The sequence below is a fragment of the Rhodothermales bacterium genome (genome assembly GCA_040221055.1).
GTDB lineage: Bacteria > Bacteroidota > Rhodothermia > Rhodothermales > UBA10348 > 1-14-0-65-60-17.
The window spans coordinates 403701-461371 of the sequence record JAVJVN010000009.1 but is presented as its reverse complement, the minus strand read 5'-3'; the positions used below and the strand labels follow the sequence as shown (position 1 = coordinate 461371).

Below are 57671 nucleotides of genomic sequence, written 5' to 3'. Positions count from 1 at the left end.
TGCCCGACGACTCGAACTGGAAAATGGCCACCGTGTCGCCGCGTTGGAACAGCTCATAGGTGAGCGGATCATCCAATGGAATCGCATCGAGGTCCACCGTCACGCCGTGGTTCTGGGCAATCAGGTCCAGCGCATCGTTCAGGACCGTGAGCGTCTTGAGCCCCAGGAAGTCCATCTTCAGCAAGCCGAACGACTCCACCCACTTGCCGTCGTATTGGGTCGTGATGACATCGTCATTGCCCGATTTGCCCTTGGCCACCGAAATGGGGACGTAATCACTGACCCGACCGGGTGCAATGATGACACCCGCCGCGTGCACGCCCGTGTGCCGGGCCGATCCTTCCAGGACGGTTGCGTAATGCATGAGCTTGCGGATGTGCTCATCGCCGTTATCCCGGAGGTCACGGAATTCCTTGACCTCCTCGAAGGCCGTGGCCAGGGATGACTTCGGCCCTTCCGGAATGAGTTTCGCAATCCGGTCCGCCTCCGGCAGGGGAATCTGCATGACGCGCGCCACGTCGCGGATGACCGACCGGGCACCCATCGTCCCGAACGTCACGATCTGACACACGCTCTCACGGCCATATTTCTTGACCACGTAGTCAATGACCTTGGATCGACCGCGATCATCGAAGTCGATGTCGATATCGGGCATGGAGACGCGTTCCGGATTCAGGAAACGTTCGAACAGCAGATCGTATTCCAGTGGGTCAACGTTCGTGATGCCCAGGCAATAGGCCACGATGGAGCCGGCGGCCGAGCCGCGTCCCGGGCCCACACTCACGTTCAACTCGCGCGCCGCCGTGGTGAAGTCCTGCACGATCAGGAAGTACCCGGCGTATCCCATCTCCTTGATGATGCGCAACTCGTAGTCAATCCGCTCGGTGACCTGGGACGGCATTTCCGGGTACCGATGCGTCGCGCGCTCATACACCAGATGCTTCAGATAGGCATCCATGTCATTCCCGAACGCAGCGGGAAGCGGGAAATGCGGCATGAGCAACTGTCCCATCTGCAGTTCCAGCGAACACTTGTCGGCGATGACGCTCGTATTCTCCAGGGCACGGCGCACGGTGGCATCATCGACATCGCGAAGCGCCAGTTCCATTTCCCCGGCCGTCTTCAGGTAGAACTGGTCGTTCTCGAAGCGCATGCGGTTCGGATCGTAGAGATCCTTCCCGGTCTGCAGGCAGAGCAGCACGTCCTGGGCTTCGCTGTCTTCCTGATGGACGTAATGCACGTCGTTCGTGGTCACGACCTCAACGTTGTACTCCTTGGCCCACTGGAGCAGCACGCGGTTGCAGGTATGCTGGTCCGGGATGTTGTGGTCCTGGATTTCGATGTAATAGTCGTCGCCGAAGACGTCCAGCCACATTTCAAAAACCTTACGGGCCTCCGCCTCACCCTTGTGCAGGATGGTCTGCAGGACCTGTCCCTGCAGGCAGCACGTGGTGGCAATGAGCCCTTCCGAATGCTTCTTCAGGGTCTCCAGGTCTATCCGAGGCTTGTAGTAATAGCCTTCGGTGAAGGACAGGGAGGACAGCTTGATGAGATTCCGATAGCCGGTTTCGTTCTTGGCAAGCAGCACCTGGTGGTAGCGTACGCGGTCGTTGCGGTCGTCCATGCCGGACGCCGTGACGTAGAACTCGCAGCCGATGATGGGCTGGATGCCCGCCTTCTTGGCCGTCGTATAGAATTCGGGCACACCGAACAAATTCCCGTGGTCGGTTATGGCCACGGCCGGCATTTCCAGTTCCACCGCCCGATCCACCAGCTTCGAAATGTGGGCTGCCCCGTCCAGAAGCGAATATTGGGTATGGCAATGGAGGTGGCAGAACGGGGTCATGGACACGGGATGGCGGTTCGGAATCGGCAACAGGGGGTGGAACGCACCGGATCAATTGGCGCTCCGGCAAATAAACCATCGCCCACTCTCCAAGCAACTGCAAGTCGCCGACGTGTCCATGAATTCGACCGAAACGGACCTGGTCTGTATTGACCGAGCTGCCCAATCCGATCTCATGTTCTGGAATCTGCTGGGCAATGCACTGTCCACGCAAACCGTCCGACCGCCGACCTTCCTGATTGTGGAGCCGGGAGGCATGGACGAAGTGGTTCGGGAGGAACGGGTCCGGGAGGAGGTCAAGGAAGCCGTATTCCGGCTGACGGATCTTGGCGTTGCAACGGTCGGATTCACCGGCTGCGACCGGAAATTCATCCAGTTGGGCGGGATGGAAATCCGGGTGGGGGATTGGTCCATTCTGATGGATTCCGCTGCCCGGAATGTGGTGGTTCTGGTCGCTTCCGTGGCCTGTCACCCGGAGCGGGGATGGGTCCGGATTCCGCCCCTTGAAGTGGCCCGTGTCGTAAAGGATGTGGTCCCCGGTGGAATCCGGTTAGTCCATATGGTACAACGGCTTGCGCCGGAATTGCAGCACGCCGGAGAACGCGGGGAATCGGTGGCGGCTCATGCCCTGGAGGCGGCTGGATGCATGCCCGCGGAGGGGGTGCACGAGTCCGTGTCCGACATGTATGTGCATCACGTATCGCGGTGGGCTGCCTGGGCCCCGGTTCCGGTATCGGGCATGGGCCTAAGTTCAAATAATCGGCTTGATTAAGCCAGAAATGACGCTTTCTGCTTGACACGCCTTTCCGGGGCATGTACTTTGACGCCATCATTCACGAGGTCACTTCATCTGCCTCGCTGAGCCAACGTATCACCCTAGGAGGAATTAAAATGAGCAGATTTGCCGATCTCAAGAGCTTTGTTGACGGACTGGAAGACGACTTCAGCAAGTTCTACGACAAGGGCAACAAGGCAGCTGGCACCCGTGTCCGCAAGGCCATGCAGGACATCAAGAAGATGGCCCAGGACATCCGTGTTGAAGTCCAGGACAAGAAAAACGACTGATTGCCGTCCGTTTTGAAAAGTGGAGGCTGTACCGCCCGGTGCGGCCTCCACTTTTTTTTTGCCCTTCCGGTTTTCGGACCCGGACCATGACGACGTCCGGAAATACCCAACCTGTTTTTGTCATGATGCGAGTAGTCGCCTCCCCACGGACAGTCATCCTGTCCCTTCTTTTCCTGCTGATGTCCGCGGTGCCGGCATCGGCACAGGATGCCCCGCCGCCCGACTCGTCGTCGGGTAGCTGGACAAAGAGCCTGTTGGGCAAGCTGAACGGATCGCAGGCGGGATTCCAGAATTGGGCGGAAGGCGGCGTAAATACGCTCGCCATCAGTTCCGGCCTGGACGGTTCGGCCGAGCAGGCATCGGGGAACTGGACCAAGAAGTCCACCCTCCGGCTGTCTTTCGGGGTCGTCAAGCAGGACACCCTGGCATTCCGAAAGGCAGAGGATCTCATCCGACTGACCATGGCGCTCAATTATGCCGGGAATGGAAAGCTGTTGTTGTTCCAACCGACCGTTGCGGCGGGTGCACGTACGCAGTTCGCGCCAGGATTCAATTTCGAGAAGAACCCGTTCGGTGATGGACGGACCCCGCCGGTCAAGGTGTCCGACTTCCTGTCCCCGGGTACGTTCACCCAGTCCCTTGGCTTGGCCTACAAACCCAAACCCTGGTTCAGTCAGCGGCTGGGCCTCGGTGCCAAGCAGACGGTTGTCATGATCGAAAGCTTGCGGCCACTGTACAGCGTAGATCCAGGAAGCAGCGCGCGTTTCGAGTTCGGTGTGGAAGCCTTCACGGATTTCGACAAGGAGATCTTCAGGAATGTCCACTACAAATCCACGCTTGGGCTGTTCGCTGCGTTCAACAAGCCTGACCTGCCGGACTATCTTTGGGAAAACGTGGTCACCATGAAGGTGAATTCCTGGCTGCAGGTCAACTTCGAGTGGTCCATGCTGTTCGATGAGGATGTCAGCAGCAAACTCCAGGTCAAGGAAGTATTCGCCGTCGGAATCGCATACAAGTTCATTTGACGTCCCTGAACAGGGACGCTCCATTCCGACGCACGGAGCTGTGGGTCTATGTGATCCTCGGATTGGTCCTCTGGCAAATCCCTGTTTTTGACCGCCTGCACGTGGAGAGCGGCGCCGTTGGGGCCACGGTGGCGTTCTTCCTTTCGGGATGGGCCGGCGCTCGGGGAGGGAGATTGGTTCCCCGCATGCTGTGGCCGTTGGTACTGGTGGGTATGCTGTTGGTGTCTCTCCTGTGGGCACCGAATTGTGACATCCTGCGGGGGAGTGGACTGTTCTTCGTGCTGGTCTGGCCGTCCGTCATCCTCGGTTGGGCCGTGGGGCACTGGGCGCGGAGTCGATCAGGGCGTCCCGTGTTCTGGATGTTCATGGTGGGTGGGGTCGTATTGGTTGCGGGACCGCTGTACGACGTGGGGTTGCATCCCCAGTTCTACAGCTACAATCACGTGTTCGGGGCTGTACTCGGACCGATTTACGATGAGGATCTGGTTGTCCGGGCGGGATTGTTCGTGTTCCGGGGAATGTCGCTCCTGTGGGCCGCGGTTTTCGTGGCCTGGGCCAGGGGGCGCTTCGGACTCATGCTGATTCCGGGACTGCTGTTGGGATTGCTCTACGCACAACCCGGTCGGGTTGGAATCAACACCCCGGAGGCGTGGCTGCAGTCCCGCTTCACGGGTCACGCACAAACAGCACATTTCGATGTCTTCTACGATACCACGGCTGTCCCACACGCCGCGCTTGGCCGGATCCTGGATGACCATGAATGGCACTTCGACCGACTGCACCGCATGACCGGTGTGCGACCGGCAGGGCGTGTCGCATCCTACGTGTATCCCGACAATGCGACGCGAGCCGGCCTTACGGGGGCACGTACAACAAGCGTGGCCCCGGTCTGGCTCAGGACCCCACAGGTGCACGTTTCGATGGCATCGTTGGCGTCGGTCTTTCCGCATGAACTGGCCCACGTTTTTTCGAGGGAATTCGGGACACCCGTCCTCAGGGCCTCGCCGCTCGTCGGTCTGGTTGAAGGCTTCGCCGTGGCCGTGGAGCCTCCGGGCGGCGGACCGTCCCCGGAAGCGATGGTCCTGGCTGCCCATCCGGACGCATCCCGCCGTGCAGCGGTCGCGCAGGAGGTCGCTCGTTCCTTGACTCCGCTCGGTTTCTGGAGCGGTCGTGCGGGGGTTTCGTACACGTGGACGGGTGCGTTTGTGCATCACCTTGTTGAAACGCGGGGAATGGACGCCTTCCGCCGGGTGTACCGGTCGGGCGACTTCATGGCGGTCTACGGGCAGTCCGCCGAGCATCTCATGGCGTCGTGGGTGCGGGACATGCCCGGATTCCTCGCATCGCTGCCTGCCGATGCCCGCGACACGGGTCAACGCCGGTTCGGCGTCCTGTCCCTGTTCGAGCAATCGTGTCCCCATTGGGTACCCCGGCCGGTCCGGGCGTACCGGGAAGCCATGGCGAATGCGGATACGTCGGGGCTGCGGCTCGTCTGGCAGCGCTGGCCGGAATTCCACCAGGCGCGCCTGGGTTGGGCCTCCCTGGTGCTGCCCGGAACGATGCCGCCCCTTTCGGGTCGACCCGTGCATGCGCAGTCGGTTTCGGCCGTACTGAATGGCGTGCCCCCATCCGATCGACACGCAACATGGCATCTTTTCGCGGGCCTCGCCGCCGCCAACGTCGCCCAGGCCTCGGATTCCGTCGGTTCCGCCAAGGCTCGCTCCCTGCTGCTCCAGGCGCTTCGACGTTCACTCCTCAGCGACCGGACGCTCCGGTATCGCGCATTGGAGGGATTGGATGCGATCACACCCGGCGGGCTGGACGGAAGCCTTCGCGATGAGTGGATGCGGCTCCAGCTGTACCGGGAGGTTGTGGATGGAACGATGGACGGGGACCTGGATACGGCAGTACACGTAGGAGAGGGGTTGGTCCGACAATCCCGATCGGTGGGCGACTTCGGGATGGCCGCGCTGGGCCAGGAATGGCTGGACCGGATTACCTGGCACCGCCAGCACGTGTCGGCCCATTCCACCCCCCGATAACAAGCGTCTTTTCCGACAATCAGTATCCCATGCGCGATCGACTTTTTACCGGATGGCTGATCCTTCTCTTGCTGGCCGCGACCGGATGCGCGTCGACGGAAGAGGTCTCCGATGATCGACGCGCCGAAAAACCGGGTGTGGCCCAGCCTCCGGGCCCGGGCCTCTCTCCGGATCACCCGGCCGTGCGCACGATCCAGATCCATGGATCGGGGGGACAGAACACTCTCCCGGTGATTGTTCTGGGCGAACGGGAGAGCGTCCGCGTCGCGTTTGACATCCTGGATGATTCGCTGGTGGAATCCGGAGAAGGGGGAGGTGCCCGGCCGGTTTCAGTCTATTTCCGGCACATGGACCGGGAGTGGCGGGAGGATCTGTCACCGGCCCAATACATGGATCGCTTCATGCATGACACCATCCTGGATTACCGTCCGTCCGCTGGCACGCTGACGCCGTTTACCCATTACGAGTACCGGTTTCCGAACGACGCCGTGGACTTCACGGTGAGCGGCAATTATGTGCTCCGCGTGACCGAGCAGGGGAGGGAAGACCAGGTCTTGTTTGAACGGGTTTTCTTCGTGTCGGAACAGGCGTTTCCGGTGGATATGCGACTGGATGATGTGCTCAATATCGGATCGCGTTTCCGGGGTATCCAACCGCTTGTCCAGTTCCGACCCACCGATCCCGGGGTCGACGCCTTCAACTACGACGTGTGTTTCACAAGGAACGCCGATTTCGCGGGCGCACGATGCGCCGATGGACCCTCCCTGGCGGCCAATCCGGACCTGTCGTTCTATCTCGAACCCCAGGATGCCTTCGTCCCGGGTGGAGCCCGGTGGTTCCTGGATCTGGGAGATGTCCGAACCGGCGGGTCCATTGAACGCACCAATCAATCCCGCACGCCCTGGCGGGTCTGGCTGACCCCGGACCAGGCGCAATTCCCGGGGTCCTCGCTGGCCCCTTTCCTGAACGGACAGCCGGTAGTGGAAGGAGCCGTTCCAGGCGCAATGGATGCCGCTCTGCGCGCCGAATACGTGGAAACCACGTTCCGATTCAGGACATTGACGGGTCAACCCATCCCGGGAGGCGTTTCCATTGCCGGTACGTTCAACGGGTGGCATGCGGACCGCCTCATGACGTGGAATGCCGAGGACGCGTGGTACGAGCAGTCCGTGCTCGTCAAGCAAGGTCTGCACGAGTACCGTTATGAGGTGCGGGATCCGGCGCACCGGCAGGCGCTGGAGATGACCTCAGCCCAGCCCGTCAATATGTATTCCTCCTTCGTGTACCTGGACGACATCCGTTCACAGACCGATCGACTGGTCGCCGTCGTGTCTGCGTTGGTGCGATGAACGTCGCTGGACCGTACCTTGTGGGTCCATTTTTTGCAGCAGCACAACCCCCACAACGATGCCTCGAACTGCATCCACCCGACTCGGGCTTTTCTTCCTGTCCATGATCCTGCTCCTGGGCTCCGGCTGTACCGGATCCAGGCAGGCCAGCACCACCGCATCCACCGAAAGTCCCTTTGCCACCAAGAGCACCGACGGCCCGAAGGCCTTCCGATCCGTCATCAAGACCGATTTCGAAAAAGACGAGGGTATCTTCACCGTTTACCGGAACGACGGTTCGGTCTGGTTCGAGATTCCGGACGAGTGGATGGACCGGGAATTCCTGCTGGTTACGCGGATTGCACGGACGGCGAACAACATCGGCTACGGTGGGCAGAAGGCCAATACACAGGTGGTCCGTTGGGAGCGCAACGAAGACCGGGTCCTGCTGAGGGTGGTCGGATATGAGAACCAGGCGGACGAGGACGATCCCATTTACCAGGCCGTCCGCAATTCGAACCTGGAGCCCATCATCAAGGCATTCGACATTGAGGCGTTCAACGCGGACACGTCTGGCGTGGTCATCGACGCAACGGATCTCTTCCTGGACGACGTACCGTCGCTCGGGCTGCAGTCCTCCCGCAGGTCTTCGTATCAGGTCCGGCGACTGGACCGGTCCCGTTCCCATATCTCGTCGGTCAAGAGTTTCCCCGAAAACGTGGAAGTCCGTCACCTGCTCACGTACGAGGCCGCCAATCCGCCCTCCAACAGCTCTACGAACACCATTTCCGTTGAAATGGCGCAGTCCATGCTGCTGTTGCCGGCCGAGCCCATGAAGCCCCGGTACTGCGACGATCGCGTCGGATTGTTCTCCGTCCGTTTCTCCGAGTATTCCAGCGATCAGCAGAAAGTCGAGGACCGCTGTTTCGTGACCCGCTGGAAGCTTGAGCCCAGTGACCCCGAGGCGTATGCGCGCGGGGAACTGGTGGATCCGGTCGAGCCCATTGTCTACTACATCGATGCCAACACGCCGGAAAAATGGCGTAAGCCCCTCATGCAGGGTGTGGAAGACTGGCAGCCGGCATTCGAAGTGGCCGGTTTCAGCAATGCCATCATTGCCAAGATGGCTCCCACGACGGAGGAAGACCCCGATTTTTCCCCTGAAGACGCCCGTTACTCGGTCATCCGGTATTTTGCATCGTCCATACAGAACGCTTCGGGCCCGCATGTCCACGACCCCCGGAGTGGCCAGATCCTGGAGAGTGACATCAACTGGTATCACAACGTGATGAACCTGCTCCGGAACTGGTATCTCATCCAGACCGCCGCCGTGAACCCGGCTGCTCAGGGGGCCACGTTCGAGGATGAGGTCATGGCCGAACTGGTCCGGTTCGTGTCTGCCCACGAGGTCGGTCATACGCTCGGCTTCCAGCACAACATGGGGTCTTCCTATGCCTTTTCGGTCGAACAACTGCGGGACCCTGTTTTCACGGCGACGCACGGCACGGCACCGTCCATCATGGATTATGCCCGATTCAACTATGTGGCACAGCCCGAAGACGGTGTGACCCAGTTCGGACCCATGGTCGGTGATTACGATAAATGGGCCACCAAATGGACGTATTCCTGGTTCGATGACCAAGCAACGGCAGACCAGGAGGCCGTGACCTTGAATACATGGGTCAAGGAGCGGGCCGGCGATTACCGCTATTGGTTCGGGCGCAGTGTGGCCAGCGATCCCCGTAGCCAGACGGAGAACATTTCGAACGACGAAATGGAGGCCAGTCGGCTCGGGATCCTGAATCTTCAGCGCATCCTGGACCGGATTCCGGAGTGGAGCGCCGAAACGGGCGAGGATTTCGACGAACTGGCCGAGCTGTACCAGAATGTCGGCAGTCAGTACAACCGGTACATCGGCCACGTCGTACGGAACGTCGGAGGGATCTACGAAACGCTGAAGACCTCGGATCAGGACGGAGTGGTCTACGAACCGGTACCTGCCGATCGGCAAAAGCGGGCTGTGGCCTGGATGAATGATCATGTCTTCACGACGCCCCATTGGTTGGTGCGTCCCGAAATCGTCCAGTTGCTGGAGTCCACCGGTACGATTGACCGCGTACGGGGCTACCAGGTCGGCGGGCTGGCACAGCTCTTCAACGCGTCTCGAATGGCGCGGATGATCGAGACCGAGGTGGTCTACGGGGTGGAGGGTGCCTATTCAGTCCCCATGTTGTTTGAGGATGCGCGTGGTGCCGTGTTTTCGGAGCTGAGGGCAGCTTCGCCCGTCGATGCCTATCGACGGAACCTCCAACGCGGATATGTCGCCCGCCTCGCTACGCTGTTGGAAGGTGAAGGGGACACCGGATCGGATGTTGCGGCCCTGGTCCGGGCGGAACTCTCGACCCTGGAGTCCATGGTCGACCGTGCGGCTTCCCGGACGACCGACGCCGTCACAAGGGCACACCTGGAGGACCTGTCCGTACGGATTGAAAACATCCTGGACGAAGATTGACGGGTGCCCGTTCCCAGATCGGCCTGCTGGCTTTCGTGGTCCTGCTGGCCATGGCCGTCTGGTTCAGCGCTTCAGCCATCGTGCCGCAGCTGGCCCTTGAATGGGGGCTGCAGGCCGCGACCCTGGGATGGCTGACCATGTCCGTCCAGCTCGGATTCGTGGTGGGTGCCATGTTGAGTGCGGTGGGCAACCTGGCGGATCGGTTTCCTGCGCCCCGGGTCGTGGGTGCAAGTGCGTTCCTGGCCGCCCTTGCGACGGCGGCCATTGCCGCATTGTCGGAGTCGGTTGCGTCCGTAGTCATCCTTCGCTTCCTGACGGGGGTTGCACTGGCCGGCGTGTATCCTCCCGCCATGAAAATCATGGCGAGTTGGAGCAGGGAACGCCGCGGGTTCAACATCGGCCTGTTGGTCGGAGCACTGGCCGTCGGCTCTGGGGTGCCCCATCTGATCGGTGCCTTCTCGGCGACCATTCCGTGGCGCGGGCTGCTGGCCTGGACGGCCGTGCTGGCCATCCTGGCTGCCATCCTGGCTGTGGGTTGGGTGAAGACCGGGCCGTTCACCGTCCGCAGCACGGCCTTCCACTGGAAACACGCCCTCCAGGGATTCCAACGTCCGGGTGCCCGTGTGGCCAATGTGGGCTATTTCGGTCACATGTGGGAGCTGTATGCCGTCTGGGCATGGGCACCCATTGTATTGCTGTCGTCCTGGGAGTCCCATGGCTGGCCGTTATGGGGTGCCCGGATGTCGGCGTTCGGAATGTTCGCAGCGGGTGGTGCGGCCTGTATTCTGGCCGGACGCATTGCGGACACTCGCGGTCGACTTCCCGTGACGAATACGTCCCTGGCCGTTTCGGGAGCCTGTTGCCTGGTTGTCGGATTCGCCTATGGGAATCCACTGATCCTCACCGTGCTGTGCCTGGTCTGGGGATTCTTCGTCGTCGCGGACAGTGCGCAGTTCAGTGCAATGGTTTCGGAACACACCGATCCGGAATGGTTGGGTACGGCCCTCCAGGTACAGACCAGCATCGGGTTCCTGATAACGGTCGTGTCGCTCCAGATCGTGCCGGTCATGATCGACGGGGTCGGTTACCGGTGGGCCTTCGCCGTGCTCGCACTCGGACCGTTTGTCGCGCTCGTCTACACGATGGTCAACACGAACGCCGCCCAGATGGACGGGTCGGAAAGCAAGGCAGGCTCCTGAGCAAACGACAGCTTGGTCCGCTGAAGCGCAATGGGTGGCGATTCGCCGTCCAGCATGCGCGCATAGAATCGGACCATGAATTCAGTCGTGGCGGCGTCGTCGACTGCCCAGTTTGACACCAGGGCCTGTTCCACGCCCGACATGCTCAACGCAATGCTGAAATCGAAGGCGGCCGACAGGCCACCGGTCCTTCGCGCCGATTCGCACGAGCTCAGGACCAGGAGCCGGACAGGCAGGGACCGGGTCGCCATTTCAGCCGGCGTCAGCACACCGGACGCAGGAGATGCTTCCCCCGGTTTGAACAGGATGCCCGACCCGTGGGGTGTGAGGGGGTCGAACCGGCTGTGGGTGGCCAGGTGGACGATATCCGTGGCGCGGGTCGCCTGTCGGAGGAACGTCCCCTTTTCCACGTTCGACGCGCGGCGGACCTGGATGTCCGGTCGTATCGACATCAGCCGTTGGAGTGCGTCGGCTTCCCGCGCCGCACCGGGCAAGGATGCCGGGCGTGAGGGATGGGACCCGGACGCGCCCGTGAACGGGACGTCAAAAATCTGCATGCTTGCGCCGGGGGCCATCACGGTCCAGTCTGACAATCCGGTCAGCCTGCCCGCCGAATGGGCGTAAACAATGGCGTGGCGTTCCACCAGGTGACTGAACGGTTTGCCGGAATCATAGGACAGCAACTCGAAGGGCAGGTTGTAGAGTCCGTCATCCGGCGATACCACCAGCACAGGGGTCGTGGTCAGGGGCAGCAGGGGCTCCAACATGAGCCCGGACAACCGCCTTGAGGTCTGCTCGACCACGGACCGGTTCCCGGCTCCTATGGCTTCCATGAATGCCGCAATGGCCGGCTCGATCTGCCGGGCCGTGCCCAGGGCCACCAAATTGACCGAATCGGGAGAGACCACGATGGCATGCAGTCGACGCAGGCTGTCGGGTGCAGGGCTCGACCAGAAATAGTGATGGAACGTGGCGTCCAGGGCCGCCAGCCGTTCCTGTATGGCCGGTACACCGACCGGTATGTGGATATCGGATGGACCATCTTCCGTTCCGGCTGCCCGTTCGAACGCCAGCTGGAGCTGCACGCGCTCGGCAATCAGGTCCGATACCATGTTGGATTCCGAAGGACCGGCCTCTGCGATGGCGAGTTCCGACTCGACCTGCATGAGCTCGGACATCGTGTCCCCGAGCGTTCGGGCCCGCTCACGCTGGACGCGACGGACGAACAAGGATTTGCGGGATTCCACGTGCCGCCAGGCGTCCTCCACGGCGGATGCGCGAACGGCAAGGTCGGTGAGTCCGGTGTACAGCCCATGGGCCTGTGTGTACCACAGGCGGTCGAATTTCAGGGACCAAAGGGGGGACTGGAGCCGCTCGGCCGTTCGTGCCGCCCGTTCCGCCCGGGCCGCGGTTGCCGCCGTGGGAACGGACAACTCCAGCAAATGCGCCTGCAGCCACTGCCGGATGCTCTCCTCGACCGGCGGATCCTCGTGCAACGTGGAGTCCGATACAGGAGACCACGGACACGTCCGGACACAGGCATCTATCCAGTCCAGGTACTGCCGCGCAGAATCCGTGTTGTGCGTACGGAGCTGGAGTTCGGCGAGCGTGTTGGCAATCCGGAATGAAACCGGGTGCTTGTTGGCTACGGCGGACGACCATGCCTTTTCCAGGCCGTTGATGGCGTCCGGAATGCGGGATGAGACGGCCAGCAGTTTCGACCGGTCGATTTCGAATTCCCACATTCCCGGAGAATCGGTCAACTGGTGAATACCGGCCAGACGTGTGGCGAGTTCAGCATGATGCGAGGCTTCCTCAAGCTGATTCAGGCGGATGTGGGCGGCCGTCAAGTTCGCCAGGGTGTTGATGAGGGTCGCGCTGCTGTCACCCTGGACCACCTTCTTGATGGAAAGGGAACGCTCCAGGTAGTCGATGGCTTCCTGGTTGCGGTCCAGCTGGACCAGGGCCAATCCGATATTATTGAGTGAATAGGCGTATTCGGGGTCGTACGGACCCGCGTTCCGACGGGAAATGTCGGCAGCCCGCTCGTGGAAGTACAACGCCTTTTCGTACTCGCCGATAGCGGTATAGACGTTTCCCAGGTTGCCGATGGAGCCACCGGTTTTCGGGTGGTCCGGTCCCAGCAGCCGCACACGACGCGCGTGGACCTCCCGGTGGGTGGAAAGGGCGCGCGCGGATTGCCCGGTCCGGTAGTACACGTTTCCGAGGTTGTTGCGGGTATTCAGTTCGAAATACTGTTCGAGGTCACTGACGGCCGGATTGGCATCCAGAGCCTGGAGGTACAGGATGGTGGCCGCCTCGTACGCCGCATTCATGTGTTCCATGTAACCGAGCGTGTGCAAGCCGTACGCCAGGATCCACGATCGCTCTCCCGGATTGGAGGCCACGGCCGTGCTGCAGTCTGCGTGGGCATTCCCGGCGCGATCGTATCGACCCAGTCGGATTTCCATTTCCAGCAGTCCACAGGATCTCACCACGGAAGCGGCGGCATCCTCCCCGGGCATGCGGGAAAAGAGCAGGTTCGCCTCGGCGTATCGTTGCTGGGCGATATAGGACAGGCCCGTCAACAAGGCATTGTCAAGGGATTCGTCGTCCTTGAATCGGCTGATCACCGCATCGTAATCCCCAGACAGATATGCGGTCTCCGTGTCTTTCGGACTCCGGCAATGGGCCGAGGCCACAAACCACGTCAACACCACCACGCCCAGCATGCCAAGCCATCCGAGAGCGCGGTGGCGGACCGGAAAAACGCGATGGAGCACGGGGGATGGGAGGCGGTCAGATGGTGTCATTACCTGAACAGACACACGAACACGCCAGGCATAACCCCGGGCAGGTCATTCTCACCACCGCACGGACGCCCGCACGTTGATGAGACGGGGCGTCAGTCGCGTGGGCACCCGCTGCCAGATGCCCGTCGCATCCGGTACCCAGGAGTACGCGACGGTATTGGTCATGTTGAACAGGTTCAGGATTTCCGCCGTCAGGTCGAATGCCAGGCGGGAGCCGGTCACGGAAGGCGGGATTTCCTTCGTGGCCCCGATGTCGAACCGGAAGAACCGGGGGAAACGGGCCGAAAACCGGTCTCCGGGCGCTTGAGTGACGATGTTTCCGACTTCCGGACCGGGTACCGGAGGGGTATACGGGAGGCCCGATCCGAAGAGGGTCCGCATATGCAGCTTCCACGTGGGATCGCTCGGAATGTAGTCCTGCACGAAGAGGGCGAGCGTGTGGCGCTGATCGGTGGGGCGGGGTATGATGCCGTCGTTGCGGGGCGTCGAGAATGCGCTGCGGAACTCCTCCCGGGCGACCAGGAAGCTGTAGTTCACCCAACTTTCCAGACCCGGCACCAACTCGCCCCGCAGCTGGAGATCCATGCCCACGTGGCGGCCCCGGGCATCGTTCTCCCCGCTGTAGCGCACGCGGACGTTCTCCACGTCGTAGGAAATCAGATTCGATATGCGCTTGTAGTACATCTCGCCGCGCAGGTACAGGCGTCGGGACGGGAAAAAATACTCGGCGCCCAATACGGCCTGGTCGGAGCGCTGGGATTTCAGGTCCCGGTTGAGCGCGCCCAGGATAGTTTCTCCGACTTCCGGTTTGCCGCGCAACTCCCGGTAGGTCGGCGCCTGGTAATACACGCCGACCGATCCGAACCACGTGATTTCCGGACTCTTGCGTACGGTGAAGGACAGGCGGGGTGAAAGGGTCCATTCGCCCGTGAAGGAATAGTAGTCCGCCCGCAGCCCGCCCGTCGCAACGAGCCGGCCCGGCTCGGCCCGATTCATGTCCAGGGCGTCCTGCACGTGGGCGCTGGCCTGCCATGCGGAGAACGAGGTCGCGTCGTTCAGGCTGTCGGCGACAATCCGGACCACGTCCCCGTTCAGTCCCCGGCCCACGACGACACTTTTTTCCTGCAGGACATCATCGAAGGCCAGCCGGCGGATGCTCCATCCGGCTTCCCCGACGTGGTGCTGACCGGTCAGGATCCATCGGCCGTCCCCCGACACCGCACGCACGCCGACCCGGTTGTCTGCCGCATCCTCCTGTCGGCTGGCCCCGGTAGGGAAGAGGCCGTCCCCGTCCTGGGGATTGTCTGAACCCGGATCGACCTGGAACAGCAACGCCGTCCCGGACAGATCCAGGAACTCCGTTTCGTCCGTATCGAAAACGCTCAGGCTGTGCTCGGTGCGCAAGCCCGGTGTCAACCGGGTGAACAGCCGCCCACCCAGGAAGGCCGTCGTATACGCATCCCGTTCACGGTTGTCGGCGTCGAACGATACCCAGAGCGATTGCAGGTTGGACGGCGAAAGACCCTCGTTCTGGGACAGCGTGCCAAAGAAGGTCTTCCGGCCATTCGGATCGAGGTCGAACTCGTGCGACGCCAGCATGCCCAGCAACTCGATTTCATGCCCCACCGCGAACTCGAAGCCCGTATAGAGCTGGGCATCCAGGTACCGGGGATCATACACGCCCTTCAATTCCTGTGACGCGAAGAAATGCCGGGCCTGGGCCGATCGCAGGCTCCCGCTCACGCCGAGCCGCCCGTCCAGGAAGCCGGATGACGCGGACAGGCCATAGTCCAGCAGCGAGGCATAGGCGCTCACGCGGAGGGAGTCGTCCGTGCGCTGCGGACGGCGGTACTGCACATCCACGGCCGAGGACAGCTTGCCGCCATACCGCGCCGGGAATCCGCCGGTGTAGAGCGTGACCCGGTCGGCCATGTCGGCATTCACGAGCGAGAGCCCCTCTTGCTCGCCCGTACGCGGTCGGAACGGCAGGAAGATCTCGAAGCCGTTGATGAAGAACAGGTTTTCGTTGTAACCGCCTCCACGCACGGAGAACTGGTTCGACAACTCGTTGGTGGCTGACACGCCCGGCAACACCCGCAGCGCCCGGAGGGCATCCCGCACGGGCACCGGAACCGCTGCTATCATTTCCGGCGTCATTTCAAAGACGCCGGCTTCCACCGGTGCCCGGGCTTCGACGGTCACCCCCCCGAGTTCGACCGTGCGTGGCTCGAGGCGCACCTCGCGGACCTGGACCCGTCCGGGCTCCACCACCACGGAATCGAGCCGGGTCACGAATCCGATCGCCGAATAGCGCAACACGAATCGCCCCATGGGAAGCCGGAGTTCGTACCGGCCGTCCGTATCGCTGGCTGTTCCGAAATTCGTACCGTGGACGACCACCGATGCTCCTGGCAACGGAAAACCGTTGTCTGCGGCGAGCACGCGGCCCGTCACGGCCCCCCATTCCTGGGCGTGGGCATCCGGAAGGATGGCCACGAGCATCAACAACGGAATTAACAACCCCTTCAGCATGGACATGGGAAACGGAGGGCGGGCGACGCAGGTCGCAATGTTGGGAAATCCGTAACGCAGGTCCGAGAAGCCATACCGGTTTGTTCGAGCCATGAGACGATGTCCGACAATCCGCGTTCCCGCTCTACAACAAACCGAGTGCGTGAAGGGCCAGGACCTCCAGCGGTGGGATCACCAGGCCGAAGAGCAGGCCCAGAACAACCTCCGCCCGCACATGGGCTTCGGCCTTGACCCGGGCCCACATCACGATGGGGACGGCCAGCCAGAAGGGCCACATGCCGGGCCCGGGCAGCCCTTGGCCGAACGCCGGGTCCAGCGCCGAAAGCGTCCCCAGCATGGCCGCGAAGCCCGCCACGCCCGCCACATGGATGGAAATCTTGACATATCCCGTGATTTTCATGACCAGGAACGTATTCAGTGCCAGGCTGAGCGTCAGCCCCACAACCGGATCCCGCGACACCGGTGCCATGAACCAATAAGCCGTCGCAGCGAACAGCATGAGGGCCAGACCGACGGCCAGGGGACCCTGCCGTACGGCACGGTTGCGCACATCCAACGTCGCTGCCGTGCCCATCCGGACCATCAGGTACAGCCAGCCGAGCGGCAGCAGGAAGAACAGCACGGTGCCCAGGATGGCGACGGTGCGCACTTCAGAGGGAGGGGCACCCACATGTGCCGCGACCAGGGCCAGCAGGATCGGTGGCAGGACGAGCGGATTGATGACGAGCGATATGACGTCCGCAAACGGCTTCAATCCGATGCCCGGGATGGGTCAACACGCCCCAACAGATATTGAAGGGGAAGATGCGCTCGCATTCGCCAGGCGATTTCCGAATGTTCGGCGTCCTCGAAGACGTGGGAGGTGTACGATGCGCCGAGCGTTCCCAGCAGCGCATCCATGTCATTCTGGTACGGAGCAACCGACCGGTCCGACGCGCCGGTTCCGTGGTCCATGTAGAGCCGGACGTCGGCCGACCGGGGCCACTCGGCGGCAATCCAGTCCAGCATGTAGTCTCCCATGAGGTGCCAACTGGTGGACAGGGCGGCTGCGGCGCCGAACACGTCCGGTCGTTTCACCAGCGCATAGATGGAGGCCAGGCCGCCCATGGAGGAGCCCATGATGAACGTGTTCTCCGGTCCGGTCAGCGTCCGGTACTCCGCGTTCACGCGGGGGATGATTTCGTCCACCACGAACGCCAGGTATTCATTGCCCAGGAGCGGGGCCGACGCCGGGATGCCGACACCCGCTTCCAACTGGCGGCGGGCCTCGGCCAGGGTATCGGGCGGGAAAACCCCGGTCATGATGTCCTCGGGGGCCATTTCCAGGATTCGCATGCCGCGGCTCTCGATGCCGACCACGATGGCCGGGCGAACCGCACCCGTATCCACGAGCGCGGTCATGATCTCGTCCAAAGCCCAGTCGTGGGCGCTGAAGGGCGAGCGGGAGGGATCGAACAGGTTCTGCCCGTCATGGACGTAGACGACCGGGTACCGGGCCTCCGGGGCGTCCTCGTAGCCGGGCGGCAGCCAGATCTGGACTTCCCGCGGCTCCACGTGCTCCGAGGGCATCACCGGCCATACGTCTATCCGGCCGGTGATTCCAAGCGTGGGTTCGGGGAGCGACGTCACCGAAGCGTACGGGTACGTCGAATCCACCCCGGCTTCCCCTGCGCACCCGGACAGCAGGATCCACGCCGCCAGGGCGCCGATCACGACCAAGGCCAGGATCCACGGCCGTGACATTCGGCCAGTGAGGTCCAGGGGATTGCGCTTTGCCGGATAGTCCGCCATGGCTCAGTACGCCCGGGCGTAGACCACGCGACCCTTGGACGGCTTTCCGGATACCGGATCGGCGCCCGGCTCACCATCATCCGCAAACGTGCCTTCCAGGGGGATGCACCGGATGGTCGCCTTGGTTTCTTCCTTGATCTGCTGCTCGGTTTCCGCCGTGCCGTCCCAGTGCATGCGCACGAATCCTCCATGGGTGTCCAGCACCTCTTTGAAATCATCGTAGGAATCCACGGACCGGGTGTTGGCTTCCCTGTAGGCCAGCGCCTGGTCGTACAGACCCTGCTGGATGTCAGCAAGCGTGCGTTCAATGAGGGCGGCCAGTCCTTCCCGCGAAGCAGACTGTTTTTCGCCCGTGTCACGCCGAGCCAGTTCAATGGTCCCGGCCGCCACGTCGCGGGGGCCGATGGCCAGGCGGACGGGTACACCCTGCACTTCGTATTCGTTGAACTTCCAGCCGGGCCGGAAACCGTCGCGGTCGTCCACATGGATCCGGATGCCCGCGGCTTTCAGCTCTTTTTCGATGATGCGCGCCTCAGCCAGGACCAGGTCGCGTTCCTCGTCCTTGCGGTAGATGGGGACGAGGGCCACCTGGGTAGGGGCCAGGCGGGGCGGCAGGACGAGCCCCTTGTCATCGGAATGGACCATGATGAGCGCGCCGATGAGACGGGTACTTACGCCCCAGGATGTCGCCCACACGTGCTCGAGTTCGTTGTCCTTGTTCTGGAACGTGCAGTTGAAGGCCTTGGCGAAATTCTGGCCCAGGAAATGGCTGGTTCCGGCCTGGAGGGCCTTGCCGTCCTGCATGAGCGCCTCAATGCAGAACGTATCCACGGCGCCGGCGAACCGCTCACTCGCACTCTTGACGCCTTTGATGACGGGCATGGCCATCCATTCCTCCGCGAAGGTGGCATAGACATCCAGCATCTGCCGCGTCTCGTCCATGGCTTCTTCTGCCGTGGCGTGGGCCGTATGCCCTTCCTGCCACAGGAACTCCATGGTGCGCAGGAACATGCGCGTACGCATCTCCCACCGGACCACGTTCGCCCACTGGTTGTATTTCAACGGCAGGTCGCGCCAGGACTGGATCCAGCGGGCGTACGTATCCCACATGATCGTCTCCGACGTCGGCCGGACAATCAGGTTCTCCTCCAGCTTGGAGTCCGGATCGACGACCAGGCCCTTCTCCGGATCCACCATCAAACGGGAGTGGGTAACGACGGCACATTCCTTGGCGAATCCGTCCACATGATCCGCTTCCCGGGCCAGGAACGACTGCGGAATGAACAGCGGGAAGTACACATTTTCGTGCCCCGTCTCCTTGAACATGGCGTCGAGGGCGGCCTGCATGTTTTCCCACAGGGCATATCCGGTGGGCCGGATGATCATGCATCCACGGACAGGGGAGTAGTCAGCCAGTTTGGCGTGCTTTACGACGTCCAGGTACCACTGGGAGTAATCGGTGTCGCGCGGCGTGATAGCGTCAGCCATAGTGTACAGTCGGTGAGGTCAATCGAATACAGTTGAAAACGTGCGGGGGGTGCATCAGGGCCGTATATACACGCCAATCGGGTCAATGACCCTCTTGGTCCGGTATTTGCGTCACTATTCATTGAAACAAAATCACTGCGGAACGCTAACCTGATCCGTAGAGGTCGCAAGTTACTGAAACCGTCGCCAACGAACGTCATGAGAACCGCGCCGTCCCCATCCGCTTCCAGATCCCTGTTTGCTTCGTCAGGCCGGCTGGCCCGCTTGGGTCCGCTCGTGGTTCTCTTGCTGGCGGGAACCATGCTCACGGGGTGCTATACCCAGATCGCGGCCCTCGACCCCAATCCACAGGGGCTCGCCCGCGTGGAAGCCGACTATGAGCGGGACGGTGATGTGGTCGTCACCAAATACTATGATGACGGCACTGTCGATGAGGACTATTATGAGGCCGGCTATGATTGGTACGCGCACCAGCCGTATGCGTACCGCGGCTATTTCTCCCAGTTCTACGATCCACTCTATGGCGTAGGCGTGTACGATCCGTGCTGGGATTGGGGCTATTGCCGCTCCGGATTCGGATACGGTGGATACGGTTCCGGCTTCTCGTTGACGGTCGGCTTTGGTTCGTGGGGGCGATACGGTGCGTGGGGCAGCTACGGCTATCCCGGATTCTACTCGTATTTCCCGACCTGGGCGTTCCATTCGGGTTACTATGGCGGCTACTACGGCGGGTATTATGGCGGGTATCATGGGGGATCCGGTGGGGTCCGCGTCCGCGACAATCAGAATTACGGCCCACGTGGTTCCACGATGACCCGGAATGCCCTGGACGGACGATCGGGCGATGCCCGGGGCGGACGCGAGGGTACGCTGGTGGGCAGCCGCAGCACGTTGACGGGCAGCGGTTCGTTCAGCGACCGGAACGTGGTGTCCGTGGGTTCGTCAGGCTCGGCGGTGGGACGCGACGCGGCCCGCAGGACCACCCGCTCAACCATTACCCGCACGACGGACGATTCCCGGACCCGGACCGTAACGCGGGGAACCCGGACCACGGTTCCGACCCGTTCCACGCGTTCGACCCCGACCCGATCGGCCACTCCGGCCCGATCGACGACGCCGAGTCGCTCGGCACGCCCGGCAACCCGATCGACTCCGACGCGGTCTGCTCGACCGGCATCCGATTCGACTCCGACTCGTTCCGCGCGGCCGGCAACCCGGTCGACTCCGACCCGTTCAGCCACGCCTGCCCGATCCACGGCACCGACCCGTTCTGCCAGCCCGCCAACCCGGAAATCGGGCAATGATTCCTCCTCGTCGCGCGGTCGTTCCAGTCGCGGAAACAACTGACGAACCGGGATTCGGTCCTCTTGTCTCCTTCTTATTGGCGCAGATTCCATCAGGGCGTAGTGTGAACACGCCCTGGCACGCCCTTTTCAAAATGTAACCTGCCAGGTTACAAATTAAACTGAGCCTGAAATGAACCGGAAAACCACGCTTTCCACCTATGCGGCGCTGATGGTCGGCGCGATCCTCATGGCTGCGGCTGTCGCGCCCGCAACGGCCCAGGACGGTACCGATGCCCTCCGATTCATGCAACGCCTTCCCGGGCTGTCCACGGCATCCGCCGGGATGGGAGGTGCCGGAACGGCGGGACGTTCGGACGTTGGCGCCTTCACGACCAATCCGGCCGGTCTCGGCTGGAATAAAGGCTCCTGGTTTTCTGTTGATCTGCTGAATCAGAACACGACGGACGAGGCCGCCTTCACGGCTCCCGGTTCGGAGTCCTTCCTGGAGTCGGACGTGTCGTCGACCGGTCTTGCCAGCCTGGCCTATGCCTACCGGGTACCGACGCTCCGGGGCTCGCTCGTCGTCGGGGCCGGCTTCAACCAGGTCCAGTCCTTCTCCCGGAGCCTGTTCTACTCGGGGACGAACAACGCCAATTCCGTGACGGATTACTTCATGCCGCTGCCCGGTGAGTTCACACTCGACTCGGATGACCAAGGGGTATTCCCGTCCTTCACCCGGGACCTGTCGTTCATTGCCTTCGAGACATTCGGTATCGACCTGGTGCCTGATCTGGTGGATGCGGGCGATCCCGTTCCCTTTCTTCCTGCTGTTTCTGCGGGAACGGTGCTTCAGGATGGATTTGTCGAAGAGAAAGGCCGGATGTCCGAGTTGAACTTTGCCGGATCGGTGGAGGTGGCGCCGAATGTCATGGTGGGGGCATCGCTCAACCTGCCCTTCGGCACCTACACGTACTTCCGTTCGCATTCGGAGGACGACTTCCAGAATGACAACGACGGGTTGGGCGGGACCACCGACTTTTCCGGGCTGACGTTCGAGGAGTCCTTCTCGTCGGACATGATTGGCGTGAGTCTGCGGGCCGGTCTCTCGGCCAAGGTCGCGGACGGTGCCCGGTTCGGCCTGACCGTCGAAACCCCGACGTACCTGTCCGTGGATGAAGAATACAGCACCCTTCTTGACGTCTCGTTCGACAATGGGGACCGTTTCGTGTACGGTGACGGACTCACCGAGACAGCGGGGTCCGGGACATTCGAATACACGGTCACATCGCCCTGGAAGGTGGCCATCGGCGGAGCCTGGACAGGCGGTGGACTGACCCTGACGGGGGACGTCGAGTGGGTGGACTGGTCGCAACTGGAATTGGACGCCAGCGAGTATTCCTTTGCGGACGAGAACCTGGAAATCCAGCGGGCCCTGGACGCCGTACTGAATGTCCGGCTCGGCGCCGAGTACGTCATGAACCAACTGTCCGTGCGCGCCGGTTGGGCCGGCTATCCGGATCCCCGGGACGCCGATTCACCGCTGGCAGCGGCGAACCTGGTGGACCGCGGTCGTCAGTTCGTTTCCGCTGGCCTGGGCTTTGCGTTCACCGAGCAGGTCTCGGCCTCGCTCTCGTGGACCCGATCCATGTGGGATGACCAGTTCGCCCCGTATGCGGACGTGACCGGTGCGCCGGATGTCCGGGAAGAAATCACCCGGGACCGCGTCGCCATCGGCTTCACCTTCGGATTCTGAACGGGCCAATCGGAGCGTTTGACCGGCTCAGCTACCCGTCTGGGAGCAGGAGTCGGAATCCGAGACCGTGAACGTACCTCCACCCGATACTTCCGTGACGACCATGGAGATGTTGGCGGTGCCATTCCGCACCCGGGCGTCGCCTGACAGCGCCACCGTCGTGCCGGCCGGAACGGTCCGGGTCAGGTTCCACGGACTGGTCGCATTCGTGACCGACTGTGCGCCGGCATCGGCCGTGTACGTCACGGATTCGAGGTCGACATCGCCGGAGAACGTCACGGAATACTCCACGGTGGCCGTGGCACCGGTCGTTATCGGGCCCGCCTCCAGGTTGCACACAAGGCCGTCGTCGGATGAACTGTCACACCCCGTCACCACCAGCAGGCAGAAGATCAATGGAAGAAGAAGGAAGGTGGGAGTCGAGAAACGCATGAAAGAGCCGGATGATGGGGATACAATCGATTCCGTCGCGACAAGAGCCGGACCGGTTCCGGAAGATACCATCCCCACGTCCCAACCTCTACCTTGTCACCGATAACCCGAACACCCTGATCCTGCCATGATCCCCCGAATCCCATCCACATCCCCGGTCCTGTTCACCATCGTGGCCATTGCGTTCGCAACCTCCGGGTGCTCCGGCGTCAACAAACTCGCGGAACACGATTACGAAGGTAAAACCATGGCGGTGACGGCCCCGTTGGCTCCACGGCCTGAGATTTTCACCGACGACCCGGCCGACGACGAAGATGCGCCTCGAAGAGGGAACCGGCTCATGCGCACCCTTGCCGCCGTTGCCGAAGTCGCTTCGGAAGTTGCGGAAGCGTTCACCGCTGCCGATGCCCAGGCCAAACTGGACAGTGCGGCTGTATTGGTGGACGTATCGGCCATGGTGGCCGACGGGATGAAGGATGAAGCCATCCGCTATCTGAATGTGGTGGGCACCGGGGATGCCAACGCGGCCGATTACGTCCTGGAGGTAAACATCGAGAAGCACGGCATTTATTCGGGTTCGAATTACGACCAGCGTCTCGAGTACCGGCTCGAAGCCAAGCCGGTACTCATGGACAACAGGACGGGCGAGGTCATCTGGCGTCGGACCGTCAAACAGGACTATCCGTTCACGGAGGGCTCCACGTCGCGCACATTGGCCCGGACGGGCAACGCCATTGCCTTGTCCGAACTCACGGTCGACGAGCTGGCCCTGGTCCTGGAGAGCATGGCCAGCGATGCGGCCCGGGATATTGCCCGCAAACTCAGCGACGACATCAGGGACGCGAAGAAGTAGGACGTGTTCACACGCCCTGGGCCTCAGGTTCCGCGGGCCGCGCGGATGAACGCCAACAGGGTCCGGTGGGCGGAGGGTGTACCCAACGCACCCAGTCCGTACAACGCGGACTTCCGGTGATCGATGTCGATGTCGGCATCGGCCGTCCGCGTCAGGAAAGCCTCGATTCCGGGCACGTCCGGGTGGTGTCCGAGCATGTACAGGAGGGTCGATTCGCCCCCGGATTCCCACGCGGACTGCAGGAACGCGGCACTCTCGGCCTCCGGGACATCCACGAACCAACGGAGGGCTCCGTCCCGGACCTGGATACCCGAGTCCATCCGCGTCACATACGCGTGGGTGACCCGACCCTGGTCCAGCTTCAGCAGGAATACGGGCGCATCCGGATCCGCCGTGGACGTCCGGATGCCCGAAGCGGCCAGTTGTTCGGCGAAGGTCAGCGTTTCATCCTTGCTCCACCACGTCACGCTGCCTGACTTCGCGGACCAGGCGGGAGCCCAGGCCAACCATCCATCGGGGGCGGAGTCCAACGGTCCGGATGCGGCCACCATGCGGGATTGCTGGGCCGCCGCCTGCGGGGACAAACCCCCGATTGTCACCACACAGGTGAGGACGGCCAGCAAGAATGTGATTGGATCCTTCATTGCAGGTTTCCGATCAGGTCCACCAATGCTTTTCGGGCGACGTCCGAATCCTGGTTGCCCAGGGCATGCACGGCGGCCTTTCGGACGTCATTCGGCGCATCGGAGCCCATGACGGCGACCAATGCCGGCACGGCATCCGCATGGTCGGAATTCCCGATGGCGTACACGGCGGCCTTCCTGAGCTCGGTTTCCGCATCTCCCGAAGCTACGCCCCGGAGGAACGACACCACGTCGGCCCCGTCATGGTTTGCGACGGCATACAGGACGGCTTTCCGGACTTCAAGGGGCAGCGGTTCATCGATAAGCGGAAACATCATGGAGATCGACTCGGCGTCGAGGGAATTGGCCAGCGCATAGACGGCTGCCTTGGCCAGTTCAGGGTCATTGGCGTGGATATCGAGGCCGGCAAGAACCACGGGTGCGGGGGCACGCTCAACGAGGTCAACGCTGCGGGTCAACAGATCTGCCGGGCGGATGCCCAGGAAGGGCATGGCGGCCGTGATGACAAAGCCCGTCAGGACGAGGATGGCGAGGACGGTTCGTGTTCGTTCCATGGATGTCGGGGCGTGAAGGCACGCGTTTATTGCAGGAAAGAGGGGGAGGGCGGAGCGGGAAGCGGTGCGACCAACCGGGTCGCGGGCGTCAATTCTCGCCCAGCAGCTCGATGAGTACGGCTCGGGCCTTGTCGGTGCCGATGTTTCCGAGGGCCTGGACCGCTGCGGTGCGCACCTGCGCGGGTGCGTCACTGCGGATGATGGTGACGAGTGCGTCAACGGCATCATCCGATTCCGCTTCGCCCAGCAAATGGATGGCGGCCCGGCGGACATCGTCGTGCGGCGTGGTTTCCAGCACGCGGACGACGGCCGACACATCGAAATGGTTCGTCTGTTGCAGGGCGTACACGGCGGTCTTGGCCAGTTCCGCGTCCGCTCCGTTGGCAACGGCCAGCAGGAACGCGGAGGCGTCATCATGATCGCCGTTGGCGATGGCATGCAGGGCGGCCCGGCGGACATCGCCATCGGTGGATGAGGTGAAAACAGCCTCGAGCGCTTCCCGTGCGCCCTCACCGTCCAGGTTGCCGATGGCATAGACGGCTGCTTTCTGGAGTTCGGTATCGTTCCCCGACGTTGCTACACGCCGCAGCGTGCCGAGTGCCACCGTGCCTTCGCCCTGGTTGCCGATGGCGTACAGGGCGGCTTTCCGGACCTCGGTTGTCCGGCCATTGTCCAGGATCCGCGCCAGTGCTTCGCCGGCTGCCGCGCCGTCCTGGTTGCCCAGGGCATAGGTGGCGGCTTTGGCCAGTTCGGGGTCATCCGACGTCAATGCGACATCCACGAGTGTGGGTATGGATGATGCCGCATCCAGATTGCCGATGGCATACAGAGCGGCCTTCCTGACGTCCCGGTGCGTTGCGTTTTCCAGGATGCGGGTCAGGGCGGTCGCCGACCGGGTACCGTCAATGTTCGCGATGGCGTAGGTCGCGGCCTTGGCCAACTCCTCATTCGCGTCGCGCAGGGCCACGCGTTCCAGGATGGGAAGGTTGGCCTCGTCCGATTCGTTTGCGAGCGCATAGAGCACGGCTTTCCGGACATCGACGTCCGTGCTGGTATCCAGGATATCCAACAGGGCGGTCCGGGTGGCCTCCGTTCCGCGCGGGTACTGCTGGCCGATGGCGTACACCGCAGCCTTGCGGACGTCGGCCGAGGCATCCTCCTTGGCAATCCGGATGAGCGTCGGGACCACGTTCCCGGAGTCGAACTCGGCCAGGACATACACCACACGTTTGCGGACCTCTTCGGATCCGGATCGCTCGTACAGGGACAGGACGGCGTCCCGGGCATCGTCTCCGCCCATGTTGCGGAGCGCATAGAGGGCGGTCAGGGCGACTTCTTCATTGGCTGAGGTCCGCAGATCCTCCGTCCGGACCCGGTATTCGGGGCGTCCGGCCTGGGCAAGGCGGTTGGAAATCCGGATGAGAGCCGATTCCGCATCGTCCCGGAAGGAGCTGCCCTCGTGGCTCGTACGGAAGCGATCGAAACAGTCGAAGGCTTCGGTCGATACCGGGTCCATTTTCTCGGCGGCAAAGCAGCTGTAGAAGGCGGCGTGATCGGCCCGGTTGGAGTCCGGGTACCGGTTGACGAAAGCGGTCATCTGATGCCGTGCATCGCTCCATTTGCCGTCCAGGATGAGGGCATTCGCTGCGGCATAGGCGCGGGCTTCCGCGTCCGCCCCGGCAGTCTGTGCCGTGGACGGGTGGGTGAGCGCCGTAAGGAAAAGGAAGCCGAGCAGGGCGGCTGTGGTCTGGTTGTTCAAGCGCATCATGGTCATCTTCATTTCAGTCATCTTCATTTCGGTCATCTTCATTTCGGTGGCGCGGCAAATCACGCCCTAGAGCGCCGTGAGTTCGATTTTGAACAGGAGGCCGTTCCGATCAACGCCCTCCCGGATCATGGCTACATCCTGGGATCCGGACTCCGGTCGGGCATGGGCCATCTGCAACAGGACCAACTCCAGTTCCTGCAGCAGGGCCGCCAACCGGGCCTGCTCTCCCGCGTCCAGTCTCCCATGGATTTCAGCGGCCTGGACGGCCAATTCGCCGGCCGCACGCTGTCGCAGGTCCATGTTGGGTGCCTGCTCGGTATTCATGATGTCCAGAAGCAACGTGCGGGACCGGTCCAGGACATCCATGGCGCTGGCGACGGTCGGGTCGGGACCTGTGGGCGGGCCGGGTGCAACGTCTGCCGAAGGCACGCCCGGCTGCCCGGCCCGCCCAATGAAGATCCCGGAGACAATCAGCACGATGGCGGCAGCGGCCCGGAAGCTCCACGCCAGAACGCGGGGAGTGAACGTGCCCGGCTGCGGCCGTCGGTGCGACCTGGACGGTGTGGGTGATTGGAGGGTCGGAAGGGTCCGAAGCCGGGGTCTCGGAGTGGAGTCGCTGGCAATCCGCGCCATGACCGAATCGGCGAAGTCGTCGAAGAATGCAGCCGGAGGCTCGCTCCGATCGGGTACGACGCGCGCCAGCAGTTCACGGCGGGCATCCAGTTCCTTGGCGCAGGTTGGGCAGGCGGTGACATGCTCACGGACGCGCTGCTCCGTTGCCGCACCGGCCGTGCCGAGAGCGACCTCTGTCAGAAGGGGATGGATGGCGTCGGAATCCCGGCACATCTTCGGAGCAGGTTGATGGTTGTCCGAACGGGTCATGATGTCAGTTCTTCCTTGAGGTGGGACAACTCGACCTGCAGTTTCCGGACGGCCCTGTGCAAGAGACTCTTGACGGTACCCGGGGCCACGTTGAGCGATGCGGCGGTCTCCTGGACCGGCAACCCGTGGAAATGCCGCAGTGTGAAGGCGGCCCGTTCCCGTTCCGTCAATACCCCGAGTCCGCGCGCTATACGGGACTGCACGATGGATGCGTCGGCCATCGTGTCCGTCTGCGACGGGGCAGTTCCGAACGCATCGGGACGGGAGGCGTCCGCTTCTTCAGGAAATACGCTGACGTGTGTCCGCTTCTTGGCCCGACGGTCGTTCAGGTACGTGTTCACGGCAATGCGACGGAGCCAGCCCGACACGAGCGGCTTGTTGTCAAGCGGGCCGTTCAGGGTATGCAGGGCATGGTAGGCTTTCACGAATACGTCCTGGGCAAGGTCTTCTGCGTCATGGTGATTGCCGGTCAGATCCCGACACACGAAATAGATCGTGCGCTGGTGGTCTGTGACCACGGACCGGAAACGGTCAGGAGGGATGTCGGGAATCGTGGTTTCCGGCATGGGGCAATCGGTGTACGCATCCCAAGACACAGGCGAGCGCCGAATGGTTTACGGCGCCGTGCAGAACTTATTCCGTCGCGGCCGAGTCCGCGTTCTGGCGGGCCTGTTCGGCCCGTCGCTCCCGCATGATGCGGTAGTACTCGTTGGCACGCCGGCGATGTTCGGCCAGGGTGCGGGAAAAGATATGCGTTCCGTCGCCCCGGGCTACGAAGAAGTAGTATCCGTGTGACTCGGGCGTCATGGCGGCCTCGATGGAGGTCAACGAAGGATTCGTAATGGGTCCGGGTGGAAGTCCGCCGCGCCGGTAGGTATTGTACGGATGGTCAATGCGGTAATCCCGGAAGAACAGCCGACGCTTGTCGCCTTCCTGCAGCATGACAGCGTACTGGACCGTCGGGTCGGCGTCCAGTCGCCAGCGATCGCGGAGCCGGTTGTGGTACACCCCGGAAATGGTACGCTTCTCCGCGACGTGGCTGGTCTCCCATTCAATGATGCCCGCCAGACGGATGATTTCGTCCGGGGTATACCCGCGGGGCAACGCTCCGAGCGTATCGATGGCCGCCGAAACGGAGCGGTCGGCATGGCTCTTTATCCGTCGCACCACGTCTTCCGGATCGGTCAGCCAATAGAAATCGTACGAGTCCGGTACCATCCAGGCCCACAGATGGGTCGTGTCGGTCCCGAGGGTAGCCGCGAAGGCACTGTCGGACAGCACGGCGTCCAGTTCGGCTTCCGTGAAGGCCATGTCGCGCGCCATACCGCGGATAAGGCGCTCCCGCCGTGTTCCTCCGGGCACGCGGATCCGGATGGGGCTCTGAAGGCCCTGTCGCAAGGTCAGGAGCAGGTCCACATTGGAGGCGCCGGCATCGAAGAGATAATGCCCGGCCTTGATCTGATCCCCCCAGCCGGTCAGCCCGGCCAACCATACGAAGCCGGTCCGCTTGGCCAGGATACCAGCCGATACCAGGCTGTCCGCGACCACCTCCACGGAACTGCCCGGCGGCAGTTTGACGGCGCGCGCATCCTCGAATTCCGGGGTTGCGGACCACCAGAACAGATGGGCAGCGAGGCCGAGTCCGGCCAGTCCGGCCACGAAGAGCGCGGCCAAGACCATGTATGTTTTCCGTCCTGCCTTCACCATCCGTCCCACCGTCACTCTTCCTCCTGGTAATTCCGTCGTTCCAATGACCGGGTCTCATCTATGATCCGCTCGAACAAGCGCCGGATGGCGGTATCCGGCAGGGGACCCGGATTGACCGACATGACGTGATTGAGTACTTCCTCCTCCCGTTTCGGGACGTAGACCGGAATGTTGCGTTCTTTCTTCAGCCGACCGATCTCGTTCGCGCTGACGGATCGGATGTTCAGGAGTGCCAGGACCAGTTCGTCGACGGTGTCTATGCGCCCCCGCCAATCGGCGAGGTCCGCGTCGGACGGCATCTCCCGGAACAGGGCATCCAGTTTGCGGACGAGTTCTTCGCGTGTCATCGGGCGGGATTCAGGGGGCATGGCGGATTACGCGAAGGGGAGGGAGGGATGGGCCACCAGATCCAGCGTGGACGCATGGCCGGCCTCCAGTCGTTTCCAACCGGACAAGGCAATCATGGCCGCGTTGTCCATGCAGAACCGGAAATCCGGTACATGGAAGGTACCGCCGTGCGCCTCAACGAGTCCGGAAATCCGTTCCCGAAGACGTCGGTTGGCCGATACGCCGCCAACCAGTCCGACGCGGGTCGTGCCTGTTGCGACCATGGCCCGCTCCAATGGTTCCACCAGCATGTCGACGACCGCTTCCTGGAACGATGCACACAGGTCCGCCGTGTGGTCCTCCAGATAGGTCTTCCGGGCCTCCACATCCATGTCATTCAAATGATACAGGACGCCGGTCTTGATCCCCGAGAATGAAAAGTCGAATCCGGGAAGCCGGGTGCGGGTGAAATGATGGTGGGCTGGGTGGCCCCCTTGGGCCAGGCGATCGATGACGGGTCCGCCCGGCCATCCGAGGCCGATCATCTTGGCCACCTTGTCGAAGGCCTCTCCGGCGGCATCGTCCCGCGTGCGGCCCATGAGCGACCGCTCTACCGCGGACGTCATATGAACCAACTGTGTGTGACCGCCGGAAACGATGAGGACGAGCAGGGGAAACGCAGGCGTCGCATCTCCCAGGAACAGGGATTCAATATGACCATCCAGGTGATGAACGCCCACGACCGGGATATCCAGTCCAAGCGCGAGTGTCTTGGCCAGGCTGACGCCCACAATGAGCGATCCGATGAGTCCGGGTCCCTGGGTCACGGCAATGCCGTCCAGGTCGGTCCGCTGGATACCGGCCTCGTCCAGGGCACGCTGGATGGTGGGGAGCAACACGCGTTCATGGGCCCGGGAGGCCAGTTCGGGCACGACACCCCCGAACGCCTCATGGTCCAGTTGCGACGCCACGACGGACGACCGCAACCGCCCCCCGTCCACGACAGCGGCCGCGGTGTCATCGCACGACGTTTCAATTCCCAGAACGATCATGATACCCTTATTTTTCCCCCTGGAATTCCGGTACGCAACAAAACATTTGGCTCCTCAGGTACGTTGATGATATTATACGAAAGCTGACAACCCCGGAAGAACACCATGCGACGATTGCTGACTGCCCTCTGCCTGATCCTCATGCTGGGTCTCGCTGTGCCCGTCCAGGCGCAACTCCGAGGCACCAATACGACCTCTTCGACGGCTGTGCGCTTGTATGACACCGGCAGCTCGGGGTTGTCCCTGAACCGCTTCTTCACGCCAGAGCACTTCCGGATGTCCCATTCGTTGGAAATGACGGCCAGTTCGTTCGGCGGGGGTTCCACGCTGGGCATGTATACGAATACCATGATGTGGCAATTCAACAGCAAACTCGCCGCACGCGTGGACATGGCCATGACCTACGGGCAAACCAACGCCTCCAGTGCCTTCAGTCAGACGGGTGGACAGAACGGACAGATCTTTCTGAAGAATGCCGAAATCGAATTCCGTCCGCGGGAAAACATGCGGTTGAACCTCCAGGTCCGGCAGAGCCCCTATGGCTCGTACATGAATCCTTACGGTTATCGCGACTCGGCCATGGGATATGACACGCACCGGACGAATCTCTTCTGGAATGACGGCCTGAAATAGTGGCAGACGGCCGTAATTTCCTCCTGAACACGGGACTGGTGGTGGCGGCCGTGGTAGCGGCCATCCTGGTATATGCCCTGTATGCGCGCGTCACCGTCGAGCGTCCCGATCCCCGGAGATTGGATGATTCCGGTCGGCAATCCGGGGACTACATCCAGGTGGAAGTGTTCAACGGATGTGGAGAGGAGGGCGTCGCGAAGCAGTTCCGCGACCATTTCGTGGCGCTGGGTTTCGACGTCGTCGGGGTGGACAATTATACGCGGATGGACGTCGCCGAGACCATGATCGTGGATCGCGCAGGAAACTTGGAGGCCGCGCGGCAAGTTGCCTTGGCTCTCGGAGTTCCGGAATCCCGCATTGTGCAGGAAATCCGACCGGACTATTTTCTCGATGTCATGGTTGTCATCGGGCTGGATTACGCGGAACTGACCCCCTATTCATCCGGAACTGGATCATCACAGAGGTAACGCCCTGAGCAGTACAACGCAGAAAACAAAGAAATCGCAGAAACAGACCATTGCGGATCCGGTCCCGGTGGATGGACCGGATAAAAGGCGGCAGACGTCCGCTTCGGTACGACGGATTTCCCGATTGGCCGTCGAAGCCATCCTGGACAAGAAGGGACGGGACATCCTCATCCTGGATGTGCATGAAGTCAGTGGCATGGCGGATATCTTCATCCTGGCCACCGCCGACTCGGATCTCCAGGTCCGTGCCATCACCGAAGCCATCCGGGTGAAGATCAAGGAGGAGGCCGATGAGCGGCCTTGGCACGTGGAGGGGACGGATCATCATCAGTGGGTCCTCATGGACTACGTGGATCTCGTCGTCAATATTTTCCTTCCGGCCAAGCGGGAATATTACGCCCTCGATCGATTGTGGGGCGATGCACCGCGCGAACAGGTCGTGGACGACGGCCAGGTGGAAGATGTCCAGATGCTGAAGGAGGATGCGTCGTGATGCGTTGGTCCCTTCTCCTGATTGCCGTGAGCCTCGCCTCCTGCATCTCGTTCTCCCGGAACGAGCCCTTGCCGGAGGACCGGTTCGGGCATCGGTTGGAGGGCACGACGGATGACGGGCGGACCACCATTGCCATCAATCCGCCCGTGGCGGACGTGGAGTACCGGTACTTTCCGGCATCCTACGAATCCATTTCCGTTCGACCCGGTCCATCGCGTACGGCCGGTGATGCCGCCGCGGACGCCGGCGTCCAGGTGGAAATCCTGGTCAAGGGAGCCTTTCCCGATGCGTGCTCCGAGCTCCACGATGTCTCGCAGCAGCGCAGTGGCCGGTTCCTGGACATCACGCTCCAGATGCGCCGGCCGGTGGGTTCGGTTTGTGCCGCCGTCCTGCGGCCCTATCGCTTCTACCTGACCCTGGAGGGCACATACCCCCCGGGTGCCTACACGTTGACCTTGAATGGTCGTACGACGCCGTTCGAGATAAAGGAAAACTGACCTCATGAAACCCATGTTCAGATTCTTGTTGGTGGTCGTTCCCATGCTCCTGGTTGGAGCCCGGGCGTACCGGACCGGTGCGCCGGCGTTCTCGACGGGTGCACCGAACGAACAGACGTGTGCTGCCTGTCACACGGGCAATCCCGTGAACGATGCGTCCGGATCCCTGGTCATCGTGGCTCCGGCGAACTACGTACCAGGAAGCACGGTCGACCTGGTCGTGCGCGCCCAACGCGCCGGTGCCAGCCGGTTCGGATTCGAGATCACCGCCCTGGACGGCGCGAACCAACCTGTGGGTACGTTCGACGTGTCCGGGCCAGGCATTCAGCTGGCCTTGGGCAGCACGCATCATGTGACGCACGATCCCGCGGCCAATGCGACCGGCGAATTCGAGTGGACCGTGCCGTGGGAAGCGCCGGCATCCGGGACCGGCGAGGTCACCTTCTATGCGGCCGCCAATGCGGCAAATGGTGACTTTTCCAACTTCGGCGATTTCATTTTCACGGCAATGCAGGCGTCCAGTGAAATGTCCGGCACTCATGTGGATGGGCGTGATGCCGTACCGGGCCATGCATGGTCCCTGCAATCCGTGTGGCCCAACCCGCTTCTGGACAGCGACCTCTCGCTCCGCGTGGAGGCCTTGCCCGGAACGACGTTCGACGTGAGCATCCACGACATCCAGGGCCGCATGGTCTGGTCCCGTGCGGTTGATCAGGGCGATGGATCAGGTGCCCGGTTGTTGGCCGGTACCCGCGATCTGGCACCGGGTGCTTACATCGTCCGCGTCGGTACCCATGGGGCCGACGGTCCGGCCGTCCAGACGCGCACGTTTACCAAGTTGCGCTGAGCAGCAACAGCCTTCTAGGCGAGTTTTATCGGTTCTCGTACAGGCGTCGGAGTTCTTCCGGAGTCTGACGGTAGGTCGAGTCGCCGATGGCGTCTGCAATGGCATTCGTCAACCGCGCCGCCGATTCGAAATCCCCTGAGGTCATGTAGCTGGTCCGCATGATGTCGATGAAACGTCCCAGCCGTTGGATGCCGCGCGTGTCCAGATTGTCACTGTTCGTGAACCGATGCAGGATGAGCGGTTCGGCCTTCTTCAGGATGGCATTTGCTTTCTCCGCGTCGCCAAGATCCCGGTAAGCCTGGGCCAGGAAAATGAACGATGTCTCATCGCCCGGGATGGTCTCGAACGGCACCTGTTCCATGAACCAGTCCAGCAACTCGATCCCTTCTTCAATCAGCCCGGCATCTGCCATCTGGGACGCCGTGGTCGAGAAGATATTGCGGTAATTATCGACCATCCTGCGGATGTTCTCGTCGAAATACACGTCCGGATCGTTCAGTCCACGGAACCGGAATTGGCGCAATCTTTCGTCCGAAATGCCCGGTACGACGCGGCCGTACAACTGGTCGTGCTTGATGGGGACAATGCGGTAGGCCTGTCCCTCCAGCTGGAAATAGTCCTGCAGGTCCAACTGTCCGTCCGGTGCAACGGTCACGGCGAAGTAGATGGGACGTTTCCAATCCTGCTGGGCGTTCGTCATGATCATGTTCAGCGCGACCTGGTCGGCCCCGTACAACAGGTTGATCTCCTGGTCATAGGGTCTCCCTTCAAGCATCCAACGCATGGGTGACTCGATTTCGGCCGAGTCGCCCATGGGCACGAACCCTGACGCTTCGTTCAGTCCGGCCAACAGGCGGTCCCGGTCCACGGGCAATTCGAGTTCACGCGGTCGCCAGGCTTCAATGGTCAGGTCGTCAATGGCCGCGTCCGGCATGCTTATGGGAAGCGGCTCGGACGTGCGAGAGTACTGGTTCTTGAGCTGACGCACGTACCACGGCGTGTTGAGGAGCGACAGGTTCGCTACGCGCACATCCTGGCGCACGCCTTCCACTTCCTGGGCATACCAGAGCGGGAAGGTGTCGTTGTCTCCGTTCGTGAACAGGACGGCATTGTCGTCCACGCTCATGAGCATGTTGTAGGCATAATCGCCCGCCACGTAACGGCCACTGCGGTCGTGGTCATCGTAGTTCTCCAGTGCCATCCATCCCGGGACGGCCAGGAACAGCACGATGGCACCTGCCCATGAGAAAACGGCCTGCGCCTGCTCATTGAATCGCCCTGCAAGGGCATCGTTCATCAGGCGGATGATTCCGGTCGCGCCGAGCCCCACCCAGATGGCGAAGGCGAAGAAACTGGCGACGTAGGAATAGTCCCGCTCACGAGGCTGGAACGGCGTCTGGTTCAGATACAGGATGATTCCGATGCCCGACACGAAGAACAGGATGCCGACGGCGAAGGCCCGGCGCCGGTCCCGCATGAAATGGAAGGCCATACCTATGAGACCCAGCAGGAGGGGAAGCCCGAAGTACACGTTCCGGCTGGCCCGTTCACTGGGTGTCTGGTAGAAATAGCGTTCGTCCTCGCGGTCCGAGAGGCCTGTGATGGCAGGAGCGTCCTGCGTGTCGTTCGCCTTTCCGACGAAATTCCACAGGAAATACCGGACATACATGTGCCCGACCTGGTACTTCCAGAAGAACTCGCTGTCCGACTGGTACTGGCTGTATATGCGGACGTGGTTCGGGTCCTGGCTGTACCGACGCGGAAACCAGGTCTCGCTTCCCGGTCGCGTGTCTATGCGCCCCAGTTGGTTGTCGTACGTGTTTCCCTTGAGGATGGGGGTATTGCCGTACTGCTCCCGCTTCAGGTACGAAATGATGGCTTCCACCGTCTCGGGATCGTTCTCGTCGATCGGCGGATCGGCGGCGCTCCGGATGAAAATCAGGGAATAGGTGGAGTACCCTATGAGCACCATGGTCATGCACAACATGACCAGGTTGAGTGCCTGCATGCCTTTGGCATGGGACCACCAGACGCCGAAGGCCACCGTCGCGATGACGGCAATGGCGAAGAACACGGGTACGCCCGATGCGCCGGCCAGACCCGGCAGCACCTGGACCACGCCGGGGTAGATGACCAGGAAGATCACGACCGATACGAATCCGGTCGCCAGCAGGCCCAGGAATTGCTGTTTCGGGGTCCATTCGGGCCGTTCGAACTCGAAATAATAAACAATCAGTGCGATGAAGAACACGGCCAGCAGGTTCAACAGGTGCACGCCGATGGCCAGGCCGAACAGGTAGGCAATCAGGATGAGGTACCGGTTGGTGGCCAGGCCGAACCGATGTTGGCCACCGGACAGACGCTCTTCCTCAAGGGCGGCTTCTTCGCGCCACTTGAGCACCAGCCAGACCACCAATGCCGTGAACAGCATGGACATGGCATAGACTTCGGCTTCGACGGCGTTGAACCAGAAGGAATCGGTGACGGCGAACGTGGTTGCTGCGATGACGCCACCGGCCAACGCTCCAATCCGATCCACCCTGGCCCACGTCGAGGGGTGTCCCTGCCATTCCCGGACCAGGCGGACCACAATCAGGTGGAGCAACATGACCGTCAGTGCACTGGACAGGACCGATACCAGGTTCACCGACAGGGCAACGAACTCCGTTGGCACAAACATCGAGAAAAAACGTCCTACGAGCATGTAGAACGGCGCACCTGGCGGGTGCGAGACCTGCAGCCGGTTGGCAATGGCAATGAACTCGCCCGAATCCCAGAACGACGTGGCGGGAGCCACGGTCAGGATATACAGGACGAAGGCGTACAGGAATACGAGGCCGGCAACCAGTCGGTCAGTACGTTTCCAGTTCATTGGCGGGCTTGAGGATGTAGGGGGGCAGCAGGAAGGCGATGAACGCAGGCTTCGCGCGTTTGGTTCAGGCACCAAGTTCAGTTCTCGTCATCGTCATCTTCCATGGCCGCGTGCAACCGCTCCGACGTTTTCCGGGAGGCGATGACCACGACCAACTCGCCGCGGACCTTCTCATTGGCTGCCCACGCGCTCAGCTCGGCGACGGTCCCGCGATGGTGGGTCTCGAACTTCTTGGAGATCTCGCGGCTGACGACGGCGTGGCGGTCGGGACCGAAGGCGTCGACGAGCTGGGCGAGCAGCTTGCCGATCCGGTGGGGCGATTCGTACAGGACGACGGTCCGGTCTTCCTCGGCAAGCTGCTCGAGCCGGGTCCGACGGCCCTTCTTGGGCGGCAGGAAACCCTCGTACACGAACCGGTCGGAGGGAAAGCCGGAAGCGGCCAGGGCGGGCACGAAGGCCGTCGGACCCGGGAGCGCGATTACTTCGATGCCGGCATCGATGGCCGCCCGGACCAACAGGTAGCCCGGATCGGAAATCCCCGGCGTTCCGGCATCGGATACCAGTCCGATGGAGTCACCGCCGAGCATCCGTTCCACGAGATGTGTCGTTTTTCCGTGCTCATTGTGGGCATGGTAGCTCGTGCGGGCCGTGTGGATGTCGAATCGGCTGCACAGATTGCCCGTCGTGCGTGTATCCTCGCACGCCAGAAGGGCGACGTCCCGCATGGTGTTGATGGCCCGGACGGTCATGTCGTCCATGTTGCCGATGGGCGTGGGGATGATGTAGAGAATACCGCTCATTTGGTCGGTGGATGCACGGTGGTTGCGGTTCTGCGCATTCGGGTGGCGCGCATGTCCCGCCAGACGTGCACGGTGACCGCCAGGGCAAACAGCCCCGTGATGATGTCCGCCGCCCACATGCCCAACCACGGATCGATATGGCCCCGGTCGGCAAATTTCTCGCCGTTCGCCAGGGATACCCAGTGGATCAGGAAAATGGTCATCGCAACAACCGCCGACATGCCCAGCCCACCTCGTCGGATGGCGAGGCCCAACGGTGCACCCAACATCATGAAGAGCAGGCAAGCCACGGCCATGGAATACTTCTTGTGGATTTCCACCGCATAACGGTCCGCTCGTATGAGAGCGATTTCGACGGTCCGCCGGGCGGCGTCCGTACTGGCACGGTGCGCGCGGGCCGTCATGCGGGCCAGTTCACGCTGTTCGGCCGGGGTTTCGGGACGGGTGCTTTCACGGTTCTGCTCTACGAGCGATCGCAGCCCTTCGCCGGACGATCGCACCCACTCGGTCCGGCTCGCCGCGCCCGTTCCGAGCGTGCCCAGCAGCACGCCGAGCTCCTCTTTCCTGACAGCGGCCGTATGGCGCAGGCTGTCCACCAGGACCCGCATGTCGGCCGCCCGCATGGTTCGGTCGGTCCGGTTGCCGGTGCCCGGATCGTTGCGCTCGAAATCCAGGTCATCCAACGGGATGCGGATGACGTGGCGCGTGAAGGACATCCGCTCGTAGCGTTCCGGGGGAATACGCCGGTGGACTTCCCCGTCGTACAACGTCAGCTGGAGGGTCCGTCCTCCGTGCAGCGTTTCCAGATTGCCCCGGGTGGCCGAAATGTCCGTCCGGAGGCGTGCGCCGGACGAATAGTCGAAGATGTACACGTCGTGGAGCGTGTTCGGTTCGTCTTCGGGGATGTCCCGGACCAGGATCCGGTAGTCTTCCAGGCCGTCGTACATCACTCCGGCCTTGAGATCGAATCCGGGTTTGGCCAGACGGATGTCCTGCCACAGGTTGAATGCCCGGAAATTGGACTCCGGGTGGACTTCCGTATTGAAATACCACATCCCGCCGGCCAGCAGGGCCCCTACCAGCCACACGGGCCAGACCAGCTGGGGAAACGACACCCCGGATCCCTTGATGACGGCCCAAGCATTGGACTCCGCCAGTCGCCCGAAGGTCATGAGCGTGGCAATGAGGGCGGCCATCGGGATGGCCAGCACAAGCATGTAGCCCACGTTGTACATGATCAGTTCGACGACCACCAGGAACGGCAGCCCCTTGCCGACCAGCTGGGGCAGGTACTTGATGAGGAACTGCATGACCAGCAGGAACAGCAGCACCAGGAGCCACGCCAGGAACGGCGCGGGCAGCATGCGGAGCGTCATGCGGTGAAACAGTTTCATGCCGGGAGCGTGTGTTGCGGAAGCCACAAGATAGATGACTGTACGCACCTTTACGTTCAATCCGTTCCAGACCAACTGCTACATCGTTTCGGATGAGCAGGAGGTGGTCGTGGTCGACCCATCGTGTCAGTCCGGGTCGGAAATCGACCATTTCATCCGCGCCATCGAGGATACGGGTCGCCCGCTCAAGCAGGTCTTGCTTACGCACGCCCATATTGACCACATTTTCGGATGTGCCGCCGTGTGCCGGCACTTCGGCGCCGAACTGCTGGTGCACGCGGACGATGCACCGCTGTTGAAGGAAGCCCAGACGCAGGCGGCCATGTTCGGTGTGGAATTGGAACCGCCGCCCGAGCCGACCCGGTTCCTGATGCCGGGCGAGCCGCTCACGGTGGGGGCCTCCACGTGGAATGTATTGCATACGCCGGGCCATTCGCCGGGCTCGGTTTCTTTCCACGCTCCGGATGACGCCTTCGTGTTGAGCGGGGATGTCCTTTTCGCCGGATCCATAGGCCGGACCGACCTGTGGCGGGGATCGTTGCCCACGCTCATGCAGTCCATCTTCCAGCAACTCGTTCCGCTCGGGGAAGAGGTCCGTGTACTATCGGGGCACGGTCCGGAAACGACCATCGGCCGCGAACTGGCCACCAATCAGTTCCTCAACGGAGCCGTTGCGGGCTGACGCCCTTCGACCAGCTGCATGATGGAATGGCGGACCAATTGCCCCATCGTGTGGCATCCCCGGAACGCGTTGCTGCCGTAGTGGTCGGCCAATTGATCGCCGAGCCGGTGAACGTGATCATCACTGGAAATGATGTCCTCCTGCATGACTTCCATGAGGGCATCGAACCGGCCGTGTGAAACGCGGACGCGATTGGCAATCAGGCTGCGTTCTTCCTTTTGGTACTGGAACACGTTCTCCGGTGCCAGGGCGTGCACGGTCAAATCCACGAAGGGCCGATTCTGGGGGAAGAACTGAGGGAGATACACCTCCTTGCGCCAGTGATGGCTCTGCTGGTCGAAGTCAATGGGGTGGATACGGAAGTGCCATTTCTCGAAGTCCCGTGTCAATTCGACCACGAAATTTCCGGTATGCATGTCTCCGAGCAGCGACACGAAACAGCGCTCATTGAACTTCACGAACTCCTTCGCCAGGCGCACCCGATCGAAATCGGAGATCTGGATGTTTTCATCCAGGAACGTATCGGCCGGAATCCCGACAATGTGCTCTTCCACGATGGTCTCCCCGTGGATGAAGTAGTTCAACCGATTCGGCGACAGGATGTGCTCGAGTTCGAGACCGTAGACGCGATTCGCATCGATCCTTTTGACATAGAAGTAGTCGAAGTTCTCATTGATGCGATTCACCACGCGTACCCGGAAGGGCAGGGTGTTGCCGTGATTGCACATGTCCACCCGTTCGACGAACAGGTACTTGATGATGGACGTGTCACCGTCGGCTTTCAGGATGGTATAGGCGTGCAGCAGCGACTCATGGATGTCCTTTCGTTCCGCGTCCGGAAACAGGACCGTCGACCAGAGGGTGTCCGAGCCCACTTCGTCATAGACCGGGATGGCGTTGGTGAACCGCTGCAGATCCGAATAGCGGATGCTGTCCTCCCAGATGCGGCCGTAGCGACCGAGATACGACCGCAGGAAATCCGATACTGGATAGACGGCCTTCTTCCGGGAGATGAGGTGCTTCATGCGGCGGAGGAGGCGACCCGGGCAATGACCTGCTCGTAGTGCGCCTCATACATCGGGATGATCCGGTCGATGTCGAATTCGTCGACCGCGCGGCGACGTGCCGCCTCGGACATGGTTGCAAGCAGATCGGGATCGTCCAGCAGTTGACGGGCGCAGGCCGTGTACGCCTCGATATCGCCCATGGGACGGAGGAAGCCGGTGACGCCGTCCACTACCAATTCCGGCAGCCCCCCGATGTTCGACGCAATGACCGGGACCCCGCAGGCCATGGCTTCCAACGCGGCCAGACCAAAGGTTTCCGAGCCGGAAGGCATGAGGAAGATGTCGGCAATGGACAGGATTTCCTCGACGGGTTCCTGTTTGCCGAGGAAACGGACATCGTCGATCACTTCCAATTCCCGTGCCTTGTGCTCGGCTGCTGCCCGATCCGGACCGTCGCCGACCAGCAGCAACTTGGCCGCGTATCCCTCGGACCGCAGGCGGTGGAATACCTCGACCACCTCGGTGGCCCGCTTCACCGGCCGGAAATTCGATACGTGCACCAGCAGCTTCTCGCCGTTCGGACAGACAGCCTGCTTGAAATGATCCTTCTTGAGCGGCTTGAAACGGCGGGTATCGATAAAGTTGGGAATGACCTGGATGTCGGCGCGGACCTGGCAACTCTTGTAGGTTTCCCGTTTCAGATACTCCGAAACGGCCGTTACCCCGTCCGATTCATTGATGGACCAATTCACGACCGGTGCGAAGGAGGGATCCTGTCCCACGATGGTGATGTCGGTCCCGTGCAGGGTGGTCACGACGGGAACGGGACGTCCGGATCCAGCCAGGATCTGTCGGGCCAGTACCGCACTGGTGGCGTGGGGAATGGCGTAGTGCATGTGAAGGATATCCAGATCCTCATGCATGGCCACGTCCACCAGCTTGGACGTCAGGTTCAGCGTGTAGGGAGGATATTCAAACAGGGGATAGGCATGCACATTCACCTCGTGGAAGGTGATGTTCTCCTGGATGTGGCCCAGCCTGAACGGCATGGCATAGGCAATGAAGTGGATGGAATGACCGCGTGCAGCGAGTGCAATGCCGAGTTCCGTGGCGACGACGCCGCTACCTCCGTAGACGGGATAGCAGGTGATTCCGATTTTCATGCCGGGCGACTGGAAATTGTAAAACAGGGCAGGACAGAACGAGAAGACAAAACTCACGTAAGAGAGGCAGGTTGCACACATCATCTGAGGCCGATTCCATGACTTCCAGAACCTTCCCGCACCTTTCAGTGGCTTCCGTCTTCGTCCTGTTGGTGGCCGCCGTTGTCCTTGCGTTACCGGCCCGGGCACAGTTGGGCGTAGCCGCCGGACTGAACTTTGAAAGCGTGGACGACATCGAGACCAGCAGCGCCAATGCCACGTTTGACAACGCCACCGGCTACCACGTGGGTGTATTCTACGATCTGGGCCTCGGGCCGGCCGGCCTGCGACTCGGTCTGTTCTACAGGGACATCGGGGAGGTGGATGTGTCCTTCGGCGGGATAAGCGATGCCTTCAGCGCCACCATGATCGACATTCCCGTTGACGTGCGGTTCAACCTGACGGCGACGCCCGTCATCCGTCCGTACGTGATGGCGGGTCCCGTTTTTTCCTGGGCGTCCACGGACGACAGTGACTACGAGGATGCGCTCAACGACGTATCGGTGGCCGGCAATGTCGGCATCGGCCTGGCGTTGGATCTGGGCGGTATCAAGTTGACACCGGAATTCCGCTACGCGGTCGGCATCTCCCGATTCATGAAGGAGGAAGTGAATATCCGGGGCGTATCGTTCAGCTCAGGCGATGTCCAACGCCTGAACACCGTCATGCTTCGCGTGGGCGTATCGTTCTAGGACTAGGATACGTCTTCGAAGAAGCGGAAACGCCGATCATCGATCGGGACGATCGGATCCACGTCCAGCGGAATGCGTCCATCGGCCCACGCCGGAGGGCGCGATCCGTTGAGGGAGCGTTCGCTGTAGAAGTGACGGGTCCTGGGTGAGAACGGACGGTGGTCATCTTCAGCATGCCGGACCGCATGGGCTATGGCCAGTGCCGTTCGCCAGCCCTTGTACCGTTGTTCGGGCGTGAGGCTGGAGTAGAAATCCCGTTTCGGCGCGTCTTCCAGGAAGGCGCTGAATTGCCAGGGGTCAAGCACCACCGACTGGAACGTGCGCTTGCCACGGTATCCGGTTTCGACCCGGTTCCGGATGACCCAGGCAATGAGGGCCTGTTCTTCGGGGCGTTTCGATTCCGAGTAGATGGCCCGGGCGAGCCACAGGGTTTCCGAGTCGATCTGGGTTGTTGGCAAGGGCATGAGCCGCTTCGGATCGTACAGGGCTTCTTCCCACGGACTGAGTTGCCGGGTCGAGCGGGTATCGGCCAGCAGAGCCGCCCAGCTTTCGTCAAACATGGCCTCCTGGTCGGCGAACAGGTCCGCTCGGAGCGTGAGGCCTGTTGCGACAATCAGGGCAGCCACTGTCAGGGTGACGTGCATGAGGGATCGCTTGGTCATGGCAAATGCCAGGTGGTTGCAGGGATTCATGTCGCGCGTCACTACGGCAGGCCGCAGGACGGGTTTCAGCATTTCAGGGGGTGTCAAACCCTTGTATTATATTGATATAAGAGGAAAAGATGCCGTATTCACACCCGGTTCTCCGGGCGTTCACTCAGCATTCACTGCCTCTGTGCTGTTGCTTCAAGCAACCTTTATGCCAACTTGACAGTCACACGGTTACTTCAAATACACAGCGCTGTACCTGGTCACCCAACGACCCCCTTTTTCGCGTTACCAGAGCGGATTCAGCATGCAGATTATCGTCGATGCGCATATTCCCGGTGCAAGGGACGTGTTTTCCGGATTCGGCGAAGTTGTAGCCATTCCGGGACATGAAATCGGTCCCGAGCACGTGCGTCACGCCCGTGTGTTGGTTGTTCGGACCGTCACTACGGTGAATGAGGCCTTGCTCGTGGGCTCCAGCGTGCAATTCGTGGGCAGCGCGACCGCCGGCATGGATCATGTGGATACGGCGTGGCTGGCAGCGAACAGGATTGCCTGGGCGAACGCTCACGGCGCGAATGCCGGGTCGGTCGTGGAATATGTGCTTGCGGCCGTCGCGGAAGGTCTTGAGCTCGGCGCGGCCCCTCCAGGGAATGCCCGGGATCCGCTGCATGGCCGGACGATGGGCGTGGTGGGTCATGGCGCCGTCGGATCCCGTCTGGCCGCTCGATTCCGGGCGCTCGGATGCCTTGTGAAGGTATGTGATCCGTTCCGCCCCGAGGGGGACACCGATCTGGACAATCTGCTCCGGGACGCGGACATCGTGTCCCTGCACGTCCCGTTGACCCACGATGGAACCCATCCCACCCGCGGCTTGCTGGATGCCGAACGGATTGCACGCATGAAACCGGGTGCCATGCTCATCCAGACGTCCCGGGGCGGCGTGGTGGGCGACCAAGCCGCGGTACGGGCCCGTCAGGAAGGCCGGCTGTCCTGGCTCGTGCTGGACGTATGGCAGGATGAGCCCCTTCCACCGCCGGACCTGGTGGCCGGCGTGGATCTGGCCACACCGCACATTGCCGGCTATTCACGGGATGCCAAGTCGGAGGGGGTGCGCCAGGTGGCGCGGGCACTCAGGGACTGGCTCGGCGCATCGGAAGGCGGAACACCGGCTGAGGAGCTGGACGATCGGGAAGCGCCGGACATGCGCTCCAAACCCACAGAGCGCATCGTATTTCCGGATCCCTCGGCCCGAACCGGATTGGCGGCGTGGATCCGGCCCATGTACGACATCCGGGCCGACGATGCCCGTTTTCGCGCGACGCTCGGCCTGCCGACGAAAGGCACACCGCCTCTGTCAACAATCCTGCCGTCGGCAGAAGCGCGGCGTGCAGCGTTCCATGATTTGCGGGCGTCCTATCCGCCGCGCTGGAGCTTCCACAGGTATGTGCCCGGGTCGTACGCCGCAGGACAGCACCCGAACCCGATCCAAGGAATACCGCGGAGTATAGGAATGACCGTTCCCGGAGGCGGCCTACGTCGGGAAGCCGAATGAGCGGAGGTGGGCCTCCGAACTGCGCCAGTCGGGCCGCACCTTGACGAACAGCCGCAGGAAGACCTCGCGTTCCAGGAATTCCTCGATGTCCTTGCGGGCCTGCGTGCCGATGATCTTCAGGGCACTGCCGCCCTTGCCGATCAGGATGCCTTTCTGGGAATCCCGCTCCACGATGATTTCGGCTTCTATCCGATCCTTGTCGTCGGAGCGTTCCTCGTATTGGACAATGTTCACCTGGGTGGAATACGGCACTTCCTGGTGGAATCGCTGGAAAATCTTTTCGCGGATGATTTCCGCGATGAAGAAGCGTTCCGGCTGCTCGCTGATCTGGTCTTTCGGATAGAAGGCCGGACCCTCGGGGAGGTTGTTGAAGATCTCCTGGACGACGGCATCCACATTCTTCAGTTTCAGGGCGGAGGTCGGGATGACGGCCTTGAACGGATGGGCCTCGGCGTAGGCTGCAGCCAGCGGGAGTACGTCCTCCTGACGCATCTTGTCGATCTTGTTCAGGACCAGGATGGCCGGGGTGCCTCCGACCAGGTCGAGCGTCATGTCGTCCACGGAGTCGCGCGTGGCATCGGCCATGAAAAGAAGCACGTCCGCGTCCGATGTGGACGTGGTCACGTCCGCCATCATGGCCTCCTGCAGCTTATAGCGGGGTTTGATAATGCCCGGTGTATCCAGCAGGATCATCTGGTAGTCGTCTGCGGACAGGATGCCCAGCACGCGCTGTCGCGTGGTCTGGGGTTTGTGGGTGACAATGGACAGTTTCTGCTGCATCATGGCATTCAGCAGCGTGCTCTTGCCCACATTCGGGCGGCCAATGATGGCCACGTAGCCGGAACGGTGGGGAGTGGGTTCGGTCATGATGCGGAATGGTGTATGATGCGTCTCATGTCGGCTACCGCATCGCGGAGACCGGTGAACAACGCTCTGGAAATGATTGCGAATCCAATGGATACTTCCTGGACATGCGGCACGTGCTGAGCGAAAAGTGGCCAATTCGTGTAGTCCAGTCCGTGTCCGGCGTGGACGCGGAGTCCGGCGGCATGGGCCAGGCGGGCAGCGTCTGCCAACTGCTCGAGTACGCGCAACCGGGAGGCATGATCGGGGGCGTTCGCGAAGGCGCCGGTATGCAATTCAATGACGTTTGCCCCCGTGGCGGGGACGGCCTCGATCTGGGCCGGATCCGGATCCATGAACAGGGACACTTCCGGAATACCCGCGTCGCGGAGTCTATGCACGGCTGCTTTCACGGCATTTCCCTGGTCCAGGACATCCAGCCCACCCTCGGTGGTGACTTCCTCCCGACGTTCGGGCACCAACGTCGCCAGATCGGGTCGGGTGGCCACGCAGATGGATACGATTTCGGGAGCAAGGGAAAGTTCAAAGTCCAGTTTGCCGGTCACGGACTCCTTCAAGCGGGCAACATCGGCGTCCGTTATGTGTCTTCTGTCCTCACGGAGGTGGAATACGATCCCGTCGGCTCCGGCTGCCTCGCACTCACGGGCGGCCAGGACCGGATCAGGAAACGTCTCCTTGCGGGCGTTCCGCAGGGTGGCAATATGGTCGATATTTATGAGCAGTCGCGTCATTGGACTCGGGGAGGACAACAAAGAGCGGGGTGAAACCGTGCATGCCCCGGTTTGTTTTCCCATCCTGCGATTGTATCCCATGTCCGCATCCTGTGCTCGCATGTGAAATCGCGTTGCTTTTGGGAGAGGTCCCACGTATTTTCTTTGCGATGTGCCGAGGGCACGTTCCACCACCATCCCATCGTAATCTTCAACCTGATACCTCATGGCCTCCAGTAGCCGCGGACTGCAGACCGGACTTCAGATCGTCCTTGGACTTGCAATTGTAGTACTCGCCTATGTGCTGTACGTCTCCATCACGGAGCCCTATGACCGCGTGGAGCGGCAGAAGGAGATCACGGAGATGACTCGTGAGCGTATGCGTGATGTCCGGACGGCCATGGTCCAGTACGAGCGGCAGAACGGTCGCTACATCACCACGCTCGATTCGCTGGTCATGTGGGTCAAGGCGGACTCGTTCATGTCTGCCAAGACGGACAGCTTGTTCGGCCCTGCTACGGTTGTCGACTCGTTGATCTACTCTCCGCGCACGGGCAAGATGTTCGAGTTGTCCGTGAACGACACCACGCGTGTCGCTACGTATGAACTCCGGGATCCGGATTCGAACGATGCCATCGGGACCACGACCGGGGATGTCACGCGTCTGAACGCAGCCAACTGGGAGTAAACTTGTCCGCCCACGTCCGTTCCAGTGCGGGTATCTCGTTTTCGGGCAGCGTAATGCGCTACGCCGAAATCGAACGCGCCGGGAGCGTGACCCGTCTCCTCCGGCTCGGGAACTGCGATTTCGAGTTCGATGCGGCGTCGGAATTGTTTTCGCCGTCCCGCCCAACCCGGTTGGAAGTCATCCGTGAGGCCCTTTCCGACGTGTTTTCGGGCACGACCGCCGACGTGGTAAGGGCTGTCGTTCCCGGCGACCAGCTCGTGATGTTCCAGACGCGTGTAGGACGCGACGCCGGACCGGCCGAGCGGAACCGCCAGATTGCCCTTGAGACGCGGGTTCTTGCCGGTGAGGATGCCGATGGCGATCTGTTTCCTGCGGGAGGGGCGGGCGACGACCATGAGTCTTCCGTTCCCGTCCACGTGGCGCACGCCGGGACACACATGGCCGAACGTGTCATGCAGGTCGGTGCGGTCTTCGGGGATGTCACGTTCCAGATGATTCCCCGTTCAACGGCTGTCCATCAGGCGATGTACGCCGTTCAGGCCCGTACGGGGTGGGAAACGAGTCTGGTTGTGGGGGCCTTTGACGGCAGTACGGAATATCAGTTCATGGTAGACGGAGACCGGAAGGGCGACGTGGTCCATGCCGTGACCCATCCGATGGATCGGTTGTATTTTGCCCTCGAAGCGTTGTCCGCCTGGAACATCAATCCGGCAGACGTTGCCCGCGTCGTCTTGCACGGGGATCGCGTGGACGGGCCACTCATCGATGCCATGAACGACGTATGGGGTACCCGCGCCGTATTGGCCAACCCGGGTCCTGCCGTCCGATTGGAAGAGGGGCGGCTCGAGGCATCGTTTGGTTTCGAAGCGTTCCTGGCCACGGTCGGCGCCGCCATCCTGTAGACCATCGACCTGACATGCGGATCATTACCGGAACATACCGTCGCCGTACCATCAAGGCCCCGAAAGGAGACCTTACACGGCCCACGACCGACCGGACACGGGAATCCCTGTTCAGTCTGGTAGAGCACCGACATCCCCTGGAGGGTGCGAAGGTCCTCGATCTGTTCGCAGGCTCCGGGGCGCTGGGACTGGAAGCCATCAGCCGGGGCGCTGAACGGGTTCATTTCGTGGAACAGAATCCTCTGGTGCTGGCCGTGGCACGTGAGAACGCAGAGGCGCTTGATGACGACTTGCCGTGCACGTTCGAGCGGGCAGACGTACGCACGTTCCTGGAGCGCCGGCCATCGACCTGCTACGACGTGATTTTCGCGGATCCGCCCTATGAGTGGAACGGGATGAAGGACATTCCCGATCGGATTCCTTCGTTCCTGTGCCCGGGAGGGCTCTTCGTGCTGGAGCACGACAAGCGGATCTTCTTCGACGACCATCCGGCACTGGATGTGTCGCGGGCATACGGGCGAACCATCGTTTCCATATTCAGGTACCCGACATGACCGACGGACTTGCCCTGTACCCGGGATCGTTCGATCCATTTACCTTGGGCCACCTCGACATCGTGGAGCGGGCCAGTCGCCTGTTCCGGGAGGTGGAAGTAACCGTGGCGGACAATGCTGCCAAAACGGGTTTTCTGCCGGTATCCGAGCGTTGCGACCTCATCCGTGCGTCCACGGCCCACCTGGGGAACGTAGTTGTGCGGTCCTTTTCCGGTTTGCTGGCCTCCTACGCGGTCGATCGTGAAGCCGTCGCCCTGGTCCGCGGCCTTCGCCAGGTGTCGGATTTTGAATACGAATTCCGCATGGCCTTCGCGAACCGGAGGCTGGCACCCGGCATTGAAACTGTTTTCCTCATGACCAGTGAGGAGTATGCCCTTATTTCCTCGTCCATCGTACGGGAAATACACCAATGGAAGGGGGATATTTCTTCGTTCGTGCCGGAACCGGTACGGCGGGCCCTTTCCTGAATCTGTCTACCATGACCCTTCACAGACTGAACACCCGGCTTGAAGCCATGAAGCCGTCGGCCACGTTGGCCATGACGGCGAAGGCACTGGAAAAGAAACGCGCCGGACACCCGGTGATCGGCCTGAGTGCAGGCGAGCCGGATTTCGATACGCCAGTGGAGATTGCCGATGCTGCTGTGGCCGCCATCCGGGCCGGGCACACGCACTATACCAACAATCTTGGAACGCCCGAACTGCGGGCGGCCATCAGCCGCACGTTGCGCGAAACGTGCGGGCTTGCGTACGCACCGGAAGAAATCATCTGTTCGAACGGGGCGAAACAGTCGGTGGCCCAGGCCATTTCTGCCCTGTGCGGACCCGGGGATGAAGTCATCATTCCCGCACCCTATTGGGTATCCTATCCTGAAATGGTTCGATTCGCGGGTGCTGAACCGGTCATCGTACCGACGGGTGTGGACTCGGAGTACCTCCTGGACGCCGAGCAGCTGGAGCAGGCCATTACGCCGGCCACGCGCATGCTCATCCTGTGTTCGCCGTCGAACCCGACGGGAGGCGTGTATTCCCGTCGCCAGATGGAAGCGCTGGTCCGTGTATTGCGCAACTATCCGGACGTCCTCGTGCTCTCGGACGAGATCTATGAGCGGATTGTTTATGATGCGGAACACATCTCGGTTGGCGCATTCGAAGGCATGTGGGACCGGACCATTACGGTCAACGGATTCTCCAAGGCTTACGCCATGACGGGTTGGCGGTTGGGCTACATGGCAGCACCAGGATGGATGGTGAAGGCGGCATCGAAGCTCCAGAGCCAGTTCACCTCGGCGCCGAGTTCCATTTCCCAGATGGCAGGCGTGGCCGCGCTCGAGATGGGCCCGGAACCGATCGACCGGATGGTCGCCGCCTTCCGTGAGCGGCGGGATGTCCTTTACGACGCCCTTTCTTCCATTCCCGGAATGAAATGCCCCCTGCCGCAGGGTGCGTTCTATCTGTTTCCGGACATTTCCACGTGGCTGGGCGCCCGGACACCTTCGGGACACGTCATCGAGTCATCCGAGGCGCTGTGCGTGTACCTGTTGGACGAGCATGACGTGGCCCTGGTGCCGGGCTCGGCTTTCGGCCTGGAGTCCGGCATACGGATTTCCTACGCCGCATCCATGGACGACATCAAGGAGGCCGCCCGTCGCTTGAAGGTGGCGTTCTCCTCGTTGGAAACGTCCTGATGTCCCAGGACCGGGATCGATACGGACTCCACGCGTTCCTGTTTTTTCTGACGCTCTGTTCAACCGTCGTTTCGGGCGCTCAGATGACGGGCCGGACACTGGTCTACGCCGAGTCACTGGACTGGTGGATGGTCTTCGGCATGCGGATTTCCCTTCCGTGGCTGCTCGATGGACTGCGGTTCGGGTTGTCGTTGTTGCTGTTTCTGACGGTCCACGAATTCGGCCATTGGTTCGCCGCGCGGTATCACCGCGTCCGGACATCGTTGCCGTACTACATCCCGTTCCCGTTCAACGGGATCGGTACATTCGGAGCCGTCATCCGCATCCGCGAACCCATTCCCGGCCTGCGGGCTCTGTTCGACATCGGCGTTTCCGGTCCCGTGGCGGGTTTTGTGGTCGCGCTGGGTGTCCTCATTGTCGGGGTGGCGACATTGCCGGGCCCGGAGTACATGATGGGTATGCCAGGTCATGAAGCGCTGAAGCAGTACATCTCGGCGTTTGGAACCTTCCCGGCGACCCCCTTGGTGGTTCCGGAAGAGGAGGGACTCCTGACGTTGACCATCGGCTCGACGCCCCTTTACTGGTTGATCACGCAATTCGGTGTGCACGTCCCGCCCATGTGGGAGATGTACCACTATCCCATCCTGTTCGCCGGCTGGCTCGGGTTGTTCTTCACGGCACTCAATCTGCTGCCGGTGGGCCAGCTCGACGGCGGGCACGTGCTCTATGCCCTTGTGGGTCCGGTCTGGCATTCGCGCCTGGCCCGGGGGTTCGTGATGTTGTTGCTCGTGTCCGGCGGCCTGGGATTCGTGGACGAGGCATCGGGCGTGCTGACGGAATGGCTGCCCTGGCTGCCCGGAGCCCCCTGGGTGGTTCTGGCGGTCGTCCTGTATGCGTATTTGCATCGCATGTTCGAAGGACACCCGGTCCATATCCTGGCCGGGGCAAGCGGAATTACCCTCGCGATCGCGCTTCTGTCGAGGATCCCGACTGCCGTCGCATCGTTGGGGTACAGTGGCTGGCTGGTTTGGTGCCTGTTGATTGTCGTGTTCATCAAAGTGGACCACCCACCGGTGCTCTACATGGAACCCTTGACTCCGGCCCGACGCCGTTTGGCCTATGCCGCCATCATCATGTTTTTTCTCTGTTTCAGTATCCGGCCTCTCTATGTGGCGTGATTCCATGGCCCGTGTACCGGGTGCATCCGCATACGCATTTGAACGTGGTCGCGCATGCGTGTTGGCCAGCCTGCTGTTTGTTTTCATGGCCGGTTGTGACACGGCGCCGGGTCCTGTGGACGTTTCAGAGCGACCGCCGGTCGTGTCGGAGTTCGCGGTGGAACCCGGGGTGCTCATCCCGGATGGCACGGCTGGTGCAGGTGCGGCCATCGAGGCCGACGTGCAGGTGTCCTGGTCCGTATCGGATCCGGACGGGGATGTGGATCGCGTCTTCGTGCTCATCCAGTCGCCGAATCCGGGTGGGGCACCGGTCGGCTCCGCCGAGGTCAGCGGTGTATCCGGTCGCATGCAGACGACCGTCCGCGTATCCATTCCGGCAGGGGCCGTAGGGATGTATCCCGTTACCGTCGTCGCCTCGGACAGGCGGGGGACCATGAGCAACCGTCTTATTGGACGATTGGACGTGGAAGGCAGCGGTTCGCCGCCGGTCATCCTGGATGTGGTCGCGCCCGAGCGCGTCGTCCGGCCCGCGGCCGGGGAGCCTCCGGTACCCATTACCTTGGTTGCCCACGTTTCCGATCCGGACGGCGCGGCCAACATTGCCCGGGTCCAGGTGGTGGCGAACGGAACCGCGACGCTGCTGTTGTGCGATGACGGGGGCCAGGGGACCTGCAACGGCGGGTTCGGGTCCAGCGGGGACGAAACGGCCGGTGACGCTCGCTACACGCTGACCATCCAGTTGACATCCGGGAATGCACCGGGCACGAATGTGTTCGTGTTCCAGGCCCGTGACCGATCCGGTCTGGACAGCGGTACCGTCGAACGAACCATCATTGTTGAATAGGTATGCTCCGGACCCTGTTTTCATGGCTGTTGATTGCCGCGCCCGTGACCGTCGCCGCTCAGTCCCTGGATTTGCCGCTGAGCGAATTCGGCGTCCTGAACAACAGCATTGCCAATCTGGAAGTGGACGACGGTACGGTCTGGATCGGACCGTTCCTGAACACCTCGGATGATGGAGGTGCGACATGGTATCGGCCGGCTACCGATTCCTTGTTCGGGACCGTAAACCGGCTGTTCTCGCTGGACATCGAGGGAGACCTCATTCTTGCCGGAATCGGCCGGAACGATGCCTCGGGCGGTCAGAGTGTCCAGACCGCGTCCGGCTTCCTGGTTTCCCAGGATGGGGGACGGACGTTTGTCTGGCGGTTCCCCCAACTGGACGATCCGGGGGATGACACCCAGGAATACGGGGTGAACGTGCTGGAAGCCTTGCCCGTCATCGTGCCCCAACAGAGCCCGCCGTTCGACGTGGACGTGGACGCGGCTTCGGGCACCATGTGGGTGGCCGGCTGGGCCAGCGGCATTCGGCGATCGGAGGACATGGGACGGACCTGGTCGCGGGTCGTGCTGCCGCCGGACGACCTGGATTTCGTATCTCCCGATTCGACCTACGATTTTGTTCTGGAACCGCAACGAGGGTCCACCGGAAGCCTGAACCACATGGGATTCTCCGTATTGACCGCATTGGACGGTACGATCTGGGCCGGGACGGCGGGAGGCTTGAACCGGTCGCTGGACGGAGGGCTGACCTGGCGTCGGTTCACTTCGGACGGTACCCAGTCGTCGCTGACCGGAAACTGGGTCATCTCCATCGAGGAGCAATCCACGTCCAGCGGATCCACCATCTGGGCGGCCACGTGGAACACCGGGGATGTGGGTGGTGGCAACGGGGGCCAATTCGGCGTTTCCCTGACGCGCAATGGAGGACAGTCATTTGAACAGACCCTGCTCGGTCAGCGGATCTATGACTTCGGGTTTGCGCCCGGTCGGGTGTATGCTGCCGGTGACAACGGGCTGTTCATTTCCACGGATGAAGGACGTACCTGGCGGACGCAATCCGATTTCCGGGACCGGTCCAACCCGGAACGGCTGGTCCGACCGGGGTCAGCGGTGTTTTCCGTGGAGACCAGCCAGGACGGTACCCTGTGGGCAGGAACGTCCGATGGATTACTGCGGTCGCTCGACGATGGACTGACGTGGTCCATTTTCCGGACCGATGTGCCGGTCCGGCCCGATGCGCCGACAGACCGGACACCCCGTGTGGATACCTATGCGTACCCAAATCCGTTCTCGCCGGGAAGCGATCGGTTCATCCGGGTCAAATTCGAGGCCGATCGGGCGGGAGACACCACCATCCGGGTATTTGATTTCGGAATGAATGAAGTCCGGACGTTGACGGCGTCCGTGGTCGCAGGTACCAATGAAATCCTGTGGGATGGCACGGACCATCGCGGAGCGCGCGTGGCCAACGGAACCTATTTCTATGAGGTCGTGACGGGCGGAACCCCGTTCCGCGGCAAAATCCTGGTGATCGAATGATGCGCATTCCTCGGATGATCGGATTGGTGCTGATTCTTCTGGGTGCCGGTGCTCACCTGCAGAATACCCATGCTCAGCATGCCGGAGCGTTTTCCCGGATGGGATTCGGTGCGCGGGGAATATCCATGGGCAATGCACTGGCTGCCGACGTGTCGGGGCAGGCTTCCCCCTGGTACAATCCGGCGCATGCCCCACGGATGTCCTCCCAGTCCTTGTCCGCTTCTGCGGCAACACTCAGTTTTGACCGGACGGTCCAGTTCCTGGCCCTTGGCGCTCCGTTGCAGGAACGGGCGGGATTCAGCGTGGGGCTCATCCACGCGGCCGTGAGCGATATCGATGGACGGGACAACAGTGGATTCCATACAGGCCGGCTTTCGGTCAACGAGTACGCCGGATTCCTGGCGTTCGGACTTCGGTTCAGTGACCGGTTCGCGGGTGGGCTGTCGTTCCAGTTTTTCCGGTCGGACCTGTTCGAGGGCATGACACCGGCACGATCAGTGGGTCTGGACGTCGGGTTCAGTTACGCGCTCACGCCGGACTGGGCGGTGGCATTCGTGATTGACGATCTCCTGGCGCGGTATTCCTGGGACTCGTCGTCCATATCATCCAGCGGACGCAGTGTGACCGACAATTTTCCGCGACGATTGCGGCTGGGCGTTACGCACCGGCCCCGGCCACTGGACGGTCGCTTGCTGTTGGCGGCGGAACTGGAGTCCAGGACAACGACGGTCGAAGTGCGCACGACGCGGACCCGCGTGTTCGGTGGGAACGTGGTAGAAACCACGGACGCTTCGGATTTGACCTTCCAGGAAACCCATGTTCGGGCCGGTGCCGAATATGCTCCGATCGAGGCTTTTGCGCTTCGCCTGGGGCTGGAGCAATTGGGTTCGGATGTCCTGGGTTCCGTCCGGCCGTCCGCCGGTTTCCGGGCGGAACAGGCCGTTGGGGATTTGCGACTCCGGGCTGAATACGCCTTTTCGTGGGAGGCCGCCGCCGCCGGTTCCATCCATTTGTTGACGTTGACCCTGGTATTGCCATGATTCGCGTGCTTGTCGGTTTGATCATTGCGGCTGCAGCCGTGCTTCCCGTGCACGCCCAGGATTCCGGTCTGGCTTTCCTGTCCATCGGCGTCGACGCCGAGGCCCTGTCCGTCGGGGATCAGGGCGTCGCCACGGCCCGGGGAGCATTTGCCACCTACTGGAATCCGGCGGGTATGGTGGCTGGCGGGGCCCAATCCCTCGGGATCTCCCATCATCGATGGATTGCCGACGTACGCACGTATGCTGCGTCCGGGGTCATCAGGCGCGGCGCCCGGTCGGCATTCGGAGCATTCATTACCGCGACCGATTCCGGTGACCTCGAGGCGAGGCAGGGTCCCGGGGCATCGGACGGAGCGTTCACGGCTCAATTCGTTTCGGCCGGAGCATCCTTTGCACGTGCTTTCGGGGATCTTCGTATCGGAGCAACCGGGAAGTTCATTTCCGAACGCATATTCGGCCAGTCCGCCAACGGCTTCGCGGTGGATGCCGGCGTGCAGGTGGATGTGTTGGGGGACGGTCTGCATCTGGGCGCCGCCATCGCCAATGTGGGCCACATGAGCGAGCTGAACGCCCAGGCGACGAAACTGCCTCGCCTCGTGCGCGCAGGAGGGGTGTTCTATCCGTTCCGCGTGCTGGCCGATCTGGACGGTGCCATCCTCCTGAGCACCGGTCTGCTGCTGGAAGTGTCGCACAACACGGCCGCCGAACGAACGCAGTTGCACGTCGGACTCACAGGGAATGTACTCGAGACCGTGAGCATCCGTGCGGGATATCTGTCAAACGACGAACTGAGGGACTTCTCTGCGGGCCTCGGTGTGGTCCAAGGGACATTGGCCCTGGACTATGCCGTGCTGCCTTTCTCGGATGGATTCGGCGGGCCTGCGCACATCCTGACCGTATCGTACGGTTTCTGACCCTGTCGCCCAGGCTGGGGATCAACCGCCCTGCCACGCCGACAGGGCCGCCAGCAGGGCATCCAGTCCGAATCCCTCGGCACCACTCCGTATCCGCAACGTGCACCAAAGGTCCAGGATCAGCATCTGGGCGGCGTGGATGGGTACGGCAATCCAGAATGCACGCGCGCGCCAGACCAGGGCACCTATGGCCAGACCGCCTGCAATGGACAGCAGGGCTTCAGGCATGGGCTTGTCGTAGTGCAGGATGGCGAACGGGACGGTTTGTACGACGATGGCATACAGGCCAAACACGTGTCGAGTACCGAACAGCACGAATCCACGCCACAGGTACTCCCATCCGAACCAGTAGAAGAGGAAGAGTCCCTCATATATGGCAAAAATTCGCCAGTCACGGGCGGCCGGTGTGTAGTGGGGGTACTGTGACTGGAACTCGGCGCCAGCGGACAGGAACCACGTTCCGACGATTACCAGCGGCAGGTACAACCCGGCAATGCGCCATGCGAATGCGGTGTCGCCTTTGGCGAGCCCCATATCGGCCCAGGATCGGCGGAAACCGAGTCGCAGCAGCGCTACGGGAAGGATGAAGCCGAGCAGGCCCTGCATGCCAAACCACCATCCCCAGGCCCAGAGACCGGGCTCGGAGAGGTCCAGGTGGGGTGCAACCTCAAGACGGAACCAGGACCGGCTGCCCAGCTGCATCTGCAGGATGACCACGAGTGCACTGAACAGGAGGACGACGACCACCTGCTTGTCCAGGCGACCGGATGCGGTCCGCAGGCGCTCCCACTCATGCCTGAGCGCCGCCCGGGTCCCTGTTCCTGTCCCGGTCACCTCGGGCCTAGAGGTGACGCTCAGCATGGTACGACGAGCGGACCAACGGACCGCTTTCGACGTGCCCTATGCCTTTGGCTTCACCCACTTCCTTGTACCATTTGAACTTGTCGGGTTCGATGAATTCGATAACCGGCAAGTGCATGCGCGTCGGCTGGAGGTACTGTCCGATCGTCATGACGTCCACGCCATTGGCGACGAAGTCATCCATCAGGCTGAGCACCTCGTCGTCGGTTTCGCCCAGACCGACCATGATTCCGCTCTTGGTCCGCAACCCCTGCTCCTTGGAGCGCCGCAATACTTCCAGTGACCGCTCGTAGATGGCCTGAGGACGGACTTTCCGGTAGAGACGCGGGACCGTTTCCACGTTGTGGTTCAGGATTTCAGGGCGGACGTCCAGGACGGTCTGCAGGGCATCCCACAGTCCCCGGAAATCGGGGATCAGGACCTCAATCGTAACACCGGGAATCTCCTCGCGCAATTTCGTTATGGTCGCAGCGAAGATGGGTGCGCCTCCGTCTTTGCGTTCGTCCCGGTTGACCGAGGTGATGACGGCGTGCTTCACGCCCATCAGCTTCGCCGCATGGGCTACCCGGTTGGGCTCGTCCCAATCCAGTCCGGCATCCGGGCGCCCGGTGAGTACGGCGCAGAAACCGCAACTCCGCGTACACACGTTGCCGAGGATCATGAAGGTGGCCGTACCGGCCGTCCAACACTCACCCATGTTCGGACAGCGTGCACTCTGGCACACCGTGTGCAGGTCGTTGGACTCGATGATGTCCACGAGATTCTTGTACGTCTCACCGTACGGAAGCTTGACGCGAAGCCAATCCGGGCGTTTTCCCCGCTCACTGGCCGACTCCACAACGGGCAGTTCGAGCATTCCACTGTCTCCGTCTCCGTGGGAAGCACCAGGAGATGCCGTGTCCAATTGGATGTCTCCGGGGCGGAAGGCGGGGCGGGTCTTCTTCGTATTGGGCATGTCGGAACGTCTTTTCTCGGGTCTTCGTCGGGAAACCGGTCGTCGCAGGTTAAGATCCCCCGAAGGGACGACAGTGCCAATGAAGTTTCGATGGGCGATCGCTATCTTCGGACGCACTTACCAGATGAACAAGAGCACGTATATGGCAGCTGAAAAAAGGGGGCAGATCCTGCCCGGACAGGTCGAAGGCATTTTCATGAAGCACATGAATGCCAAGGGGATGATGCCCATGGTCCTCGGAACGCAGCA

General features: G+C 61.9%; 54 protein-coding genes (2 of these 54 cut by a window edge). 29 read left to right on the top strand and 25 right to left on the bottom strand.

The window, feature by feature from the left end; translation table 11 throughout:
- Positions 1 to 1846, bottom strand: the 5' portion of a protein-coding gene (gene dnaE, locus RIE53_04595; protein ID MEQ9103955.1) for a DNA polymerase III subunit alpha. It extends 1649 nt beyond the left edge of the window; 1846 of the gene's 3495 nt are visible here — the first part of the coding sequence; it begins with the start codon at positions 1844 to 1846; the stop codon falls past the left edge of the window.
- Between the two features lie 118 nt (positions 1847 to 1964).
- Between dnaE and RIE53_04590 the strand changes: the two genes are divergently transcribed.
- The 7 genes from RIE53_04590 to RIE53_04560 all read left to right on the top strand — a co-directional run bounded on the left by RIE53_04590 (position 1965) and on the right by RIE53_04560 (position 11017).
- Complete coding sequence (locus RIE53_04590; GenBank protein ID MEQ9103954.1) at positions 1965 to 2618, top strand: hypothetical protein; 654 nt, start codon at positions 1965 to 1967, stop codon at positions 2616 to 2618.
- 119 nt (positions 2619 to 2737) lie between these two features.
- Positions 2738 to 2911, top strand: coding sequence for a histone H1 (locus RIE53_04585; protein ID MEQ9103953.1), 174 nt, complete (start codon positions 2738 to 2740; stop codon positions 2909 to 2911).
- An 86-nt stretch (positions 2912 to 2997) separates the two neighbouring features.
- On the top strand, positions 2998 to 3936 hold the full coding sequence (locus tag RIE53_04580) for a DUF3078 domain-containing protein (protein MEQ9103952.1): 939 nt from the start codon (positions 2998 to 3000) through the stop codon (positions 3934 to 3936).
- Positions 3933 to 5978 (top strand): hypothetical protein, encoded by a 2046-nt coding sequence (locus RIE53_04575; protein MEQ9103951.1) that lies wholly within the window; start codon positions 3933 to 3935, stop codon positions 5976 to 5978. The genes RIE53_04580 and RIE53_04575 overlap by 4 nt, the downstream gene beginning before the upstream one ends.
- Before the next feature lie 29 nt (positions 5979 to 6007).
- Positions 6008 to 7327 (top strand): DUF5103 domain-containing protein, encoded by a 1320-nt coding sequence (locus RIE53_04570; protein ID MEQ9103950.1) that lies wholly within the window; start codon positions 6008 to 6010, stop codon positions 7325 to 7327.
- Positions 7328 to 7430: 103 nt separating this feature from the next.
- A complete protein-coding gene (locus tag RIE53_04565) occupies positions 7431 to 9818 on the top strand; it encodes a zinc-dependent metalloprotease (protein MEQ9103949.1) in 2388 nt (795 codons plus the stop codon).
- Positions 9815 to 11017 carry an MFS transporter gene (locus tag RIE53_04560; GenBank protein MEQ9103948.1) on the top strand — a complete coding sequence of 401 codons (1203 nt, stop codon included), beginning with the start codon at positions 9815 to 9817 and terminating at the stop codon, positions 11015 to 11017. Before RIE53_04565 ends, RIE53_04560 begins: the two co-directional genes overlap by 4 nt.
- Here RIE53_04560 and RIE53_04555 read toward each other — a convergent pair.
- The 5 genes from RIE53_04555 to proS all read right to left on the bottom strand — a co-directional run bounded on the left by RIE53_04555 (position 10954) and on the right by proS (position 19641).
- Positions 10954 to 13800 carry a CHAT domain-containing tetratricopeptide repeat protein gene (locus RIE53_04555; protein ID MEQ9103947.1) on the bottom strand — a complete coding sequence of 949 codons (2847 nt, stop codon included), beginning with the start codon at positions 13798 to 13800 and terminating at the stop codon, positions 10954 to 10956. The genes RIE53_04560 and RIE53_04555 overlap by 64 nt on opposite strands.
- 81 nt (positions 13801 to 13881) lie before the next feature.
- Entirely contained in the window at positions 13882 to 16368 is a 2487-nt protein-coding gene (locus RIE53_04550) for a TonB-dependent receptor (GenBank protein MEQ9103946.1), read from the bottom strand.
- Between the two features lie 118 nt (positions 16369 to 16486).
- Positions 16487 to 17116, bottom strand: a complete 630-nt coding sequence (locus RIE53_04545; GenBank protein ID MEQ9103945.1) for a hypothetical protein — start codon at positions 17114 to 17116, stop codon at positions 16487 to 16489.
- Positions 17113 to 18153, bottom strand: a complete 1041-nt coding sequence (locus tag RIE53_04540) for an alpha/beta hydrolase-fold protein (GenBank protein ID MEQ9103944.1) — start codon at positions 18151 to 18153, stop codon at positions 17113 to 17115. Before RIE53_04540 ends, RIE53_04545 begins: the two co-directional genes overlap by 4 nt.
- A 3-nt stretch (positions 18154 to 18156) precedes the next feature.
- Entirely contained in the window at positions 18157 to 19641 is a 1485-nt protein-coding gene (gene proS, locus RIE53_04535) for a proline--tRNA ligase (protein ID MEQ9103943.1), read from the bottom strand.
- A 198-nt stretch (positions 19642 to 19839) separates the two neighbouring features.
- Here proS and RIE53_04530 point away from each other — a divergent pair, with 198 nt between their 5' ends.
- On the top strand, positions 19840 to 20988 hold the full coding sequence (locus tag RIE53_04530) for a hypothetical protein (protein ID MEQ9103942.1): 1149 nt from the start codon (positions 19840 to 19842) through the stop codon (positions 20986 to 20988).
- Positions 20989 to 21117: 129 nt separating this feature from the next.
- Positions 21118 to 22680, top strand: coding sequence for an outer membrane protein transport protein (locus tag RIE53_04525; GenBank protein ID MEQ9103941.1), 1563 nt, complete (start codon positions 21118 to 21120; stop codon positions 22678 to 22680).
- A gap of 27 nt (positions 22681 to 22707) precedes the next feature.
- On the opposite strand, the gene RIE53_04520 is transcribed toward RIE53_04525, so the two are convergent.
- Positions 22708 to 23112, bottom strand: coding sequence for a hypothetical protein (locus RIE53_04520; GenBank protein ID MEQ9103940.1), 405 nt, complete (start codon positions 23110 to 23112; stop codon positions 22708 to 22710).
- A gap of 127 nt (positions 23113 to 23239) precedes the next feature.
- Between RIE53_04520 and RIE53_04515 the strand changes: the two genes are divergently transcribed.
- The gene (locus RIE53_04515; protein MEQ9103939.1) at positions 23240 to 23965 is read left to right on the top strand and encodes a hypothetical protein; all 726 of its coding nucleotides are present in this window, start codon (positions 23240 to 23242) and stop codon (positions 23963 to 23965) included.
- Positions 23966 to 23988: 23 nt separating this feature from the next.
- On the opposite strand, the gene RIE53_04510 is transcribed toward RIE53_04515, so the two are convergent.
- From RIE53_04510 to tsaD, 8 genes are all read right to left on the bottom strand, one after another.
- Complete coding sequence (locus tag RIE53_04510; protein MEQ9103938.1) at positions 23989 to 24588, bottom strand: hypothetical protein; 600 nt, start codon at positions 24586 to 24588, stop codon at positions 23989 to 23991.
- 17 nt (positions 24589 to 24605) lie between these two features.
- A complete protein-coding gene (locus tag RIE53_04505; GenBank protein ID MEQ9103937.1) occupies positions 24606 to 25163 on the bottom strand; it encodes a HEAT repeat domain-containing protein in 558 nt (185 codons plus the stop codon).
- 88 nt (positions 25164 to 25251) lie between these two features.
- Entirely contained in the window at positions 25252 to 26973 is a 1722-nt protein-coding gene (locus tag RIE53_04500; protein MEQ9103936.1) for a HEAT repeat domain-containing protein, read from the bottom strand.
- Between the two features lie 24 nt (positions 26974 to 26997).
- A complete protein-coding gene (locus RIE53_04495; GenBank protein ID MEQ9103935.1) occupies positions 26998 to 27813 on the bottom strand; it encodes a hypothetical protein in 816 nt (271 codons plus the stop codon).
- On the bottom strand, positions 27810 to 28379 hold the full coding sequence (locus RIE53_04490; protein MEQ9103934.1) for a sigma-70 family RNA polymerase sigma factor: 570 nt from the start codon (positions 28377 to 28379) through the stop codon (positions 27810 to 27812). Before RIE53_04490 ends, RIE53_04495 begins: the two co-directional genes overlap by 4 nt.
- Before the next feature lie 67 nt (positions 28380 to 28446).
- Entirely contained in the window at positions 28447 to 29493 is a 1047-nt protein-coding gene (gene mltG, locus RIE53_04485; GenBank protein MEQ9103933.1) for an endolytic transglycosylase MltG, read from the bottom strand.
- Between the two features lie 38 nt (positions 29494 to 29531).
- Entirely contained in the window at positions 29532 to 29888 is a 357-nt protein-coding gene (locus tag RIE53_04480; GenBank protein ID MEQ9103932.1) for a chorismate mutase, read from the bottom strand.
- A 6-nt stretch (positions 29889 to 29894) separates the two neighbouring features.
- Entirely contained in the window at positions 29895 to 30899 is a 1005-nt protein-coding gene (tsaD, locus tag RIE53_04475; protein MEQ9103931.1) for a tRNA (adenosine(37)-N6)-threonylcarbamoyltransferase complex transferase subunit TsaD, read from the bottom strand.
- Positions 30900 to 31004: 105 nt separating this feature from the next.
- Here tsaD and RIE53_04470 point away from each other — a divergent pair, with 105 nt between their 5' ends.
- The 5 genes from RIE53_04470 (at position 31005) to RIE53_04450 (ending at position 33836) form a co-directional block, all read left to right on the top strand.
- Positions 31005 to 31532, top strand: coding sequence for a hypothetical protein (locus RIE53_04470; protein MEQ9103930.1), 528 nt, complete (start codon positions 31005 to 31007; stop codon positions 31530 to 31532).
- A complete protein-coding gene (locus tag RIE53_04465) occupies positions 31532 to 31999 on the top strand; it encodes a LytR C-terminal domain-containing protein (protein MEQ9103929.1) in 468 nt (155 codons plus the stop codon). Before RIE53_04470 ends, RIE53_04465 begins: the two co-directional genes overlap by 1 nt.
- Positions 32000 to 32123: 124 nt before the next feature.
- On the top strand, positions 32124 to 32492 hold the full coding sequence (gene rsfS, locus RIE53_04460) for a ribosome silencing factor (protein ID MEQ9103928.1): 369 nt from the start codon (positions 32124 to 32126) through the stop codon (positions 32490 to 32492).
- Positions 32493 to 32518: 26 nt separating this feature from the next.
- Positions 32519 to 32989: a hypothetical protein gene (locus tag RIE53_04455; protein ID MEQ9103927.1), complete on the top strand. Its 471-nt coding sequence runs from the start codon at positions 32519 to 32521 to the stop codon at positions 32987 to 32989.
- A 13-nt stretch (positions 32990 to 33002) separates the two neighbouring features.
- Positions 33003 to 33836, top strand: coding sequence for a choice-of-anchor V domain-containing protein (locus RIE53_04450; GenBank protein MEQ9103926.1), 834 nt, complete (start codon positions 33003 to 33005; stop codon positions 33834 to 33836).
- A 25-nt stretch (positions 33837 to 33861) separates the two neighbouring features.
- Here the strand turns inward: RIE53_04450 and RIE53_04445 are convergent, their stop codons facing one another.
- The 3 genes from RIE53_04445 to RIE53_04435 all read right to left on the bottom strand — a co-directional run bounded on the left by RIE53_04445 (position 33862) and on the right by RIE53_04435 (position 38902).
- A complete protein-coding gene (locus tag RIE53_04445; GenBank protein MEQ9103925.1) occupies positions 33862 to 36708 on the bottom strand; it encodes a DUF2723 domain-containing protein in 2847 nt (948 codons plus the stop codon).
- A gap of 77 nt (positions 36709 to 36785) precedes the next feature.
- Positions 36786 to 37508: a 16S rRNA (cytidine(1402)-2'-O)-methyltransferase gene (rsmI, locus tag RIE53_04440; protein MEQ9103924.1), complete on the bottom strand. Its 723-nt coding sequence runs from the start codon at positions 37506 to 37508 to the stop codon at positions 36786 to 36788.
- Positions 37505 to 38902 carry an LptF/LptG family permease gene (locus tag RIE53_04435; GenBank protein ID MEQ9103923.1) on the bottom strand — a complete coding sequence of 466 codons (1398 nt, stop codon included), beginning with the start codon at positions 38900 to 38902 and terminating at the stop codon, positions 37505 to 37507. The genes rsmI and RIE53_04435 overlap by 4 nt, the downstream gene beginning before the upstream one ends.
- 34 nt (positions 38903 to 38936) lie before the next feature.
- Here RIE53_04435 and RIE53_04430 point away from each other — a divergent pair, with 34 nt between their 5' ends.
- A complete protein-coding gene (locus tag RIE53_04430; protein MEQ9103922.1) occupies positions 38937 to 39584 on the top strand; it encodes an MBL fold metallo-hydrolase in 648 nt (215 codons plus the stop codon).
- Here RIE53_04430 and RIE53_04425 read toward each other — a convergent pair.
- Positions 39554 to 40609, bottom strand: coding sequence for a hypothetical protein (locus RIE53_04425; GenBank protein ID MEQ9103921.1), 1056 nt, complete (start codon positions 40607 to 40609; stop codon positions 39554 to 39556). The genes RIE53_04430 and RIE53_04425 overlap by 31 nt on opposite strands.
- Positions 40606 to 41754 carry an N-acetyl-alpha-D-glucosaminyl L-malate synthase BshA gene (gene bshA, locus RIE53_04420; GenBank protein MEQ9103920.1) on the bottom strand — a complete coding sequence of 383 codons (1149 nt, stop codon included), beginning with the start codon at positions 41752 to 41754 and terminating at the stop codon, positions 40606 to 40608. Before bshA ends, RIE53_04425 begins: the two co-directional genes overlap by 4 nt.
- A gap of 98 nt (positions 41755 to 41852) precedes the next feature.
- Here bshA and RIE53_04415 point away from each other — a divergent pair, with 98 nt between their 5' ends.
- Positions 41853 to 42485, top strand: coding sequence for an outer membrane beta-barrel protein (locus RIE53_04415; GenBank protein MEQ9103919.1), 633 nt, complete (start codon positions 41853 to 41855; stop codon positions 42483 to 42485).
- Positions 42486 to 42487: 2 nt separating this feature from the next.
- Here RIE53_04415 and RIE53_04410 read toward each other — a convergent pair whose 3' ends face one another.
- Positions 42488 to 43147 (bottom strand): cell wall hydrolase, encoded by a 660-nt coding sequence (locus tag RIE53_04410; GenBank protein ID MEQ9103918.1) that lies wholly within the window; start codon positions 43145 to 43147, stop codon positions 42488 to 42490.
- A gap of 292 nt (positions 43148 to 43439) precedes the next feature.
- Here RIE53_04410 and RIE53_04405 point away from each other — a divergent pair, with 292 nt between their 5' ends.
- Positions 43440 to 44687 (top strand): 4-phosphoerythronate dehydrogenase, encoded by a 1248-nt coding sequence (locus tag RIE53_04405; GenBank protein MEQ9103917.1) that lies wholly within the window; start codon positions 43440 to 43442, stop codon positions 44685 to 44687.
- On the opposite strand, the gene era is transcribed toward RIE53_04405, so the two are convergent.
- Positions 44667 to 45554 (bottom strand): GTPase Era, encoded by an 888-nt coding sequence (gene era / locus RIE53_04400; GenBank protein ID MEQ9103916.1) that lies wholly within the window; start codon positions 45552 to 45554, stop codon positions 44667 to 44669. The two genes, RIE53_04405 and era, sit on opposite strands and share 21 nt — an antisense overlap.
- Entirely contained in the window at positions 45551 to 46282 is a 732-nt protein-coding gene (locus RIE53_04395; protein MEQ9103915.1) for a pyridoxine 5'-phosphate synthase, read from the bottom strand. The genes era and RIE53_04395 overlap by 4 nt, the downstream gene beginning before the upstream one ends.
- A 205-nt stretch (positions 46283 to 46487) precedes the next feature.
- Between RIE53_04395 and RIE53_04390 the strand changes: the two genes are divergently transcribed.
- The 10 genes from RIE53_04390 to RIE53_04345 are packed head-to-tail and all read left to right on the top strand — an operon-like array spanning position 46488 to position 55606.
- Complete coding sequence (locus RIE53_04390; protein MEQ9103914.1) at positions 46488 to 46949, top strand: hypothetical protein; 462 nt, start codon at positions 46488 to 46490, stop codon at positions 46947 to 46949.
- A gap of 2 nt (positions 46950 to 46951) precedes the next feature.
- Positions 46952 to 47851 carry a hypothetical protein gene (locus RIE53_04385; GenBank protein MEQ9103913.1) on the top strand — a complete coding sequence of 300 codons (900 nt, stop codon included), beginning with the start codon at positions 46952 to 46954 and terminating at the stop codon, positions 47849 to 47851.
- A gap of 14 nt (positions 47852 to 47865) precedes the next feature.
- Positions 47866 to 48405, top strand: coding sequence for a 16S rRNA (guanine(966)-N(2))-methyltransferase RsmD (rsmD, locus tag RIE53_04380; GenBank protein MEQ9103912.1), 540 nt, complete (start codon positions 47866 to 47868; stop codon positions 48403 to 48405).
- Positions 48402 to 48872, top strand: a complete 471-nt coding sequence (coaD, locus tag RIE53_04375; GenBank protein MEQ9103911.1) for a pantetheine-phosphate adenylyltransferase — start codon at positions 48402 to 48404, stop codon at positions 48870 to 48872. The genes rsmD and coaD overlap by 4 nt, the downstream gene beginning before the upstream one ends.
- Before the next feature lie 11 nt (positions 48873 to 48883).
- Positions 48884 to 50092, top strand: coding sequence for a pyridoxal phosphate-dependent aminotransferase (locus RIE53_04370; protein ID MEQ9103910.1), 1209 nt, complete (start codon positions 48884 to 48886; stop codon positions 50090 to 50092).
- Complete coding sequence (locus RIE53_04365; GenBank protein ID MEQ9103909.1) at positions 50092 to 51270, top strand: site-2 protease family protein; 1179 nt, start codon at positions 50092 to 50094, stop codon at positions 51268 to 51270. The genes RIE53_04370 and RIE53_04365 overlap by 1 nt, the downstream gene beginning before the upstream one ends.
- 4 nt (positions 51271 to 51274) lie before the next feature.
- Positions 51275 to 52114 carry a hypothetical protein gene (locus tag RIE53_04360; GenBank protein ID MEQ9103908.1) on the top strand — a complete coding sequence of 280 codons (840 nt, stop codon included), beginning with the start codon at positions 51275 to 51277 and terminating at the stop codon, positions 52112 to 52114.
- A 2-nt stretch (positions 52115 to 52116) separates the two neighbouring features.
- A complete protein-coding gene (locus RIE53_04355) occupies positions 52117 to 53652 on the top strand; it encodes a FlgD immunoglobulin-like domain containing protein (GenBank protein ID MEQ9103907.1) in 1536 nt (511 codons plus the stop codon).
- Positions 53649 to 54692, top strand: a complete 1044-nt coding sequence (locus RIE53_04350) for a PorV/PorQ family protein (protein MEQ9103906.1) — start codon at positions 53649 to 53651, stop codon at positions 54690 to 54692. Before RIE53_04355 ends, RIE53_04350 begins: the two co-directional genes overlap by 4 nt.
- On the top strand, positions 54689 to 55606 hold the full coding sequence (locus RIE53_04345; GenBank protein ID MEQ9103905.1) for a PorV/PorQ family protein: 918 nt from the start codon (positions 54689 to 54691) through the stop codon (positions 55604 to 55606). Before RIE53_04350 ends, RIE53_04345 begins: the two co-directional genes overlap by 4 nt.
- A gap of 21 nt (positions 55607 to 55627) precedes the next feature.
- On the opposite strand, the gene RIE53_04340 is transcribed toward RIE53_04345, so the two are convergent.
- A complete protein-coding gene (locus tag RIE53_04340; protein ID MEQ9103904.1) occupies positions 55628 to 56467 on the bottom strand; it encodes a CPBP family intramembrane glutamic endopeptidase in 840 nt (279 codons plus the stop codon).
- Positions 56448 to 57422, bottom strand: coding sequence for a lipoyl synthase (gene lipA / locus RIE53_04335; protein MEQ9103903.1), 975 nt, complete (start codon positions 57420 to 57422; stop codon positions 56448 to 56450). The genes RIE53_04340 and lipA overlap by 20 nt, the downstream gene beginning before the upstream one ends.
- A gap of 124 nt (positions 57423 to 57546) precedes the next feature.
- Here lipA and lat point away from each other — a divergent pair, with 124 nt between their 5' ends.
- Positions 57547 to 57671 carry the beginning of an L-lysine 6-transaminase gene (gene lat, locus RIE53_04330; protein ID MEQ9103902.1) on the top strand. 1291 nt of this gene lie beyond the right edge of the window, so the window shows 125 of its 1416 coding nt (coding positions 1-125); the start codon lies at positions 57547 to 57549; its stop codon lies beyond the right edge, outside the window.

Excerpts from the sequence above, each read along its gene's own strand:
- RIE53_04590 (MEQ9103954.1), top strand. The coding sequence starts at position 1,965 with ATGAATTCGACCGAAACGGACCTGGTCTGTATTGACCGAGCTGCCCAA.
- RIE53_04585 (MEQ9103953.1), top strand. The coding sequence starts at position 2,738 with ATGAGCAGATTTGCCGATCTCAAGAGCTTTGTTGACGGACTGGAAGAC.
- RIE53_04580 (MEQ9103952.1), top strand. The coding sequence starts at position 2,998 with ATGACGACGTCCGGAAATACCCAACCTGTTTTTGTCATGATGCGAGTA.
- RIE53_04570 (MEQ9103950.1), top strand. The coding sequence starts at position 6,008 with ATGCGCGATCGACTTTTTACCGGATGGCTGATCCTTCTCTTGCTGGCC.
- RIE53_04565 (MEQ9103949.1), top strand. The coding sequence starts at position 7,431 with ATGATCCTGCTCCTGGGCTCCGGCTGTACCGGATCCAGGCAGGCCAGC.
- RIE53_04550 (MEQ9103946.1), bottom strand. The coding sequence starts at position 16,368 with ATGTCCATGCTGAAGGGGTTGTTAATTCCGTTGTTGATGCTCGTGGCC.
- RIE53_04540 (MEQ9103944.1), bottom strand. The coding sequence starts at position 18,153 with ATGGCGGACTATCCGGCAAAGCGCAATCCCCTGGACCTCACTGGCCGA.
- proS (MEQ9103943.1), bottom strand. The coding sequence starts at position 19,641 with ATGGCTGACGCTATCACGCCGCGCGACACCGATTACTCCCAGTGGTAC.
- RIE53_04530 (MEQ9103942.1), top strand. The coding sequence starts at position 19,840 with ATGAGAACCGCGCCGTCCCCATCCGCTTCCAGATCCCTGTTTGCTTCG.
- RIE53_04525 (MEQ9103941.1), top strand. The coding sequence starts at position 21,118 with ATGAACCGGAAAACCACGCTTTCCACCTATGCGGCGCTGATGGTCGGC.
- RIE53_04520 (MEQ9103940.1), bottom strand. The coding sequence starts at position 23,112 with ATGCGTTTCTCGACTCCCACCTTCCTTCTTCTTCCATTGATCTTCTGC.
- RIE53_04515 (MEQ9103939.1), top strand. The coding sequence starts at position 23,240 with ATGATCCCCCGAATCCCATCCACATCCCCGGTCCTGTTCACCATCGTG.
- RIE53_04505 (MEQ9103937.1), bottom strand. The coding sequence starts at position 25,163 with ATGGAACGAACACGAACCGTCCTCGCCATCCTCGTCCTGACGGGCTTT.
- RIE53_04500 (MEQ9103936.1), bottom strand. The coding sequence starts at position 26,973 with ATGAAGATGACCGAAATGAAGATGACTGAAATGAAGATGACCATGATG.
- RIE53_04495 (MEQ9103935.1), bottom strand. The coding sequence starts at position 27,813 with ATGACCCGTTCGGACAACCATCAACCTGCTCCGAAGATGTGCCGGGAT.
- RIE53_04490 (MEQ9103934.1), bottom strand. The coding sequence starts at position 28,379 with ATGCCGGAAACCACGATTCCCGACATCCCTCCTGACCGTTTCCGGTCC.
- mltG (MEQ9103933.1), bottom strand. The coding sequence starts at position 29,493 with ATGGTCTTGGCCGCGCTCTTCGTGGCCGGACTGGCCGGACTCGGCCTC.
- RIE53_04480 (MEQ9103932.1), bottom strand. The coding sequence starts at position 29,888 with ATGCCCCCTGAATCCCGCCCGATGACACGCGAAGAACTCGTCCGCAAA.
- tsaD (MEQ9103931.1), bottom strand. The coding sequence starts at position 30,899 with ATGATCGTTCTGGGAATTGAAACGTCGTGCGATGACACCGCGGCCGCT.
- RIE53_04470 (MEQ9103930.1), top strand. The coding sequence starts at position 31,005 with ATGCGACGATTGCTGACTGCCCTCTGCCTGATCCTCATGCTGGGTCTC.
- RIE53_04450 (MEQ9103926.1), top strand. The coding sequence starts at position 33,003 with ATGTTCAGATTCTTGTTGGTGGTCGTTCCCATGCTCCTGGTTGGAGCC.
- RIE53_04445 (MEQ9103925.1), bottom strand. The coding sequence starts at position 36,708 with ATGAACTGGAAACGTACTGACCGACTGGTTGCCGGCCTCGTATTCCTG.
- rsmI (MEQ9103924.1), bottom strand. The coding sequence starts at position 37,508 with ATGAGCGGTATTCTCTACATCATCCCCACGCCCATCGGCAACATGGAC.
- RIE53_04435 (MEQ9103923.1), bottom strand. The coding sequence starts at position 38,902 with ATGAAACTGTTTCACCGCATGACGCTCCGCATGCTGCCCGCGCCGTTC.
- RIE53_04430 (MEQ9103922.1), top strand. The coding sequence starts at position 38,937 with ATGACTGTACGCACCTTTACGTTCAATCCGTTCCAGACCAACTGCTAC.
- RIE53_04425 (MEQ9103921.1), bottom strand. The coding sequence starts at position 40,609 with ATGAAGCACCTCATCTCCCGGAAGAAGGCCGTCTATCCAGTATCGGAT.
- bshA (MEQ9103920.1), bottom strand. The coding sequence starts at position 41,754 with ATGAAAATCGGAATCACCTGCTATCCCGTCTACGGAGGTAGCGGCGTC.
- RIE53_04415 (MEQ9103919.1), top strand. The coding sequence starts at position 41,853 with ATGACTTCCAGAACCTTCCCGCACCTTTCAGTGGCTTCCGTCTTCGTC.
- RIE53_04410 (MEQ9103918.1), bottom strand. The coding sequence starts at position 43,147 with ATGACCAAGCGATCCCTCATGCACGTCACCCTGACAGTGGCTGCCCTG.
- RIE53_04405 (MEQ9103917.1), top strand. The coding sequence starts at position 43,440 with ATGCAGATTATCGTCGATGCGCATATTCCCGGTGCAAGGGACGTGTTT.
- era (MEQ9103916.1), bottom strand. The coding sequence starts at position 45,554 with ATGACCGAACCCACTCCCCACCGTTCCGGCTACGTGGCCATCATTGGC.
- RIE53_04395 (MEQ9103915.1), bottom strand. The coding sequence starts at position 46,282 with ATGACGCGACTGCTCATAAATATCGACCATATTGCCACCCTGCGGAAC.
- RIE53_04390 (MEQ9103914.1), top strand. The coding sequence starts at position 46,488 with ATGGCCTCCAGTAGCCGCGGACTGCAGACCGGACTTCAGATCGTCCTT.
- rsmD (MEQ9103912.1), top strand. The coding sequence starts at position 47,866 with ATGCGGATCATTACCGGAACATACCGTCGCCGTACCATCAAGGCCCCG.
- coaD (MEQ9103911.1), top strand. The coding sequence starts at position 48,402 with ATGACCGACGGACTTGCCCTGTACCCGGGATCGTTCGATCCATTTACC.
- RIE53_04370 (MEQ9103910.1), top strand. The coding sequence starts at position 48,884 with ATGACCCTTCACAGACTGAACACCCGGCTTGAAGCCATGAAGCCGTCG.
- RIE53_04365 (MEQ9103909.1), top strand. The coding sequence starts at position 50,092 with ATGTCCCAGGACCGGGATCGATACGGACTCCACGCGTTCCTGTTTTTT.
- RIE53_04360 (MEQ9103908.1), top strand. The coding sequence starts at position 51,275 with ATGGCCCGTGTACCGGGTGCATCCGCATACGCATTTGAACGTGGTCGC.
- RIE53_04355 (MEQ9103907.1), top strand. The coding sequence starts at position 52,117 with ATGCTCCGGACCCTGTTTTCATGGCTGTTGATTGCCGCGCCCGTGACC.
- RIE53_04350 (MEQ9103906.1), top strand. The coding sequence starts at position 53,649 with ATGATGCGCATTCCTCGGATGATCGGATTGGTGCTGATTCTTCTGGGT.
- RIE53_04345 (MEQ9103905.1), top strand. The coding sequence starts at position 54,689 with ATGATTCGCGTGCTTGTCGGTTTGATCATTGCGGCTGCAGCCGTGCTT.
- RIE53_04340 (MEQ9103904.1), bottom strand. The coding sequence starts at position 56,467 with ATGCTGAGCGTCACCTCTAGGCCCGAGGTGACCGGGACAGGAACAGGG.
- lipA (MEQ9103903.1), bottom strand. The coding sequence starts at position 57,422 with ATGCCCAATACGAAGAAGACCCGCCCCGCCTTCCGCCCCGGAGACATC.